Annotated in this window: 51 protein-coding genes and 1 tRNA gene; 31 read left to right on the top strand and 21 right to left on the bottom strand. The window is 65.4% G+C overall.

What is annotated here, in order from left to right; all coding sequences use genetic code 11:
- The first annotated feature begins 652 nt into the window (after window positions 1-652).
- From N0B15_RS16595 to N0B15_RS16615, 5 genes are all read left to right on the top strand, one after another.
- On the top strand, window positions 653-1,273 hold the full coding sequence (locus N0B15_RS16595) for a hypothetical protein (protein WP_425494247.1): 621 nt from the start codon (window positions 653-655) through the stop codon (window positions 1,271-1,273).
- 72 nt (window positions 1,274-1,345) lie between these two features.
- Window positions 1,346-1,822, top strand: coding sequence for a MaoC family dehydratase (locus N0B15_RS16600; RefSeq protein WP_263020829.1), 477 nt, complete (start codon window positions 1,346-1,348; stop codon window positions 1,820-1,822).
- Complete coding sequence (locus N0B15_RS16605) at window positions 1,819-2,415, top strand: PH domain-containing protein (RefSeq protein ID WP_263020830.1); 597 nt, start codon at window positions 1,819-1,821, stop codon at window positions 2,413-2,415. The genes N0B15_RS16600 and N0B15_RS16605 overlap by 4 nt, the downstream gene beginning before the upstream one ends.
- Entirely contained in the window at window positions 2,408-3,019 is a 612-nt protein-coding gene (locus N0B15_RS16610; protein ID WP_263020831.1) for a PH domain-containing protein, read from the top strand. The genes N0B15_RS16605 and N0B15_RS16610 overlap by 8 nt, the downstream gene beginning before the upstream one ends.
- 83 nt (window positions 3,020-3,102) lie before the next feature.
- The gene (locus N0B15_RS16615) at window positions 3,103-3,717 is read left to right on the top strand and encodes a GNAT family N-acetyltransferase (protein WP_425494250.1); all 615 of its coding nucleotides are present in this window, start codon (window positions 3,103-3,105) and stop codon (window positions 3,715-3,717) included.
- 23 nt (window positions 3,718-3,740) lie between these two features.
- Here N0B15_RS16615 and N0B15_RS16620 read toward each other — a convergent pair whose 3' ends face one another.
- The 3 genes from N0B15_RS16620 to N0B15_RS16630 all read right to left on the bottom strand — a co-directional run bounded on the left by N0B15_RS16620 (window position 3,741) and on the right by N0B15_RS16630 (window position 6,606).
- Window positions 3,741-4,214: a cupin domain-containing protein gene (locus N0B15_RS16620; protein ID WP_263020833.1), complete on the bottom strand. Its 474-nt coding sequence runs from the start codon at window positions 4,212-4,214 to the stop codon at window positions 3,741-3,743.
- Window positions 4,215-4,266: 52 nt separating this feature from the next.
- Window positions 4,267-4,620 carry a DUF5658 family protein gene (locus tag N0B15_RS16625; protein WP_263020834.1) on the bottom strand — a complete coding sequence of 118 codons (354 nt, stop codon included), beginning with the start codon at window positions 4,618-4,620 and terminating at the stop codon, window positions 4,267-4,269.
- A 192-nt stretch (window positions 4,621-4,812) separates the two neighbouring features.
- Window positions 4,813-6,606: an acyl-CoA carboxylase subunit beta gene (locus tag N0B15_RS16630; RefSeq protein WP_263020835.1), complete on the bottom strand. Its 1,794-nt coding sequence runs from the start codon at window positions 6,604-6,606 to the stop codon at window positions 4,813-4,815.
- Between the two features lie 738 nt (window positions 6,607-7,344).
- Between N0B15_RS16630 and N0B15_RS16635 the strand changes: the two genes are divergently transcribed.
- Entirely contained in the window at window positions 7,345-8,517 is a 1,173-nt protein-coding gene (locus N0B15_RS16635) for a hypothetical protein (RefSeq protein WP_263020836.1), read from the top strand.
- A gap of 5 nt (window positions 8,518-8,522) precedes the next feature.
- On the top strand, window positions 8,523-8,903 hold the full coding sequence (locus tag N0B15_RS16640) for a DUF8119 family protein (protein WP_263020837.1): 381 nt from the start codon (window positions 8,523-8,525) through the stop codon (window positions 8,901-8,903).
- Here N0B15_RS16640 and N0B15_RS16645 read toward each other — a convergent pair.
- From N0B15_RS16645 to N0B15_RS16655, 3 genes are all read right to left on the bottom strand, one after another.
- Window positions 8,890-9,780 carry a class 1 fructose-bisphosphatase gene (locus N0B15_RS16645; RefSeq protein WP_263020838.1) on the bottom strand — a complete coding sequence of 297 codons (891 nt, stop codon included), beginning with the start codon at window positions 9,778-9,780 and terminating at the stop codon, window positions 8,890-8,892. The genes N0B15_RS16640 and N0B15_RS16645 overlap by 14 nt on opposite strands.
- A complete protein-coding gene (locus tag N0B15_RS16650) occupies window positions 9,777-10,610 on the bottom strand; it encodes a class I fructose-bisphosphate aldolase (RefSeq protein ID WP_263020839.1) in 834 nt (277 codons plus the stop codon). The genes N0B15_RS16645 and N0B15_RS16650 overlap by 4 nt, the downstream gene beginning before the upstream one ends.
- A gap of 162 nt (window positions 10,611-10,772) precedes the next feature.
- Window positions 10,773-11,330, bottom strand: coding sequence for a DUF7409 domain-containing protein (locus tag N0B15_RS16655; RefSeq protein WP_425494248.1), 558 nt, complete (start codon window positions 11,328-11,330; stop codon window positions 10,773-10,775).
- A 242-nt stretch (window positions 11,331-11,572) separates the two neighbouring features.
- Here N0B15_RS16655 and N0B15_RS16660 point away from each other — a divergent pair, with 242 nt between their 5' ends.
- The 9 genes from N0B15_RS16660 (at window position 11,573) to N0B15_RS16700 (ending at window position 19,376) form a co-directional block, all read left to right on the top strand.
- Window positions 11,573-12,439, top strand: a complete 867-nt coding sequence (locus tag N0B15_RS16660; RefSeq protein ID WP_263020841.1) for a 3-hydroxyacyl-CoA dehydrogenase family protein — start codon at window positions 11,573-11,575, stop codon at window positions 12,437-12,439.
- Between the two features lie 74 nt (window positions 12,440-12,513).
- Complete coding sequence (locus N0B15_RS16665; protein WP_263020842.1) at window positions 12,514-13,401, top strand: 1,4-dihydroxy-2-naphthoyl-CoA synthase; 888 nt, start codon at window positions 12,514-12,516, stop codon at window positions 13,399-13,401.
- A gap of 210 nt (window positions 13,402-13,611) precedes the next feature.
- Window positions 13,612-13,959, top strand: a complete 348-nt coding sequence (locus N0B15_RS16670; RefSeq protein WP_263020843.1) for a TrmB family transcriptional regulator — start codon at window positions 13,612-13,614, stop codon at window positions 13,957-13,959.
- Window positions 13,956-14,309: a type II toxin-antitoxin system PemK/MazF family toxin gene (locus N0B15_RS16675; protein WP_263020844.1), complete on the top strand. Its 354-nt coding sequence runs from the start codon at window positions 13,956-13,958 to the stop codon at window positions 14,307-14,309. Before N0B15_RS16670 ends, N0B15_RS16675 begins: the two co-directional genes overlap by 4 nt.
- A 56-nt stretch (window positions 14,310-14,365) precedes the next feature.
- Window positions 14,366-15,304, top strand: a complete 939-nt coding sequence (locus tag N0B15_RS16680; RefSeq protein WP_263020845.1) for a 1,4-dihydroxy-2-naphthoate polyprenyltransferase — start codon at window positions 14,366-14,368, stop codon at window positions 15,302-15,304.
- Complete coding sequence (locus N0B15_RS16685) at window positions 15,304-16,416, top strand: mandelate racemase/muconate lactonizing enzyme family protein (RefSeq protein WP_425494249.1); 1,113 nt, start codon at window positions 15,304-15,306, stop codon at window positions 16,414-16,416. Before N0B15_RS16680 ends, N0B15_RS16685 begins: the two co-directional genes overlap by 1 nt.
- A complete protein-coding gene (locus tag N0B15_RS16690) occupies window positions 16,413-17,999 on the top strand; it encodes a class I adenylate-forming enzyme family protein (RefSeq protein ID WP_263020846.1) in 1,587 nt (528 codons plus the stop codon). The genes N0B15_RS16685 and N0B15_RS16690 overlap by 4 nt, the downstream gene beginning before the upstream one ends.
- Window positions 18,000-18,126: 127 nt before the next feature.
- The gene (locus N0B15_RS16695) at window positions 18,127-18,885 is read left to right on the top strand and encodes an NRDE family protein (RefSeq protein ID WP_263020847.1); all 759 of its coding nucleotides are present in this window, start codon (window positions 18,127-18,129) and stop codon (window positions 18,883-18,885) included.
- Window positions 18,886-19,025: 140 nt separating this feature from the next.
- Entirely contained in the window at window positions 19,026-19,376 is a 351-nt protein-coding gene (locus N0B15_RS16700) for a helix-turn-helix transcriptional regulator (protein ID WP_263020848.1), read from the top strand.
- Window positions 19,377-19,425: 49 nt separating this feature from the next.
- On the opposite strand, the gene N0B15_RS16705 is transcribed toward N0B15_RS16700, so the two are convergent.
- The 3 genes from N0B15_RS16705 to gatC all read right to left on the bottom strand — a co-directional run bounded on the left by N0B15_RS16705 (window position 19,426) and on the right by gatC (window position 21,489).
- Window positions 19,426-19,833 carry a DUF8048 family protein gene (locus tag N0B15_RS16705; protein WP_263020849.1) on the bottom strand — a complete coding sequence of 136 codons (408 nt, stop codon included), beginning with the start codon at window positions 19,831-19,833 and terminating at the stop codon, window positions 19,426-19,428.
- A gap of 101 nt (window positions 19,834-19,934) precedes the next feature.
- Window positions 19,935-21,203: an Asp-tRNA(Asn)/Glu-tRNA(Gln) amidotransferase subunit GatA gene (gene gatA, locus N0B15_RS16710; RefSeq protein WP_263020850.1), complete on the bottom strand. Its 1,269-nt coding sequence runs from the start codon at window positions 21,201-21,203 to the stop codon at window positions 19,935-19,937.
- 1 nt (window position 21,204) lies between these two features.
- On the bottom strand, window positions 21,205-21,489 hold the full coding sequence (gene gatC, locus N0B15_RS16715) for an Asp-tRNA(Asn)/Glu-tRNA(Gln) amidotransferase subunit GatC (protein ID WP_263020851.1): 285 nt from the start codon (window positions 21,487-21,489) through the stop codon (window positions 21,205-21,207).
- 300 nt (window positions 21,490-21,789) lie between these two features.
- On the opposite strand from gatC, the gene N0B15_RS16720 reads away from it, so the two are divergent.
- The 13 genes from N0B15_RS16720 (at window position 21,790) to N0B15_RS16780 (ending at window position 44,449) form a co-directional block, all read left to right on the top strand.
- Window positions 21,790-23,418, top strand: coding sequence for a glycoside hydrolase family 5 protein (locus N0B15_RS16720; RefSeq protein ID WP_263020852.1), 1,629 nt, complete (start codon window positions 21,790-21,792; stop codon window positions 23,416-23,418).
- 286 nt (window positions 23,419-23,704) lie between these two features.
- Complete coding sequence (locus N0B15_RS16725) at window positions 23,705-26,143, top strand: fibronectin type III domain-containing protein (protein ID WP_263020853.1); 2,439 nt, start codon at window positions 23,705-23,707, stop codon at window positions 26,141-26,143.
- A gap of 135 nt (window positions 26,144-26,278) precedes the next feature.
- Window positions 26,279-29,176, top strand: coding sequence for a cellulase family glycosylhydrolase (locus N0B15_RS16730; protein ID WP_263020854.1), 2,898 nt, complete (start codon window positions 26,279-26,281; stop codon window positions 29,174-29,176).
- A 279-nt stretch (window positions 29,177-29,455) separates the two neighbouring features.
- Window positions 29,456-30,478: a fibronectin type III domain-containing protein gene (locus N0B15_RS16735; RefSeq protein ID WP_263020855.1), complete on the top strand. Its 1,023-nt coding sequence runs from the start codon at window positions 29,456-29,458 to the stop codon at window positions 30,476-30,478.
- Window positions 30,479-30,705: 227 nt separating this feature from the next.
- A complete protein-coding gene (locus N0B15_RS16740; protein ID WP_263020856.1) occupies window positions 30,706-32,325 on the top strand; it encodes a glycoside hydrolase family 5 protein in 1,620 nt (539 codons plus the stop codon).
- 126 nt (window positions 32,326-32,451) lie between these two features.
- A complete protein-coding gene (locus tag N0B15_RS16745; RefSeq protein WP_263020857.1) occupies window positions 32,452-35,037 on the top strand; it encodes a cellulase family glycosylhydrolase in 2,586 nt (861 codons plus the stop codon).
- A 267-nt stretch (window positions 35,038-35,304) separates the two neighbouring features.
- Window positions 35,305-37,089 carry an endo-1,4-beta-xylanase gene (locus tag N0B15_RS16750; protein WP_263020858.1) on the top strand — a complete coding sequence of 595 codons (1,785 nt, stop codon included), beginning with the start codon at window positions 35,305-35,307 and terminating at the stop codon, window positions 37,087-37,089.
- A gap of 467 nt (window positions 37,090-37,556) precedes the next feature.
- Window positions 37,557-39,038, top strand: a complete 1,482-nt coding sequence (locus N0B15_RS16755; RefSeq protein ID WP_263020859.1) for a glycoside hydrolase family 5 protein — start codon at window positions 37,557-37,559, stop codon at window positions 39,036-39,038.
- A gap of 144 nt (window positions 39,039-39,182) precedes the next feature.
- Complete coding sequence (locus N0B15_RS16760; protein WP_263020860.1) at window positions 39,183-41,624, top strand: cellulase family glycosylhydrolase; 2,442 nt, start codon at window positions 39,183-39,185, stop codon at window positions 41,622-41,624.
- 139 nt (window positions 41,625-41,763) lie between these two features.
- Window positions 41,764-42,705, top strand: coding sequence for a TIGR03560 family F420-dependent LLM class oxidoreductase (locus tag N0B15_RS16765; protein ID WP_263020861.1), 942 nt, complete (start codon window positions 41,764-41,766; stop codon window positions 42,703-42,705).
- A 74-nt stretch (window positions 42,706-42,779) separates the two neighbouring features.
- A complete protein-coding gene (locus N0B15_RS16770) occupies window positions 42,780-43,562 on the top strand; it encodes a 2-oxo acid dehydrogenase subunit E2 (protein WP_263020862.1) in 783 nt (260 codons plus the stop codon).
- Window positions 43,563-43,612: 50 nt separating this feature from the next.
- Complete coding sequence (locus N0B15_RS16775) at window positions 43,613-44,167, top strand: class I SAM-dependent methyltransferase (RefSeq protein ID WP_263020863.1); 555 nt, start codon at window positions 43,613-43,615, stop codon at window positions 44,165-44,167.
- Window positions 44,168-44,296: 129 nt separating this feature from the next.
- On the top strand, window positions 44,297-44,449 hold the full coding sequence (locus N0B15_RS16780; RefSeq protein ID WP_263020864.1) for a hypothetical protein: 153 nt from the start codon (window positions 44,297-44,299) through the stop codon (window positions 44,447-44,449).
- A gap of 311 nt (window positions 44,450-44,760) precedes the next feature.
- On the opposite strand, the gene N0B15_RS16785 is transcribed toward N0B15_RS16780, so the two are convergent.
- The 4 genes from N0B15_RS16785 to N0B15_RS16800 all read right to left on the bottom strand — a co-directional run bounded on the left by N0B15_RS16785 (window position 44,761) and on the right by N0B15_RS16800 (window position 47,287).
- Complete coding sequence (locus tag N0B15_RS16785) at window positions 44,761-45,339, bottom strand: hypothetical protein (protein WP_263020865.1); 579 nt, start codon at window positions 45,337-45,339, stop codon at window positions 44,761-44,763.
- Window positions 45,332-46,009 carry a hypothetical protein gene (locus N0B15_RS16790; RefSeq protein ID WP_263020866.1) on the bottom strand — a complete coding sequence of 226 codons (678 nt, stop codon included), beginning with the start codon at window positions 46,007-46,009 and terminating at the stop codon, window positions 45,332-45,334. Before N0B15_RS16790 ends, N0B15_RS16785 begins: the two co-directional genes overlap by 8 nt.
- Window positions 46,010-46,157: 148 nt before the next feature.
- Window positions 46,158-46,332, bottom strand: a tRNA-Trp gene (locus N0B15_RS16795).
- Between the two features lie 79 nt (window positions 46,333-46,411).
- Entirely contained in the window at window positions 46,412-47,287 is an 876-nt protein-coding gene (locus N0B15_RS16800) for a DUF5794 domain-containing protein (RefSeq protein WP_263020867.1), read from the bottom strand.
- Between the two features lie 478 nt (window positions 47,288-47,765).
- On the opposite strand from N0B15_RS16800, the gene guaB reads away from it, so the two are divergent.
- Together guaB and N0B15_RS16810 are read left to right on the top strand one after the other, a co-directional pair.
- Window positions 47,766-49,265 carry an IMP dehydrogenase gene (gene guaB / locus N0B15_RS16805; protein ID WP_263020868.1) on the top strand — a complete coding sequence of 500 codons (1,500 nt, stop codon included), beginning with the start codon at window positions 47,766-47,768 and terminating at the stop codon, window positions 49,263-49,265.
- Window positions 49,266-49,334: 69 nt separating this feature from the next.
- Window positions 49,335-49,733 carry a hypothetical protein gene (locus N0B15_RS16810; RefSeq protein ID WP_263020869.1) on the top strand — a complete coding sequence of 133 codons (399 nt, stop codon included), beginning with the start codon at window positions 49,335-49,337 and terminating at the stop codon, window positions 49,731-49,733.
- An 18-nt stretch (window positions 49,734-49,751) separates the two neighbouring features.
- Here the strand turns inward: N0B15_RS16810 and N0B15_RS16815 are convergent, their stop codons facing one another.
- The 8 genes from N0B15_RS16815 to N0B15_RS16850 form a co-directional block, all read right to left on the bottom strand.
- The gene (locus tag N0B15_RS16815) at window positions 49,752-51,488 is read right to left on the bottom strand and encodes a YcaO-like family protein (protein WP_263020870.1); all 1,737 of its coding nucleotides are present in this window, start codon (window positions 51,486-51,488) and stop codon (window positions 49,752-49,754) included.
- Between the two features lie 75 nt (window positions 51,489-51,563).
- A complete protein-coding gene (locus tag N0B15_RS16820) occupies window positions 51,564-52,007 on the bottom strand; it encodes an RNA-binding protein (RefSeq protein ID WP_263020871.1) in 444 nt (147 codons plus the stop codon).
- A 56-nt stretch (window positions 52,008-52,063) separates the two neighbouring features.
- A complete protein-coding gene (locus tag N0B15_RS16825) occupies window positions 52,064-52,282 on the bottom strand; it encodes a DUF1918 domain-containing protein (RefSeq protein ID WP_263020872.1) in 219 nt (72 codons plus the stop codon).
- A gap of 87 nt (window positions 52,283-52,369) precedes the next feature.
- Window positions 52,370-53,047, bottom strand: a complete 678-nt coding sequence (locus N0B15_RS16830) for a type 1 glutamine amidotransferase domain-containing protein (protein ID WP_263020873.1) — start codon at window positions 53,045-53,047, stop codon at window positions 52,370-52,372.
- A 223-nt stretch (window positions 53,048-53,270) separates the two neighbouring features.
- Window positions 53,271-54,278, bottom strand: a complete 1,008-nt coding sequence (locus tag N0B15_RS16835; protein WP_263020874.1) for a DHH family phosphoesterase — start codon at window positions 54,276-54,278, stop codon at window positions 53,271-53,273.
- Between the two features lie 81 nt (window positions 54,279-54,359).
- Entirely contained in the window at window positions 54,360-55,358 is a 999-nt protein-coding gene (locus N0B15_RS16840) for an ornithine cyclodeaminase family protein (RefSeq protein WP_263020875.1), read from the bottom strand.
- A gap of 45 nt (window positions 55,359-55,403) precedes the next feature.
- Window positions 55,404-55,649 carry a DUF8015 family protein gene (locus N0B15_RS16845; RefSeq protein WP_263020876.1) on the bottom strand — a complete coding sequence of 82 codons (246 nt, stop codon included), beginning with the start codon at window positions 55,647-55,649 and terminating at the stop codon, window positions 55,404-55,406.
- A gap of 325 nt (window positions 55,650-55,974) precedes the next feature.
- Window positions 55,975-56,400 carry a DUF3054 domain-containing protein gene (locus N0B15_RS16850; RefSeq protein WP_263020877.1) on the bottom strand — a complete coding sequence of 142 codons (426 nt, stop codon included), beginning with the start codon at window positions 56,398-56,400 and terminating at the stop codon, window positions 55,975-55,977.
- Between the last annotated feature and the right edge of the window lie 428 nt (window positions 56,401-56,828).

Consider the following 56,828-nt stretch of genomic DNA (forward strand, 5'->3'; position numbering starts at 1 on the left):
TATAGCGAAGAACCGACTGGTTTGCTGGAACAGCAGTCATCTCAGCATGATTGCGGTCAGACTCGACGCAATTTCGGCGTGATCGCCATCTCAGCCAGCCACTAAACTAGAACGGATGGTGGTACAGCACAGAGTTTTCATTGAATCCGATCGTGAAGTGCCGGTTGTTCCAATCGTTGGTGATGGAATATCCTCGACGGTTAGAAGATGGTTTGAATCCGAGAGTGTTTCCGTCGAAGCGGAGTTCTGCTCCGTCTTCCGTGGTGTCTACGTGGATCGATTCAGCGATGGTATTTTCGATGTTGAAAGTATTCACGAGACATTGCTGCTCGCATGTGAATTGTTTCTGCTTAGTTATAAAAGTACCTTCAGGTAGACGTTGATAAGTTACTACCGGTCGTCTTGCGGGTTGTACGGTGTCCCGTACTCTCCCACGAGAACATCCTCTCTCCACTCCCGGAACCGCCAGTAAGCGACGTTCAACGCGATCACCACCACAGGCGTACCTGCAGCAATAATTGTTCAAATCTCCCTCCCTCGAGCACACCCATCGGTTCCTGCCCATGCAAGCACCACTGGCTTGTGTTCGGCAGTGGTGATTTTTGGTGCTATGTGCGCGAACTTCACAGACGACGACGTGGGCAAGACAGTCGTGAACGCGACAGGGGACGAGATTGGGATCGTTTCGGCGGTCGAACACGGGACGGCGCACGTCGAACCCGACCCGGGGATGACGGACACGATCAAAGCCAAACTCGGGTGGGGCGGCCCAGACGAGGAGGCCTACCCGCTTCAGGAGCACGCCGTCGACCACGTGACCGACGACCACGTCCACCTGAAGGCGGACCTCGAGAGCAGCGCCGAGGGTGGGACGACGACTGCTGGCGACAGTCGCACCACGGGCGACACAGACAGGGGCACAGAGATGGGTGACGACACCGGGATGGGCGGTCGCGATATGGGTGACGACAGCGGGATACTCGAGGACGACGACACTGGGATGGGATCGGAGGGCCACGGCCGGCTCGAGGAGGACGACCGGGGGACACACGAGGGCCAGGGCCGGATGGGTGACGACGACAGTGGACTCATCGACGACGATGACGACGACCTGATCGGTGACGATGACGACGACCTGATCGGTGACGATGACGACGGACGCATCCTGGGCGACGATGACGACGACGACCTGATCGGTGACGACGATGATGACGAGGGACTTCTGAGTGACGACGACGATGACGACGACCTGATCGGCGACGACCGTACCTGAACGCCGTCGGCCGTCTTCACCCGGGTCGCGTTCCCGATTCGTTTTTTATTCTTGGCGTGAGTGAACGTAGTCATGGCCGGTCTCTACTACGAGGAGTTCGCCGTCGGTGAGACACTCGAGCATCCGCGTCGGCGGACGATCACCGAGAGCGACAACCAGCGCTTCTGTGATCTGACGATGAACGCCCAGCCGATCCACTTAGACGAGCCGTTCGCCGCCGAAAGCGAGTTCGGCGCTCGAGTGGTCAACGGCCTCTACACGATGTCGCTCGCCGTGGGGCTCTCGATTCCCGAGACGACCGATGGAACGATCGTCGCGAACCTCGGCTACGACGGCGTCGAACACCCGACGCCGGTGTTTCACGGTGATACGATTCGCGCGACCTCGACCGTGACGGAAAAACGCGAGACGAGCGACGGCGAACGTGGCGTCGTCACGATCCACCAGGAGGTGTTCAACCAAGACGACGAGCTGGTGTGTGCGTTCGATCGGACGGTCCTCTCGAGGAAGCGATCGCGCGAGGGCGGCGACACGGGTGGGAGTCGATGAGCGACGCACCCGGCGGCGACACCGCGTCAGAAGACCTCGAGTGGCTCTCGCTCGAGGGCGGTGAGTCGGTCCTCTGGTCCGGCGGGCCGGACCGGCGGACACTGATTCCCACGCTCGTCATCAGCATCCCGCTGGCGATCATCTTGATCGGGTTCGTCATCATGCTCGGAGAGTACCTCCGGGTGACGAACACCCACTACGTGGTCACCGACCGGGCGCTCTACCGCAAGAGCGGCATCCTCTCGCGGGACGTCAAACGCGTCGAATTCGAGAAGGTCCAGAACATCTCCTACAGCCAGAGCGCCTTCGGCGCGCACTTCGGCTACGGTACCGTCGAGATTTCGACGGCGGGCAGCGCGGGCGTCGAACTCGAGTTCGCGTCGGTGCCGGAGCCACGGGCCGTCCACCAGTTGATCAGCGACCGCACCGCCCGCGGCCGCGACGACGAGGGTGGCGACACCGACGACGTCCTCGAAGAGATTCTCCTCGAGTTGCGCGCGATTCGCGATTCCGTCGAGAGCGAGACCGGCACGCGGCCGTCGGGTGGCGACCGCTCGAGCGACCCCACACACCACCTGCGCAGCGATGAGTGACGCGGAGCCTGCTGGGCGGACCGATGGTGGTGGCCGGAGCGACGACAGCGAGGAGGGGCCACCGGTGTGGCTCCCGCTCGCGACGGGCGAGTCGGTTCGCTGGATCGGCGGCCCGAGGATCCAGACGGCCTACCCGTGGCTCGCTCTCGGCGTCGTCGGTGTGCTGGCGGGTGTGCTCGCGCTCGTCGTCGACGGGATACCGATTCTCGCGTCGCTGGTGGCGCTACTCGCCGTCCCGACCGCCGTCTGGGGCTGGCTCGCCGTCGACCGCGTCGCCTTCGTCGTGACGACCGACGCCCTCTACGTCCGCTCCGGCGTCGTCGGGGTGCGCGTCAGGGCGCTCGCACTCGAGCGGGTCCAGAACACCGCGACCCGCCAGCACGCCCTCGCGAGGGCGCTCGGCTACGGCACGATCACCGTCGAGACGGCGGGCGGCGACGAGCCACTCCGCTTCTGGAACGTCGAGCACCCGGGCGAGGTCCGGGCGCTGGTCGACGACCGGGTTTCGCGCGCACAGGGTGAGGCGGTTCCGGGGTCACACGCCCAGTGGGAGGCGGTACTCGAGGACGTGCGTGGCTGGCGGCGTGCGCTCGAGAGGGAGTGACTACACACTCCACGATTGCGAACGTATCACACACCACAGTCAGACCTTTTCACTCCCGGTCCGTCGAGGCTCGTATGCGCGAGCTGTTTCCGCGAGTAATCGAGACCGAGCGCTTGCGCCTCGAGTCGCTCGAGCGCTCGACGGTCGACGTGCTGGACCTCTACGAGATCTGTTCGTCGGACCCCGACATCGACGACGTTACCCGGTTCGTCGAGTGGGAGCCACACCGCCATCCGCGAGAGACGCTCGAGTTCGTCGACGAGATGGTCACCGCGCGCGAGCGAGGCGAGGTCGGGACGTACGTGATTCGGCCGCGCGAAGGCGAAGACGGCGCGGGCGACCTCGCGGGGATGGCTGGCTTCGAGGTCGACTGGGAACGGCAGACGATGACCCTCGGCTGCTGGCTTCGCTCGCGCTTCTGGGGTCGCGGCTACTCGGGCGAGCGCGCCAGGGCGTGTATGAGGCTGGCGTTCGACCGGCTCGACCTCGAGTTGGTGGCCGCGCTCGTGGGCGTCGAGAACGAGGCGTCGATCAGCGCCATCGAGGGGTACACCGGCGCACACGGCGGTGGGCGAGACGGACGGTTACGGAACTGGATCAGACTCGCGGACGGTCCGGTCGACTGCTATCGCTACAGCGTCTCGAGCGCCGAGTGGGAGACCAGTGAGCCGGCGCTCGAGGTTCGCTTCGAGGACTGAGTTGTGTGGGAGAGGTGGGCTACTCACTCCTCGTCCCAGTAGGACGTTCGCCCGTCGATCCGGTAGAATCCGTGGAGGTCTCGGTCGCCGCGCCCGCCCGGCGCTGCGCCGACGAAGACGCCGAACGTCTCGGTGTCGGGGTAGACGGTGACGTCGGGGTCGATCATCGTCGAATGCAGCAGATATCGCAGCGGGACCTCGCCGTCGTTGACGACCTGGTGTGCGCCCGCCTCGCCTGCGGGGATGCTCACGAAGTCGCCGGTCTCGAGCGGGAGGTCACCGTCGGCTGTTCGCAGGTACCCCTCCCCGGCGAGGACGAAGAGTGCCTCTTCGTTCGCCGTGTGGTAGTGATACGGCCAGGAGCGCTTCCCCGGCGGGACTTCGTAGAGACTACTCCCGATCGCACGGCCGTCTTCGGCCAGGCGCTTTCGGCGGAACTCGACGTCGCCGCGCTGAGTCTCCTCCCACTCGAGGTCGTCTGCGTTCGTCGTGTCCATTTGCTGGCATTGGTCGCTGACAGAAAAAAGACGCCGCTTCGGCGTGATCTGTTCACAGCGCCAGCGAGATCATGTAGAGGTTGATGAAGACGGCGGCGAGCCAGGGCAGGGCGAGTCCTGCGGGAACGATGGGGGTGTACTCTTCGGGTAGCAGCGAGCGACAGACGAGCGCGACACCGACCGCACCGGCCTTCAAGACGAGCATGCCAGCCAGGCCGTAGCCTTCGATCGCTCCGCGAGCGATCGGATTTGCCTCCGCGAGACCGATGTGGAGACCCACGAACGTCGTCACCACGTCGCCGACGAGCGAGAGCGCCACCAGCACCCAGAGCGCGCGCTCGAGCTCGCCGACCTCCAGGTCGAACCGGTGTCGGAGACCGAACTCCTGTACGCTATCGGAACTCATAGGGCGCTCTCTCGGAGTCGAACCGAGCGGACGGGGTGTCCACCACGCGAGCGTCGAGCGCGAGTTCCAGCGACGTGGCTATTGTTATGCCACTCGTGAGCCGGACCCCACTGGTGTAGGAACTGCCTACAGCGGACGAGAGCGGAGTAAGGAATCGATTACTGCCGGGGAACCCGGAAATCGGCCGCGGACTCAGAGCACGGTGCCGTGTTTCTTCCGCGGGAGGTCTTTCTCCACGTCGGCGTAGAAGGAAAAGCGCGCGGCGAGTTCCTCGCGGAGACGACTCGGCGCGATCAGTTCGTCGATGACGACCTCGCTCGCCATCCGGTGGATGTCGATGTCCGCGCGGTACTCTTCGCGCAACTCCTCGGCGACGCGGGCGCGCTCGTCCTCGTCGTCGATCTCGGCGAGTTTGCGGGCGTAGACGGCGTTGATCGCTGCCTCGGGACCCATGATACCGATCTCGCCCGAGGGAAGGCCGAGGACGCTCTCGGGGTCGTAGGCGGGACCGCCCATCGCGTAGATGCCCGCGCCGTAGGCCTTGCGCACGACGACGGTCTGCGTCGGCACCGTCGCACTCGAGGTCGCGTAGATCAGCTTCTTGCCCTTCTCCAAGATGCCGTCTCTCTCGACCTGCGAGCCAGCCATGAACCCCGGCGTATCACAGCAGTAGAGGAGTGGCACGTTGAACGCATCGGCGGTCCAGACGAACTCCGCGGCCTTCTCGGCGGCGTCGGGGAAGATCGCGCCCGCGCGGTGTGCTGGCTGGTTCGCCACGACGGCGACCGGCCGCCCGTCGATGCGCGCGAACGCGGTGACGATTTCGGCGCCGTACTCCGGGCGCAACTCGAGCAGCGACCCCTCGTCGACGAGGCGCTCGAGGAGGTCGTGGACGTCGTAGGGTTCGTTCGGGCGGTCGGGAATCACGGCGTCGATGCCGTCGGGTGAGGCGGCGGGTGGGCGGGACTCGCCCATCGGCGGGCGCTCGTCGGCGTTGTCTGGGAGGAAGGTGACGAGGCGGGCGACGAGGTCGCGGGCGTGGTCTTCGTCGCGGGCGACGAGGTCTGCAGAGCCGGATTCGCGGGCGTGGACGGCCGCACCGCCGAGTTCTTGCATGTCGATGCGCTCGCCGGTGACCATCTCGACCATCCGCGGGGAGGCGATGGCCATCGCGGCGGTCCCCTCGACCATGATCGTGAAGTCGGCGAAGACGGGCGTGTAGGCCGCGCCTGCGATACAGGGACCGTAGAGGACGCAGATCTGTGGGACGCGCCCGGAGAGCATCGAGTGGTTGTAGTAGTACTTGCCGATGCCTTCCCGGTTGGCGAAGAAGCCGGTCTGTTCGTCGATCCGGCCGCCGGAGGAGTCCATCAGGTAGAGGACCGGCTTGGCGCTCTTCAGCGCCCGCTGCTGGAGTCTGAGGAACTTCTCGACGCCGCGTTCGGCCATCGACCCGGCCTTGACGGTGAAGTCGTTGGCCATCACGTGCACGTCTCTGCCCTCGAAGGTCGCCGCCCCGGTCACCATGCCGTCGGCGGGGAGGCGATCACCCTCGTCCGCTCCCTCGGACGCCGCCCCGTCGGGGTGCCAGGCGTCGAAGTTCGCGAACGTCCCGTCTTCGAAGTGGATGCCGTCGCCGTCGGCGCTCTCCGCACCGAACCAGAGCGCGAGGCGGTCCCTGACGAATAACTTTCCCGCAGCCTCCTGGCGCTCGCGGTACTCCTCGGGCCCGCCGCGGCGAATGTCCGCGATCTCTTCGCGCAGGGTTCGCTCGCGGGCCGTCGGGCCGCGGTCGTCGTCCTGGGGCGGTCCTCTCGAGTGCGACTCACCCCCATCTGCGTCACGCGGGCCGCCTTCACGCGTGGCTGTGGGTTCGTCCGCAGGGCCGACGAACACCGAAACCGGCCGCTCGAGGTGTTCTGCGAGGGCGGTGGCGATGGCGGCGGCCTCCTCTTCGGTCGCGTCGGCGGCGATCCTGACGTCCATAGTGGGTGTGTGATGGGGCGCGGGGTGACCTCCTCCCTGGCGTAAACGCCGGGGCTTCCCACAAGCGAAGGCTTGCAGAGTTGGGAGAGTTATGGTTTACCACCCGACGGGGTGCTGGCCGGGCCACACGGCCGTTACTCCTATCCTGCAACGGATTCGGAGTTATCTGGCTTGTTTTCCGTCGGTATCCTCGCCTATCATGCGGGGGATACCCGCGAGAGTCGGGTCGGAACTCCGATATTGTCGATTGTCTCAGCACAGGCGCGGACGTGCCGCGTCGGTCAGCACCCAATACAGCCACCGAACACGTAAATCATTCGTACGGCGATTCACGCCCCTCGTAAACGACGGGATTCTCTCGCCTAAAGAAGATAGCCGTTTTCCGCGGTCGCGTCGCTCTCGAGTGAGTACTGTGGTGTGTCGTATCGTCGAAAGCGCGGTGGAAGACTGCCGCCAGCCACCGCGAAAGCAGGTTGAGGAGGGTCCACAGAGACGCGGGGACGTCGCGTGGGAGTGAGTCGTGCCTCCGTGGTCACCAGCACGGAGACAACTGAACCTGTGTACCCGGTGGTGAGAAGCGTCCGGGTTAACTCGGCCACGTCTTAAGTACTCGAGCGCTCGAGTGCTGTTCGCCGACCCAACGGTCGAGTAAGGGCGGCTAGTGTGGCCGACGGGGTCGCTGTACGTGAAGATTAGCTAACGTGGTGTCGCGCGTACGTACGGGTCTCTACTGGCACCATGGGAAGCGAACGTGAGCGTCTCGTCCATCGGTTGGCCACCCTTCGCGAGCGACTCGCAGGCGGGATGGATCGTCGCGACTTCCTCCGGACGGTCGCGGCGTCGGGCTACGGGTTCGGCATGGCGCACCTCCTCGGCGTCGAGGACTTTCTGGGGGTCGACGACGGCGAGGTTCCGGTCGTCACCGCACTCGTCCGAACCGACCCGGACGATCCGTGGTCGCTCACCGAACGGACGACGGCGGTGCCGGCCGACTGGTACGCACGTGTCTCGCGGGCGTTCGCCCTCCACGAACGCCTCGCTCGCGTCGGCGTCACGGGCTATCTGGCCAGTGCCGTGACGCCCGGGTCCTACGACCGCGCAACCGCGACCATCTCCGTCGAGGTGTCGGCCGAGGACCTCGATCAGGTACACGCCACACTCAGACGGCTGTTCGGCGACTTCTCCTTCGACGTCGCGGCGATCGAAGACGACATCGAGGAACTCGACGACGGGCGCGGCGGCTACGACCCTCGCTTCGCCAGGAACGTCGCCGACGGGCGCGTTCCCGGCGGCGTCCAGTGTGAGACCGAGACCGGCTTCGCGACGCTCGCACCGGCGCTCTATCAGCCCACGGAGCAGCGAGCGTACTTCGCGACGGCCGAACACGCCTACGGCGGCGCGGTCTCGAGTTCCTCGTCGCTCGCGCTCTCGCTCGAGCACGCGCGGCCGCTCGAACTCGGCACCGTCCGTCACGCCCACCGCGTCGCGGACGTCGTCGCCGTCGAACCGGCCGGGGTAGTCGAACCGGCCAGCGAGATTCAGGACGCAACCCCCTCGAGAGTGGTCGGACAGTTCACCCGGTTCGGTCTCGCGGACCTGGCCGCCCGCGGCGTCCCGCTCGAGAAGATGGGGTCACAGACCGGCCACTCGACGGGGCAGATCAGCGGCATCGATGCTGTCACGTGTTTCACCGACCGGTTCTGCCGGCGCGGCCAGCTACGGTGGGGGGACGAACGCGACCTGACAGACGGTGACAGCGGCTCCGTCGCCTACTGTCCGGACCCGGAAGCGCCCGACGAGGGGCTGTTGGTCGCGGGATTCAACAACGCCCGAACCTGGTGGCCCGGCCAGAACTTCGTCTGGGGAATTGCGGCGTATCACCTCACGAACGAGTACGGCTATCACTTCTGACTCGAATGGGACCACCGAACCACGAACGTCGACGGTACGGCCGACACGACTCGAGCGGGGGCGAGGAGTACGGCGACAGCACGGAGGTGGTGACGGCGGCCGAGGCTGCAGGCGACGGCCCGGCCGACCGAGGTCGTGAGTCCGACAGCCGACGGCCCGAGTCCGATAGCCGCCGGGGCGAACCGGCCGAGAGGGGGGCGAGCCGGCTCCGACGCACCGGGCGGTTCGTCCGACGAGTCGCCACCGACCTGGTCGCGGTCGGGCTGTGGGTCGCCGTCCTCACCTGGCTCTTCCTCGCGAGGACGTGGCCGCGAGCGCTGTTCTACGTGCTCTTGCTCGTCGGCATTCTCGTCTACGTCCGGTGGACGGCGTCTAGGCGAGCGTAGACTCGACCTCGTCGATCAACTCGTCGGTGCCGACGTAGACCGGCGTCCGCTGGTGGAGTTCGGTTGGCTCGACTGCGAGCAACGAGCGCTCGCCGTCGGTACTCGCGCCGCCTGCACGTTCGATCACGTAGCCGATCGGATTCGCCTCGAACTGGACGCGGAGCTTTCCTTCGGGTCTCGAGCGCAGGCCGGGGTAGGCGAACAGGCCGCCGTAGGTGAGAACCTGGTTGACGTCGGCGACCATCGCGCCGCCGTAGCGGCGCTTGAGCCGGGATTCGACGTCACGGACGACGGCGCGAACGTCCGCAGGCCAGTCGGGGACGCGCCCGCCGACGCCGTAGACGGTCGGCTCTGCGGGGAGACGGACGTCTTCGCGGAGCAGTCGCGCCCCACCGTCGACGAGTTCGTACTCGGAGACGCCCGACTCGGTGGCGAGCACCATCGTCGTCACGGGTCCGTAACAGACGTAGGCGGCGGCGACCAGGTCGCGCCCTCGAGCGGGCAGCGGGGCGTCGTAGACGCCGACGACCGTTCCGACGGGATTGTTCGAAGCGAGGTTCGACGAGCCGTCGAGCGGGTCGACGGCGACCGAGAGACCGCGCGCGTCCGAACCGCCGCCACAGGAGACGACGTCGCCGCGTTCTTCGCTGGCGTACTCGCCGACGCCGTCGATCGCCGTCAGCCGCCTCTCGAGGAGGTCGTCGGCCCAGACGTCGGCCTCGAGCTGGTGCTCGCCACTCGGGTTCTCCTCGTCGGCGCGGCCACGCCGACCGACGAGTCCTGAGCGGATCGTGACGGCACTCGCACAGACCGCCTCGACGATCGCATCCAGCGGGTGCTCGAGACCGCCGTCGAACGCTCGCATCGCTCCGCTCATCCCTCGACCGGGGCGTCGGGACGGTCGTCAGCGGCCGTACTCGCCGTCTCGAGTGCGGTCGCCGCGGGCTGTTCGTCGTAGATGACCGACTCGAGGGCGTCGAGGATGTGCCCCGGGTCGTCGCGCTGCCAGACGTTTCGGCCGACGGCGAGCCCGCAACAGCCTGCACGGGTCGCCGATTCGACCGTCGAGAGGAACGCCTCGTCGCCCTGTTTCGAGCCGCCGCTCATGACGACCTTCATGTCGCCTGCGGCCCGGCAGGCGTGGGCCATCGCCTCGGGAGAGCCGGGATATTTCACCTTCGCGATGTCCGCGCCGAGTTCGAGGGCGATGCGGGTGGCGTAGGCGATCGTTCCCGGCTTGGTGTCGTTCTTGAGTCCCTGCCCGCGCGGGTAGGACCACAGGACGACGGGAATGTCGTACTCGCGGGCTCGCTCCTGGACCTCGCGGAACTCCTCGAACATCTCGACTTCGTGGTTCGACCCGCTGTAGATCGTGAAGCCGACGGCGTCGGCACCGAGTTCGACGGCGTAGTCGACCGAGCAGTTGACCGGACTGTCGGGTTCGCCCATCCAGAGGTTCGAGGTGCCGTTGAGTTTGACGAGTAAGTTGACCTCGTCTTCGTAACTCGGGTAGTAGCCCTCGGCGATCCCCTTCTGGACGGCCATCGCGGTGACGGCGTCGTGCGTCGCCGTCTCGAAGACGGTCGCCGGGTCGAGACGCTCCGGGACCGACTCGAAGTCGACCGGACCGTGTTCTAAGCCGTGGTCCATGGCGAGAATCACTGCCTTGCCGTCGCGGACGATCGGGGAGTCGTCGATTGGAAGCATCCGGTCGACCCTCCAACAGCGGGCTACTTATTTGTGCCGTTCCTACCAGATGAACAATACTTCCTCGAGTAGTAAATCCCTCGATCTGGTGGGCACAACAGTCCGTTTCTCTCGTGTGACTGGATTCTGAAACCGAGTACGTATTATATTTTAGAGCGCTCGTCAGTCGCCCACGAGTTCTCTCGCGTTGTGCCGCCAGGTCCGCACGTGGAGGACGTTCAACTCGAGGACGGCGGCGACCTCTCCGGCGTGGACCGTCGCGAGTCGCTCGGCGGAGTTGATGCCCGCCTCGCGGAGGCGTTCGGCGTTCTCGGGGCTGACGCCCGTCACGGCCGTCAGCGGCGTCGGCCGGGGCCAGGGCCGTTCGACAGTCTCCTCGCGTTCGGTCTCGGTCGCACGCGTACGGGCGCTCTCGAACGCCTGCCAGTCCTCGTCGGCGCTGGCGGCGACCCACGCGCGTTCGGCCTCGCCCAACCCCCGGACCTCGCTCGAGCGCCGGTCTAAGTCGCCGTCGGTCTCGAACGACCACGGGAGCGAGAACCGACGGCGGAGCGCGTCCGCAACCGCGTCGTCGACACCGGCGTCGAGCAACATCCGGTAGGAGGTGCGTTTGGCGGCGACGGCCGTCGGATCGACGCACGCCTCCTCGAGCGCCTCGCGTTCGCGCTCGTCGATCCTGGCACCCGACCCTGTTTCTTCGACGACATCTTCCTTGCTCACACCACTCACCGAGTTAGTTGTACCTCTAACTCCGCCGTCTTGAACGTTCCCCCTCGAGAGACTGTCGGTGACGACGGCTACCCGCTCGCGTCCGACCCGAGTCGCCCCTCGAGAGAACCGACGACGAGGGTGCTTGCGCGTCCGCCCACCTCGCCAGCGTGGGCCGGTTGACCGACGGGGTGTCAGACCACCACATACAGCACGGCCCTACACTTACCACGACTCCTGACGAACCCCTGGCTATGAGCACACTCCGTACCGGCGCGGACGTGACGCGCGTCGGCGTCGTCGGCGCGGGCACCATGGGCGCGGGCATCGCACAGGTCGCCGCCACGGCCGGCTTCGAGGTAACCGTCCACGACGTCGAGGAGGCGTTCCTCGAGCGCGGCTTCGAGACGATCGACGACAGCCTCGAGCGATTGGCCGCACGCGACCGACTCGAGGTGACCCCCGACGAGGTCCGGGACCGACTCGAGGGGACGACCGACCTCGCGGACCTGGCCGACTGCGACCTGGTGGTCGAGGCGGTGGTCGAGGACCTCTCGGTCAAACGCGAGGTGTTCGAGCGCCTCGACGGACTCGTCGGCGCGGACGTCCTCCTCGGGACGAACACGAGCACGCTCTCGATCACCTCGATTGCGGCGGCGACGGAGACGCCCGAACGCGTCGTCGGTGTCCACTTCATGAACCCCGTCCCGCTCATGGAGGGCGTCGAACTCGTCGTCGGCGAACACACGAGCGAGGCGGCGGTGCGCGGGGCCGACGCGTTCGCGGAGGCGCTCGGCAAGACGACCTGGGAGAGCGACGACAAGCCGGGCTTCGTCACGAACCGCATCCTCATGCCCTGGCTCAACGAGGGCATCCGCGCCTACGACGAGGGCGTGGCGAGTCGCGAGGACATCGACCGCGGGATGGAACTCGGGACCAACGTCCCGATGGGACCGCTCAGGCTGGCCGATCACATCGGTCTCGACGTCTGTCTCCACGCCTCGGAGACGCTGGCGCGTGAACTCGGCGACCGCTACACCCCCGCCTACTTGCTCCGGCGGAAAGTCGAGGCGGGCGACCTCGGCGTCAAGAGCGGCGCGGGCTTCTACGAGTACGACTGAGCGGACTCGAGCGACACCAACGGGACCACTCCGTCACGGGAACCTATTTGACGCCGACACACCGACCTCGAGACATGGTCTCTGAGCTGTTCGACGAGACGCGCTGGGAACCGGTCGACGGTTTCGACGCCGAAGACGTCACCTACCACCGGGCGGTCGACTCCGGCACCGTCCGCATCGCCTTCGACCGCCCCGCCGTCCGCAACGCCTTCCGGCCCCGGACGGTCGACGAACTGTACGACGCGCTCGCCCACGCCAAGCGCCAGACCGACGTCGGCTGTGTGCTCCTGACGGGCAACGGCCCATCACCCAAAGACGGCGGCTGGGCGTTCTGCTCCGGCGGCGATCAGACGATCCGCGGCGACGACGGCTACGAGTACGACGGCGACGAGGCGAACGCCTCGGAGGCGGGCCGCCTCCACATTCTCGAGGTCCAGCGCCTCATCCGTCACATTCCGAAGGTCGTCGTCTGCGTCGTCCCCGGCTGGGCCGTCGGCGGCGGCCACTCGCTGCACGTCGTCTGTGACCTCACCCTCGCGAGCGAAGCGCACGCGAAATTCCTCCAGACCGACCCCGACGTCGCGAGCTACGACGCGGGCTTCGGCTCGGCCTACCTCGCCCGCCAGATCGGCCAGAAGAAGGCTCGAGAGGTGTTCTTCCTCGGGAAGACCTACAGCGCGAAGGACGCCGCCGAGATGGGGATGGTCAACGAAGTCGTCCCGCACGAGGAGTTAGAGGAGACGGCCCTCGAGTGGGGCGAGCGGATCAACTCGAAGAGTCCGACGGCGATGCGGATGCTGAAGTACGGCTTCAACATGGCCGACGACGGCTTCGTCGGCCAGCAGGTGTTCGCGGGCGAGGCGACCCGTCTGGGCTACATGACCGACGAGGCCAGAGAGGGCAGAGACGCCTTCGTCGAGAAGCGCGACCCGGACTTCTCCGAGTACCCCTGGCACTACTGACGCGACGAGCGGGGGACACGTCGGGCGAGCCATAGCCCGCGGCGTATCGAGGACACGGAGGGTGCGTCGTACGTGCAGACACTGTATGCTACCTCACACATTTCGTACACCATAGACCATACGTTGCATACATCATACACTGTGCATTACGTACACCATACACCGTACAATTATACCGCGTGAGGTGGTATCTCCAGCGAGGTGACCAGGATGCCGATCAGTATCGACTCGTTCGACGAATACGACGCACCGGAACAGAGCGGAACGAACGCCGAGAAGATCGTTCGGTTTCTCGCCGAAAACCAAGACAAAGCGTTCAAGGCGACCGAAATCGCCGCCGCAACTGGCGTCAACGAGAACTCGGTACCGCCGGTTCTCACCCGGCTTCGGTCGCGCAATCTCGTCCGACACAAAGAGCCATACTGGGCGATCGGCGATCCAGCGCACGTTCGAGAGGCGTTCGCTCTGCAGTCGACGACGGCGGTTCTCGACGAGCGTCTCGGAGACGAAGACCGTGCGCAGTGGCTCGAGGCAGGGGCGGAGAGCACGGACCAGTGACGGAGCCAGTCCCACTGTTCGACGAACTCGAGCGGGGCCACGTCGTGCTGGCGTCGGACCCGTTCAAGGCTGCTGACGAGGCGACGCGGCCGTGGCTCGTCGTCAACAACGAGCACCATCCATTCGACGGCGAACAGTACATCGTGATGGGGCTGACGACGCAGACGTGGTACGAACACCGCATCCCACTCGAGGAGGACGATTATTGCCACCGTCGAGCCCCGAGAACGAGTTCGATCGTCCCGCACGCACTCGCCTCACTTCACCCCGACTTCGTCACCGACTACGTCTGTCGCATTCGAACCGAACCGATCGATGCGGCCGTCGAGGTACTCCTCGACTACCTGTGAGTCGGCCACGCCCGAGATGCCAACGTTAACACTCTCTCGAGTGGGACACTCGAGCAATGAGTACCAGCACGGTCGAGGTCTCCCAGGCGAGGGCGTGGGTGATGGCCGCCCGTCCGCAGACGCTGCCCGCAGCGGCCGCGCCGGTCGTCGTCGGGACGGCGCTCGCGTTCTCCGAGGGGGTGTTCGCGCCGCTGCCAGCGCTGATGGCGTTCGTGGGAGCGGCGCTGATCCAGGTGGGGACGAACTTCGCGAACGACTACTACGACGCGAAGAAGGGCGCGGACACCGACGACCGCGAGGGATTCACCCGGGTCACCCAGGCGGGGATCATCGCGCCCGAGCGCGTCAAGCGCGCGACGGTGGTGACCTTTGGACTCGCCATCGTCTCGGGCACCTATCTCGTCTACGTCGGCGGGCTGCCCATCCTGGTGATCGGTCTGGTGAGCGTGCTGTGCGGGTGGGCTTACACCGGCGGACCCTACCCGCTGGGCTACCACGGTCTGGGTGATCTCTTCGTCTTCGTCTTCTTCGGCATCGTCGCCGTGATGGGCACCTTCTACGTCCAGGCGGCCGCACAGGTCGAGCCGCTCACGACGACGATTCCGCCGGGAACGGTCACCCCCGAGGCGTTCGTCGCGAGCCTCCCCATCGCCGCGCTGGCGACGGCTATCCTCGTCGTGAACAACGTCCGCGACCGCGAGACCGACGCCGAGACGGGCAAACGCACCCTCGCGGTGCGACTCGGCTACCGCGCGAGCAGGCTCGAGTTCCTGACCTTACTCACACTGGCCTACGCGGTGCCGCCCTGGTTCCTGCTGGTCTGGGACTTCTCCCCCACAGTTCTCCTCCCGCTGCTCACCCTGCCCTACGCGGCGCTCGTCGCGAAGACCGTCCTGACGCGGACCGACGGCGAGGCGCTCAACCCCGCGCTCGAGCAGACCGGAAAGCTGCTGGCGGCCTACGCGCTCGCCTTCGCGCTCGGGGTGGTGCTCTGATGGGCCGTGACCACGACTGTCACCCGGAACGCGAGGAGATGGACGCGCCGCTCGAGGTCGCCTATCGGCGCTTCTCGCTCCCGCTCCGCCAGCCACTCGAGACGGCCCACGGGACGATCGACTCGCGAGAGGGGTTTCTCGTCCGCATCACGGACGGGACGGCGGTCGGCTACGGCGAGGCGACGCCGCTTCCCGGCTGGACGGAGTCGCTCGAGGCGTGTGAACGCGCACTCGAGCGCGCGGAGCGAGCACTCGCCGACGTAGACGACGGGGCGACCCGCGAGGACGGCGTCCGCGCGCTGGTCGAGGCGGTCGACGAGACCTCGGCCGCCCGGTGTGGTCTCTCGCTCGCGATTCTCGACCTCGAGGCGGTTCGGTCCTCGTGGCCGCTGTACCAACAACTCGGCGCGGACGAACGCGTCGCACGGGTCCCCGCGAACGCGACCGTCGGGGATGGCTCGCCCGAAGAGACGGCTGCCGCGGCGACGGCCGCGGTCGGCCGTGGGTTCTCCGTCTGTAAGCTCAAAGCGGGCGTCCGCAGCGTCGAGGCGGACCTCGAGCGGGTCCGAGCGGTCCGAACCGCCGTCGGCCCGGACGTGGAGGTACGCGTCGACGCCAACGGCGCGTGGACGTACGAGGAGGCCGAACGCGCCGTCGAGGGATTCGCCGAGGCTGACGTCTCGGTCGTCGAACAGCCGCTTCCCGCGGAGGCGCTCGAGGGTCACGCCGAGTTGCGCGGGCGCGGCGTCGCCATCGCGCTCGACGAGGGGGTGCTCTCACACGGCATCGACGCGATCTGTAACGCCCAGTGTGCCGACGCCGTCGTCGTGAAGCCGATGGCACTCGGCGGGATCGACGTCGGTCTCGAACTCGCGATGTGGGCGCGCGAACTCGGTGTCGAACCGATCGTGACGACGACCATCGACGGCGTCGTCGCCCGGACGGGGACGGTCCACCTCGCGGCGGCGATTCCCGAGGTCACCGCCTGTGGCATCGCGACCGCCGACCTGCTGGCCTCGGACCTCGGCCGCGACCCCGTCCCGTTCGAACGCGGTGCGGCGGTCGTCCCCCAGACCAAAGGCAGCGGCGTCTCGGGAGTGTGGGAGGCGTGAGCGGGGGACCCGCCGGCTCGTTCGAGTGGCCGACGACGGATCTGCTCACCCACCGCGCGCAGACCACCCCCGAGCGGACGGCGCTCGTCGACGCCGACACCGGCGAGACGTGGACCTACCGCGACTTCGACGCCCTCGCGTGGCAACTCGCCGACGCGTTCGAGGCGACGCGGACGCGTCCCGCATCCGATCCAACCGGTGACGACACCCCGTCCCGCATCGCCGTGCTCCTCGAGACGCGCGTCGAGTACGCCGCCTCGCTCTTCGCCGGCGAGCGCTGTGGTCTCGAGACCGTCCTCCTCCACACCCGCGAGACGGCCGCCGAACTCCGGGCGAAACTCGAGCGGACGAGCCCCGAACTGCTCGTCTGCGGGACCGAGACGGAGGCGCTGGCGCTCGAGGTTGCGCCCTGTCCGATCCTCTCGCTCGACGCCCCGGTGAGCGACGAGGTCCACGGCCTGTCTTCTGTTGGCGGCGAAGACCGTCCGTCCGGCCGCCGTAACCCGCCCGAAGTCGACCTCGACCGATCGCATCTCGTCGTCTTCACCTCGGGGACCTCGAGCGAGCCGAAAGGGGTCCGACTCACGCCGCGGAACCTGCTCGCGAGCGCGAGCGCGTCGGCGCTCCGTCTGGGCGTGCTCCCCGGCGACCGGTGGCTCAGCCCCCTGCCGATGTACCACGTCGGTGGCCTCGCGCCGGTCGTCCGCTCGACGCTCTACGGGACGACGGCGGTGATCCAGCGCGAGTTCGACCCTGTGGAGACCGCGCGGGCGCTCGCCCGAACCGACTGCACCGGCGTCTCGCTCGTGCCGACGATGCTCGAGCGCCTGCTCGAGACCGGCTGGGAACCCGAACCCCCGCTCCGGTTCGTCCTCCTCGGTGGTGCGCCCGCCTCGGTGGACGTGCTCGAGCGCGCGCTCGAGGCGGGCGTCCCCGTCCACCCGACGTTCGGAATGACCGAGACGGCCTCGCAGGTAGCGACCGCAACGCCGGCGCAGGTGGCCGAGACGCCGGGCACGGTGGGCCAGCCACTCGTCTGTACGACCGTCTCGATCCTCGCCGAACGGAGGGATGGCTACGCACCCGTCGGCCCGGGTGAGCGCGGCGAACTCGTGGTGTCGGGACCGACGGTCACGCCGGGCTACCTCGACGACGAGGTGACCGACGCGGCGTTCAGCGAGTGGGGCTTTCACACCGGCGACGTCGGCTACCGCGACGAGCACGGACGCCTCTGGATGTGCGGGCGGCGAACCGACCGGATCGTCACCGGCGGCGAGAACGTCGACCCCGACGAGGTCGCGGCCGTACTCGAGTCTCACCCACAGGTTCGGTCGGCCGCCGTCGTCGGCCTCGCAGATCCGGAGTGGGGTGAGCGCGTCGGCGCGCTGCTCGTCACCGGTGCGAGCGAGGGGCCGTCGACCGGGCACGTTCTCGAGCACTGCCGTGAGCGCCTCGCGGGGTTCAAGTGTCCGAAGACGGTCGGGTTCGCCAGCGAGGTGCCGCGGACGCACTCGGGGACGGTCGACCGCGAGGCGGTTCGCACTCGGCTCGAGTCGGCGGGTGAACCCGTCGGCGACGAGTAACGACAGCGCGGTGACTTATAGGGTCGGTTGTACCGATGTACCGACCGATCGCAGGCGGTGGATCGCGGTCGAGGGCGCAATGGCGGACAACCGACCCTATATCCGTCCAGCGGGCGACTGTGCCGGTGTGTGCACGCTCGCTCTCGCCTGGCAGGTCTTCCCCGAGACACCGGTCGTCGTCGGTGCGAACCGCGACGAATCGCTCGAGCGCCCCTCCGAGCCACCGGCGGTGTACCGAACGTCCCCGCGCGTGATTGCCCCGAGCGACGCCCGCGCGGGCGGGACCTGGATCGGCGTGAACGAGTCTGGTCTCTTCGTCGGTATTACGAACTTCTGGACCGACGCGGACCTCGCCGGTGAGCGCTCGCGGGGGTTGCTCGTCGGGGACGCCCTCTCGAGTCGCTCCGCAGACGAGGCGCTCGAGACGGTCACGGCGACGACGAGCGCGTTCGAGTACGAGGGGTTCGTGCTCGTGCTCGCCGACGCGACGGACGCTTACGCGCTGGTCTGGGACGGCACGCTCGAGCGGACGGCGTTCGACCCGGGCGTACACGTGGTCGTCAACGTCGGCTTCGACGACCGGTTCTCGGTGCCGTCGGCTCGCGCGGAGGTGGCCCGGGCCCAGGCCGAGAACGCGAGGCGTGTGCGAAATGCACTCACCGGGGCGGCCGATACCGTCCGGGAGTCGGGCGGCGGGAGTGACGCGTGGCTCGAGCGGGCGGCGAGCGTCCTCGGCGATCACGACTACGGCGTCTGTGTCCACGGCGACGGCTTCGGGACGCGTTCGTCGTCGCTGCTCGCCGTCGGCACCGAGACGACGTACGCCTTCGCGGACGGGCCACCGTGTCGGACGCCGTACGAGTTCGTCGACGTCGGTCCGTTGTGACAGCCGTCGACAGTCGGTGGGGCGCGTGTCGACGCCCGTGGCCGGACGGCGAAAGGCACATTTATGCGCAACGCGGTACCATACGGACGTATGGACGCAGGTATGGCGCGAGCGCTGGGTACGGATCGATGGTGGTCGCCGTGAGTGTAGCCGAGGCCGAAGCGGGGCTCTCGGACGACGAGTACGCCGGACTCGAACTCGTCCGCGAGACGGGCGGTATCCACCAGAGCGACTTCTGGAAGGAACTCGACGTCTCCTCGAGGAAGGGGAGTCGTATCGTCGAGTCGCTCGTCGAGAAGAACCTGGTCGAGCGCGAAGAGACCGTCTACGACGGGCACAACACCTACCACATCACGCCGACCGCTCGCGACCTCGATTTCACGCTGTTGATGGCCGGTGACATGCTCTCGCCGTTCATCGGCGAAGAAGAAGTCGACCCGAACAGCGACGCCTTCTCGCAGTGGATCATGAACCTGGCGTACCAGGAGTAAGACGCGGGCGGGTTCGGGACGGTTTTACTGGCAGTACGTCTGTGAGGAGCTACGCGCTTCGGCGTTCGACGAGGACGAACGGATCGCGTTCGCGATTGTAGTACGGAACGTCGCCGTCGATGGCCTCGATGAGCCGTCGGTGGACCTCGCGGGCGGCCCGCCCCTCGTCCGGCTTCAGGTGGTGTAGTCCGCGCATGTCGTGCCAGAAGTCCCCATCGAGCCAGAGGAGCGTCTCGTCGTTCGACTGGTAGACGATCTCTCCCTGGTCTGTGAGTCCATCGAGGGCGAGCTGTCGACCCGACAGCTGTGCGCGGGCGAGGACGGCGACGAGCTGGCGTCTCGAGACGGGTGCGTGGAGGGCGACGTCGTCGATGGTCTCGCCGAAGTACTCCTCGACGAGGTCACACGCGCGCGTGAACTCGTCGAATTCGACCGTGTGGTTCTGTGCAATCTTCATTGGAATCGTACTCACTCTCCGGTGACAGTCTCCGATTACTCAGCGCTACGACTTCTCAATATATATAGTTGTGTGTAATTGACAGTCGCGGGGCCTGACGCTCAGAGCGCACTCGCCGTGCGAACAATCCGCCGTTCGCCGAACGCCGGACCGATGAACTGCACCCCGACCGGGAGTCCGTTCGTCTCGCCGGCGGGCACGGAGATGGCGGGGAGGTTCGCCAGATTGACCGGAACGGTGTTGGCGTCGGCGAGGTAGAGTTGTAACGGATCGTCGAGACTCTCGCCGAGTTCGAACGGCGGGACGGGCATCGTCGGCGAGGCGAGGACGTCCACCTCGTCGAACGCCTCGTCGAAGTCCCGGGTGACCCACGCACGGGCGTCCTGTGCCTTCTTGTAGTACTTGTCGTGGTAGCCAGCCGAGAGCGCGTAGGTGCCCAGGAGGATGCGGCGTTTGACCTCGTCGCCGAAGCCCTCCGCGCGGGTCCGGCCGAACGCGTCGTTCCAGTTGCCGCCCGCGTCGCTCGAGTGGCCGTAGCGGACGCCGTCGAAGCGTGCGAGGTTCGAGGAGGCTTCGGACATCGCGATCACGTAGTAGGCGGAGACGGCGTGGCCGACCGAGGGGAGGCAGACCTCGCGGGTAGTCGCGCCCGCGCTCTCGAGCGTCTCGACCGTCTCCTCGAAGGCGTCGATGACGCCCTGGTCGGCACCCTCTAGCAGTTCGGTGGGGATGCCGACCGAGAGACCGTCGACGTCGCCGTCGGCGGCGTCGGCGTAGGTTCCCTCGCCGTCGGGTGCCTCGCGCGTGGTCGCGTCGCGCTCGTCGGGACCGGCGATCACGTCGAGCAGCGCGGCGGCGTCCTCGACCGTCTGCGCGAACGGGCCGATCTGCTCGAGGCTGTTGCCGTAGGCGACGAGACCGTAGCGGGAGACGAGACCGTAGGTTGGCTTGATGCCGACGACGCCGCAGAAGGCGGCGGGACAGCGGATCGAGCCGCCGGTGTCGGAGCCGAGCGCGAGGTCGGCCTCGCCGGCGGCGACGGCGGCGGCGGAGCCACCCGAGGAGCCACCGGGGACGTGGCCGGGGGCGGCGGGGTTGTCCGTCGAACCGAAGTGGGAGGTCTCGGTCGTCGTCCCCATGCCGAACTCGTCCATGTTGGTCTTGCCGACGATGGTCGCACCGGCCGCCTTGAGGCGCTCGACGACCGTCGCGTCGTACGGTGGAACGTACTCGGCGAGCATCTTCGACCCGCAGGTCGTGCGGACGCCCGCCGTCGAGATGTTGTCCTTGACGGCGACCGTCCGACCCGAGAGTGGTCCCTCGTCGGTCCCCTCGAGTTCCGTCTCGGTGATGAAGGCGTTTACCGACATCTCAGGAGACGTTCGGGCCCTTGAAGAACCCGTCTTCGGTGTCGGCGGCGTTCTCGAGTGCGGCGTCGGTCTCGAGGCACTCGCGTGGTTCGTCGGGACGCATCACGTTCGTCAGGTCGGCGTCGTGGTCGACTTCCGGGACCTCGTCGAGTCGCTCGAAGTAGGTGAGGATGTCCTCGAACTGCTCGGCGAATCGGCCGACTTCGTCGTCTGCGAGGTCGACCCGGGCGAGTGATGCGACGTGGCGCACCTCCTCGGCGTCGACCGCTGTCGTCCGCTCAGTCATGCCCGAACGCACTCACTTGCCGGGAGTAAGGGTTTCGATGTGGGTGTGAGTCGTCTCGAGCGCCGGCGACCACTCGTGCTGGTGTGGCTGTCGGTTGAGACGTGATTTCAGTGAGTTCGAGACTCGCTCGAGTGTTCGCCAACCCACATATTGTTCGATACCTTTACGAAAAATTCATGTAGATGTTAAACTAAGCTAAGGTGTGTACAGGGTCATGATTTCTCCGGAGGAGTGTCGAACGAACTCGGCACACTCCGGGATGTACACGACTAGCACTCCCAGTGAGTGTTTCAACTAACCATGAGACAGAGGACGACATCCGAACGAGGAGCACAGTCTACGAGCGACCGGTTCGACGTCGGCGAGGCGTCCCGTCGTGACTTTTTGAAAGCCGCGGGTGTCGGGGCCGGTGCGTTGGCACTCGGCGTCTCGGCGAGCACCACCGCCGCGGCCGAACCCCAGATCTCGACGCCGTGGCTCCACGTCGACGGCAACCTCGTCAAAGACGAGGACGGGAACACGGTCAAACTGCGCGGGCTGAACATCGCCGACCCGAAGCGGATGAACACCGAGGCGGCGGCGATGGGCAAGACCGCAGAGCAGGCGGTCGACATGCTGACCGACCAGGACGAGGGCTGGTACCCGCGCGTGATCCGTATCCCCGTCCAGCCACAGGACATCGCCGAACTGATGCCCGGCCACATCGCCGGCCCATCCGATCCGATCGCCTTCACCGAGGCGGAACTGCTCGAGTACCTGGAGACGCACCTCGACCCAGTCATCGAGCAGTGTCGCCAGCGCGGCGTCTACGCCATCGTCGACTTCCACCGCCACTGGACCGGCGGCGACGGCTGGACTGGCGACTGGGACGACCCTCAGTACCAGGACGCCCTGTTCGAGGAGGTCGACATGTTCTGGGACATCGTCGCCCCCAGATACGCAGATCAGTCACACGTCCTCTACGAGGTCTACAACGAGCCAACGACGCCCGGAATCTGGGGTACGCCAGACGGCGGCGAACACGACAACTGGACGAACATCTGGCTCGAGTGGAAGGAGTTCTCCCAGCCGTGGGTCGACACCATCCGCGAGCACGCCGACAACATCGTGATCATCGGCTCGCCGAGCTGGACGCAGAGTCCGGAAGGTGCACTCGTCGAACCGTACGAGGGTGAAAACCTCGCCTACGCCTACCACATCTACCCCGGTCACACGGTGAGCGGAACCGACGACTGGGCCGGTCCTGGCCCGAACGGCGAGGGTGTCAACCACGTCTACGAGGAGTTCCCCCTGTTCGTCACCGAGTTCGGTTGGGACGACCTCAACGTGGTCGACCACGGCCACGATACCGCCCAGTACCTCGCGGGGACGACCTCCGAGTTCGGCGAACCGTTCATGGACTTCCTCGAGTCGAGCGACGCCATCAGCTGGACGGCGTGGTGTGCTCACCCGACGTGGCTCCCCGCGATGTTCTCCCGGCCGTTCCTCCCCGAGGACGCACCGGACGAACCCTACGACAACCCGTACGAAGACCCCATTCCGGAGTACTGTGAAGATCTCCCCTGTGAGTGGGACCTCCTCGGCGTCGACGACGGCGACTACGACGCCCACATGGGCGGCTACATCAAGGACGTCCTCGAGGAGTACAAAGACGACCTGATCCCCGGTGCGGAGACGCCTGGGAGCGGCAACGGTGACGACCCATCCGGTCTCGACGTCAACGGTGACGGCAACGACGCCCAGGACCTCACCGGTGACGGTCTCTACGAGGACATCACCGGCGACGGTAACCTCGGCTTCAACGACGTCGTGACGTTCTTCGAAGAGCACAACGGCGACGTCGTCCAGTCGAACGTCGAGTACTTCGACTTCTCGGGCAACGGCAGCGTCGGCTTCAACGACGTCGTCTCGCTGTTCGAGCGTCTGTAAGACGCTCGAGCTTACGAGACTCCCGTCTCGGAGTGTTCGAGATGCTCTAACGTCAGAACCGATCCTCACCACTTCTTTCGTTGGTCTCGTACCGGCCGGCAGACGGCGCTGTGAGACGCCGTCGACAGTCGGAAATCCATTCCTCGTCTCCAGTCGTCCGGCACGCATATTTGCGTCATTCTAGCAGTAATAATAATAGTGTACTAGTTCGAACTGAGTCCAGGGCCACGGTGTGATTCTCCCCCACCACTCGCTACCGCAACCCGGGGAGACGGCAAGAGTACCCATGACACAGGAATCCGATCCCACACGCACGAACCGACCGACACCGCTCTCGAGACGCCGGTTTCTCCAGACCAGTTTGCTCGCCGGGGCGGGGACGGTGCTCTCGAGCGGGGCGGCCGCGGCGTCGACGGACGCGGCCGAACTGTTCCACGCCGACTTCGAGTCGGTCGAGACGGGAGCCTACGAGCCGAGTCGCCTCGAGTGGGGCGGCAACGACCTCTCGGTCGTCTCCGAGGAGTTCCTCTCGGTCGAACGCGAGGAGTCGGGCAATCAGATTCTCGTCGGGCGGTTCCCCGAGGGTGTCGAGGGGGCAGGAAACGGTAACGGCGGCGGTGACTTCATCGTCGACCTGGGTGCGGCGTACGACGAACTCTACTGTGCCTACCGGATCAGGTTCGACGAGGGCTTCGAGTTCCACCAGCCGGGTGGGAAACTGCCCGGACTCGCCGGGACCGACGGCGAGAGCCGCTCGATCACCGGCGGTGACGTTCCCGACGGCGAGAACGGCTGGTCGGCGCGGATGATGTGGCGAGACCCGCCGAACCCAGACGACGGCGGCCTGGTGATGTTCTACACCTACCACCCCGACATGCCCGACGAGTACGGTGACAACCTCTACTGGGATCACGGCCCGTCGGGACAGGTCCACTTCCAGCCCGGCGAGTGGCACCTGATCGAACACCGCGTCGTGATGAACACCCCCGGTGAGAACGACGGGATACTCGAGGGCTGGTTCGACGGCGAGAAGGCCTACGAGAACCACGGGATGCGTTTCCGTGACACGGCCGACCTCGGCATCGACGACTTCTACTTCTCGCTGTTCTTCGGCGGTGGCCAGACCGACCACTGGGCGCACGACCGCGAGGAACAGATCGCCTTCGACGACGTGGTCGTCTCGAGCGAGCCGATCTGGCTCGACGACGACGAGCCACCCGCCGCCCCGGAGACGCTCGAGTCCGTCGACGTCGGCTCGACGAGTGTCGACCTCGCCTGGTCGGCCAGCGAGGACGCAGGCGGTTCCGGCCTGGCGGGTTACTGCCTCTACGCCAACGGCCGGCTTCGCGAGGAGGTGAGCGCGACCACCACGGAGGCGACCCTCGAGCGCCTCGTCGCGGGCACCGAACACGAACTCGCGGTCTCGGCGGTCGACCACGCGGGCAACGAGTCCGCGACGGCGACGGTCACCGTCGAGACCGAGCCGCTCGAGTCGACGACGCCGCCGTCGCGCCCGGCCGGACTCACGGTCACGGACCACCAGCTCGAGTGGCTCGACCTCGCGTGGGACCCCGCCGAGAGCGAGGTCGGCCTGGCTCACTACGAGGTGTCCGTCGACGGAACGCTCGAGCACCGACTCGAGCCGGAGACGACGGCAACGCGCGTGAGCGGACTCTCGCCCGATACGGCCTACGACCTCGCAGTGTCGGCGGTCGACCTCGCCGGAACCACCGGTGACCAGGCGACGCTCCGTACGGGGACGGCTCCCGTGCGTGCCGACGAGGACGCACTCGTCGTCCACCGCTTCGGTGCGGGTCGCTGGCCCGGTGAGAACGCCCTCGGCGAGTGGGCGGGCAGCGGGAACTTCCTGTCCGACGACGAACTCACCGACGCGCTCCGTCTCGAGTACGACGACAGCGGCTGGGTTCGCAGCTACGTCGACCGGGACGTCTCGGCGTACGACTACCTGACGCTCGTCGCTCGCGGCGACCGGGGTGGCGAGGAGAGTCACCTGGTGGTCGAACTCGACGGCGAGGGCGGGCGCCTCGTCGACCTCACCGACGACGCGGTGGGTACGACGCCGTCGGCGGTTCGAATCCCCCTCTCGAATCTGGGTGAGCCGTCGCTGGCCGACAACCTCTACATGAGCTTCACCGAGGGCGGGGCCGGTGCGCTCGAGTTCCTCGAGATCCGCTTCGAGACGGCGTTCGACCCCGCTGTTCCGGACGGGCCGAACCTGCCTGCGAATCTGGCCGTGACGGAGACGACGACCGAGTCGGTGACGCTCGCGTGGGACGAACCCGCGGGGTCGTTCTCACACTACGCCGTCTACGTCGACGGCCGCTATCGCACCTGGAGCGAGGACGAGCCGACGGCGACGGTCGACGGACTCGAGGCGGACACCGAGTACGAGTTCGCGGTGCGGACCATCGGGGCGAACGACGAAGAGTCCAGCCCCGCGACGCTCACGGTGCGGACCGAGTCGGACGAGGAGGACGCACTCGAGATTCACGCCGACGGCGTCACGTACACGCCGGCTGACCTGACCGGAGACGGCCTGTACGAGGACGTGACGGGCGACGGAACCCTCGGCTTCAACGACGTGGTGGTCTTCTTCGACAACCTCGACGACCCCGTGATCGTCGACAACCCGGCCAGATTCGACTTCAGCGGAACCGGCGATGTTGGCTTCGCCGACGTGATCGCGCTCTTCGAACTCGTCTAGGCACTCCCGTTTTTCGCCGTCCAATCCCTATATTTTCTCACCGACAGAAAAATTTAATTAACACTGGTGACGACTTCTATCGGACACGCCTACATGGGTGTGCAGGGTCAGACGAGCGGTCACACGAGAGTTACTATGAGAGACGATACGACACGACACGGACGGACGGAACAGCAAACGGACACGGGAGCGACCCGGCGTGACTTCCTGAAAGCGGCGAGTGCAGGTGCCGTGGCGACCGGTCTCGGTCTCGGGGCCGGTGCCGTCGGCACGGCGAGTGCCTCGAGCGGGATCAACACGCCGTGGCTCCACGTCGAGGGGAACACGGTGAAAGACCCCCTCGGGAACGAGGTCATCCTCCGCGGGGTGAACGTCCCGGACCCCAAACGGCTCAACGTCACCGCGCCAGCGCGTGGGAAGAACGCGGAGCAACTGATCGACATGGCGACGAGCGCCGACGATGGCTGGTACTCGCGGGTCGTCAGACTCCCGGTCCACCCCGGTGACATCGCCGAGTTACCGCCGGTGCCCGAAGCCGATGTCGACGTACACGTACCGCCGACGTTCACGCGAGAAGAACTCGAGACCTACATCGAAGACCACCTCGACCCGGCGGTCGAGCAGTGCTGGGACCGGGGCGTCTACTGTATCATCGACTACCACCGCCACTGGGGCGAGGGTGAACTCGAGTGGAACTACGGACCGCTCGACGAGGAGGTGCGGATGTTCTGGGACGTCGTCGCCAGCCACTACGACGACCACCCGCACGTCATCTTCGAGGTGTACAACGAACCGACGCTGCCCGGGATGTACGGCGAGTGGGGAACGGCAGACCTCGAGAACACCTGGCGCGAGTGGAAGGATACGGCCCAGCCCTGGGTCGACCAGATCCGCGAACACGCCCCCGACAACCTGATCATCATCGGTTCGCCGGGGTGGAGTTCCTCGCCGGAGGGGGCGATGATCGAGGAGTTCGACGGCGAGAACCTGATGTACGCCTACCACATCTACTCGGGTCACGGCCTGCGGAGTGAGGAGGACTTCGACGGCCGTGAGGAGGCCGAGGCGACGAACGGTGTCTGGGAACACGTTCCGGTGTTCTGTACCGAGTTCGGCTGGGAGACCCTGCGCCAGGGTGAAGCACCCGGGAGTGCGATCGAGTGGCTCGACGGCCAGACCGACGACTTCGGTGAGGCCATCTACAACTGGATGGACAACCGGCCGATCCACTGGACGGTGTGGTGTTTCGACATCACATGGCTCCCCTCGATGTTCGAGCGCGGATTCACCGACGAGGACCCGGTCGACGCGATGGGCGACCCCTACAGCGCGGAAGGCGTCCCCGAGGACTGCCCGGACCTCCCGTGTGAGTGGGACCTCTTGGGCGAGGACGTCGGCGCCTACGACGACTACATGGGCGCGTTCATGAAGGAGTGGCTCTACGACCGGCGCAACGACGACCTCCCGCAGGTCGACTACGACCCCTACCCGCCGGAAGTCCCCGAGGACCTGACCGTGATCGACGCCGACGAGCGGAGCGTCGACATCTCCTGGAGTCCGGTCGACTCACCCGGTGACTCGCCGTTCTCCCACTACAACGTCTACGTCGACGGCGAGAAACACACCGAGGTCACCGACACCGAGGTCACCGTCGACGACTTGCTCTCGGACACGACCTTCGAGATCGGCGTCTCCGGCGAGGACGGCACCGGCAACGTCTCCGAACCGGCGACGATCGAAGCGACGACCGAACCCATCGACGACGACACGCCACCGACGATTCCCGGCGGTCTCACCCTCGAGTCGCGAACCTACCACTCGCTGACCATCGAGTGGGAGGAGTCCGCGGCGAACGGCCCGGCGGACGTCTTCGAGTACGTCGTCTACGTCGACGGCGCAGAACACGAGCGCGTCCCCGACGGGACGACCACGACGACGCTCGAGGACCTCGATCCGTCGGCGCAGTACGAGGTCGCCGTCACGGCGTTCGACCGGGCGAGCAACGAGTCCGATCCGAACGCCATCGTCCTCGAGACGCGCTCGAACCGCGCGACCGAGAACGACCTGCTGATCAACGACTACGGTTCGGACTCGCCGTGGCCGAGTAGCAACATGCTCGACGAGTGGGTCGGCGGCGACTACGAGGGCGTCTCCGACGGAGTGCTCCGCCTCGAGTACGACGACATCTGGTGGTACGCGACGGGCGTCAACCGCGACATCACCGACCACGCCGAGTTGCGGCTGCTCGTCCGCGGTGACGAGGGCGGCGAAGAACGCGAGATCGACATCCGGTTCGCCGACCTCGACCAGTCGCTCGCGAGCCTCTCCGAGGATACGATCGGCACCGAGTTCGACGTCTTCATCATCGATCTCGAGGCCGCGGACGCCGATCTCACAGACCCCGGTCAGATCCAGTTCCAGACGGATATCGGAACCAGTGGTGCGATCGAGATCGACGAGATCTGGCTGGCTGCCGAGGACGACCCGGCAGACGGCATCGTCGACGAGGACCCAGACGTGGGCGCGGACGTCTCGCCACCGCACGCATTCACGGTCGAGTCGACCACGGAGTCGTCGGTGACCGTCTCGTGGGGTGTCGACGTGCCGGACGATGCCGACATCTACGTCGACTACTACAACGTCTACCTCGGCGGGAGTCACTACGCCGAAGTCGACGAGGGTGAGATCACGATCGACGGTCTCGACGCGGGAACGACCTACACCATCGGCGTCTCCGCTGTCGATCAGGACGGCAACACGACGACGGTGAGTACGATCCAGGCGACGACCGACGGCGGCGAGGAACCGGCGGGTCTCGACGTCACCGGTGACGGCAACGCGGCGCAGGACCTCACTGGCGACGGACTCTACGAGGACATCACTGGCGACGGGAACTTCGGGTTCAACGATGTCGTGACGTTCTTCGAAGAACACGACGGCGACGTCGTCCAGAACAACGTCGAGTACTTCGACTTCAGCGACAGCGGCAGTGTCGGGTTCAACGACGTGGTTGCGTTGTTCGAGCGGCTGTAAGCCGCTCGGGCGTACGAGACGCCCGTCCCGTAGTGTTCGAACGGCTGTAAGCCGTTCGTGCGAGCAACGCTTCGATTTGCGTTGTTCGAGCGTCTGTGAGACGGGTGAGCCAGCACGATTCTGACTTGCGTTGCTCGAGACCCTTGGCAACGATCAGTACTCGAGTGGAACAGAGGAAAAAAGTTAATTACTCTCGACGGCAGTGTGTAATCGAACACCTTCGATCGTGTACCCGGCGGTCTGATCTGGGGACAGAGCGGTCGGGGAGGACACACAGTCATGAGAGAGACGGACACACCTTCGAACGGAGACGAACAGCCTTCGACGCAGCCAGTCGTCGCTAGCCGACGCGACGTGTTGAGAACCGCAGCGACCAGTGCGCTCGTCGCCTCCCTCGGCGTCGCTGGCGTCACCACAGCCAGCGCCGTCGAAGACGGTGACGACGCCGACGATGCGGGTATCGTCGACTACGACCTGGGAACGTCGCGCTACGCCGTCGGCGACCCGGAGGGTCTCCCGGAGATCCTCTTCGGGGACGACCTCGAGATTCGCGGAACGATCTGGCTCCCCACGACGAACTGTCACACGGTAGAGCTCGTCGACCTCGAGTACGACACGGAACGCAGCCACCTGACGATGACCGTCGCCGACGGTCTCGAAGACCACGTCGACGACGAGAGCGACTGTTCAGACACGCAGGTACCGATCCGCTACACCCTCACCGTCGACTTCGAAGACGGGCTACCAGAGACCGTCACCGCCATCGAAGACGACGCCGAGACGACCCGTCAGCTGACGGTCGCGAGCGACGGGAGCGCCCTCCCGCCCGCGCCGAGTTCACTCGAGGCGGTCTCGGTGACCGACTCCGCGGCCGAACTCGAGTGGGACGGCGACGCTGACGCGTACGCGGTGTACGTCGACGGCGACCTCGCCACGGAGGTCGACGAGACGGCGGCGACGGTCGACGGTCTCGAGTCGGACGCGACCTACGAGGTGGCCGTGACGGCAGTCGACGGCGACGGCGTCGAGTCGATGCCCGCGACGACCACCGTCACGACCGAGGAGGGCGAGGGGGCGTTCGAGCTAGACGTCAACGGTGACGGCAACCCGGCGCAGGACCTCACCGGAGACGGTCTCTACGAGGACATCACTGGCGACGGGAATCTCGGGTTCAACGACGTGGTGACGTTCTTCGAAGAGCACAACGGCGATACGATCCAGAACAACGTCGAGTACTTCGACTTCAGCGGCAACGGCGGCGTCGGCTTCAACGACGTCGTCGCCCTCTTCGAACGGCTGTAAGGCGTTCGACCTCGCTGGGATCCGCTCAGAGGTGTTCGAACGGCTGTAAACGCTTCGTACCGTATTTTCCGTCGCCGCACGGACCTGAGCAGTGCTTCGCCGGTCTCGATTCGATGGGCGGGTTTAATTTTATACTGGGTAGGAAGATTTAATCTCGTAGGTCCCCACTCGGTGAACGAAACCGAGCGCGCCCCGGCGGCCGATGGGGCCAGATCGAGTACACGACGATGACAGAGAGAGATACCTTTCACGAGACGGACGTGCCGAACGGCGGCGACGGGTACCGACCGACGCGCCGAACCGTGCTGAAAGCAGTCGGGACGGGGGCACTCGCGACCGGACTGGCCGCTGGCGCTAGCTCGAGTGTGAGCGCCCAGGGGAGCGGTCCCGGACAGGACATTTCGACGCCGAAGCTCTCGGTCGACGGCAACAAACTCGTCGACCCGGAGGGGAACGTCGTCAAACTGCGCGGTCTCAACATCGCCGACCCGCGCCGGATCGACGCGACTGCCCCCTCGAGAGGGAAGAACGCGGTCCAGACCATCGACTACCTCACTGACCAGGACGAGGGCTGGTACCCGCGCGTGATCCGTATTCCAACCCAGCCGGGGGACATCGGCGGCCTGCCGCCGGTCCCCGTCGCCGACTGGCAGTATCCCGAGCCGCCGTCGTTCGACGAGGACGACCTGGTCGCTTACTGTGAGAACCACCTCGATCCGGTCGTCGAGCGCTGTGCCGAGCGGAACGTCTACGCCATCATCGATTACCACCGCCACTGGGGCGGCGGGGCGCTCCAGTGGAACGATCCCGTCCTCGACGAGGAGGTGCGCATGTACTGGGACTACGTGGCCGAACGCTACGCCGACGAGGACCACGTCATCTTCGAGGTGTACAACGAGCCGACGTCGCCACAGCTGGCCGGTCAACTGGTCGACGCCGACGGAAACATCCACGAGGACTGGCTCGAGTGGCTCGAGGTGGCCCAGCCGTGGGTCGACATCATCCGCGAGTACTCCGACAACGTCATCCTCATCGGCTCGCACAACTACAGCCAGCGACCCGAGGCGGCGGTGCTAGCGCCCTTCGAGGGTGAGAACCTCGCCTACACCTACCACATCTACCCGCAACACCAGATCAGCCAGCACCAGGGTTGGGACGAGTACGACACAGCCCTCGAGAGCGTCGTCACGCCCGACGGGACGCCGGTCTACGAGGAACACCCGCTGTTCGTCACCGAGTTCGGCTGGGAGGACGGGAACCTCGACACCTTCTACCTCCTCCAGGGGACACGTGAGGAGTTCGGCGATCCGTTCCTCGAGTTCTTAGAATCGAGCGACGCGATTAGCTGGACGGCGTGGTGTGCCGATCCGATCTGGCGACCCGTGATGTTCACGCGTGGCTACCTCGACGAGGACCCGTTCGATCCGATCGACGAGGACGCCATCGGCGACCCCTACAGCGAACCGGTCGAAGAGCACTGTCCCGACCTGCCGTGTGACTGGGAACTCCTGTCCGCAGACCACGGCGAGTTCATGGGCGAGGTCATTCGCGCCCACCTCGAGGAGTACAAAGACCACGGGATTCCGTTGGCCGAGGGAGGTCCGGAGCCGGGCAACGGTGGCGAAGAACTCGACGTGACGGGCGACGGCAACCCGGCGCAGGACCTGACGGGTGACGGGCTCTACGAGGACGTGACGGGTGACGGGAACCTCGGGTTCAACGACGTCGTCACGTTCTTCGAAGAACACGACGGCGACGTCGTCCAGAACAACGTCGAGTACTTCGATTTCTCGGGCAGCGGCAGCGTCGGCTTCAACGACGTGGTCGCCCTCTTCGAACGGCTGTAGGGCGTCCGAACCCCCAGGGACCGTCCCCACCGATACGTTTATTTCTAAACCATCGAAGCAATTTTATAGTCTGTGGGGGATGATAACACAACCTGCAGAGACGGGTGTGCTCTGTGGGTGTATTCCATGAGACGACATCGACCGACGACCTCGAGTGACGAATCGAGCGCCCTCCTCGGTGGGACGAGACGCGACTTCCTGAAGGCGACCGCGGGTGCAGGTGCGGTGCTCGCCGGGTTGGGTGTCGGTGCGAGCGGGACGGCATCGGCGGGCATCCCGACGCCGCGGCTCCACGTCGACGGCAACCTCGTGAAAGACCCCGACGGGAACACGGTGGTGCTCCGCGGGCTCAACATGGCCGACCCGAAGCGGCTGAACGTCACTGCGCCAGCGCGCGGGAAGAACGCCGAACAGGTCGTCGACTTCCTCACCGACGAGAGCCAGGGCTGGTACCCGCGGATCATCCGCGTTCCCGCCCAGCCGACGGACATCGGCGAGCACGAACCCGGCCACTCCGGCGGCCCGCCGGAGCCGGTGGCGTTCACCGAAGCCGAACTCCTCGAGTACTTAGAGACCCACTACGACCCGGTCGTCGAACAACTGCGCCAGCGCGGCGTCTACATGATCGTCGACTTCCACCGCCACTGGGAGGGACTCGAGTGGGACACGCCAGCGCTGTCTGACGAAGTCGAGCTGTTCTGGGACGTCGTCGCCGAGCGATACGCCGATCGGGATCACGTCCTCTTCGAGGTGTACAACGAGCCGACCGAGCCGGGAATGTGGGGCGACCCGACCGAGATGGAGGGTGTCGCAGAGACCTGGCGCGAGTGGAAGGAGACGGCCCAGCCGTGGGTCGATACGATTCGCGAGCACGCGGACAACATCGTCCTCATCGGCTCGCCGAGCTGGACCCAGAGTCCCGAGGGCGTCTACATCGAACCGTTCGACGGCGAGAACCTCGCCTATACCTACCACATCTACGCGGGCCACCCCGTCAGCGGGGACCAGGCGTGGGCCGAGGCGGCGGGCAACGGCGAGGGAACCGACGGTATCTACGAGGAGGTTCCCCTCTTCGTCACCGAGTTCGGCTGGGAGACCAACAACGTCAGCCACCAGGTGCTCCAGGGCCAGACGAGCGACTTCGCCGATCCCTTCTTCGAGTGGCTCGAGTCGAGCGACGGCATCCACTGGACGGCGTGGTGCGCAGATCCCGTCTGGCGGCCGGTCATGTTCAGCAGGCCGTTCATCGGCGAGGACCCGGCGAACCCCGAGGACGTCGACTCTATCGGACACGTCTACGAGGATCCGATTCCGGAACACTGTCCGAACCTCCCGTGTGAGTGGGAACTGCTCGGCGGCGAGCACTACGCGGGCGAGTACGTCAAAGCGTTCCTCGAGGAGTACAAAGACGAGGACCTCCCCGGGGCGGCCTACGACACCGTTGCCCCGCCCTCGCCGCCGGGACTCGAGGTCACCTCGGCGTCGTTCACCGAACTCGACCTCGCGTGGGAGGCTGTGGACGACTCGGGTGAGGCCGGAATGTCTCACTACAACGTCTACGTCGACGGCGACCACCACGCGTCGGTGTACGACGGAACGGAGACGACGCTCACCGGACTGACCGCGGAGACCGACTACGAAATCGCGGTCACCGCCCAGGACCGGGCGGGCAACGAGTCCGGCGAGTCGACGGTTTCGGCGAGTACGGAGTCGTTCGAGGACGATACGCCACCGACGCCGCCGTCGAGTCTCGAGGTGCTCGAGGTCTCCCAGTCGAGTGTCACCCTCGAGTGGGACGCGGCCGAACCGGGCGGTGACGCCTGGCTGACCGGTTACCGGATCGCTGTCGACGGCGCGTTCGACCACGAGGTCGGCGAGGAGACGACGGAGACGACGGTCGTCGGCTTGCAGTTCGAGACGAGCTACGAGTTCGCCGTGACCGCAGTCGACGCGGCGGGCAACGAGTCGGAGTCGGTCACCGTCTCGGCGACGCCGACCTCACACCCCGACCAGGAGCCGTTCAACGGCCCGCACACGATTCCGGGCCGCGTCGACGCCGTCGACTTCGACCAGGGTGGTGAGGGCATCGCCTTCGAGACGGAGGGGGGCGGCGGGAGCGGCTACCGCGACGACCAGGCGGGGATGGAACAGACCCCCGGCGGGGGCTACCACCTCGCGTTCATCGAGTCGGGCGACTGGTGGGAGTACACCGTCGAGGTCGAAGGTCCCGGCACCTACGAGGTGAGCGTCGGCGTCGCGAGTGCCGACGGCTTCGACGGCGGGGCGCTCGACGTCTACGTCAACGACCAGGTCGTCGACAGCATCGTCTTCGATTCGACCGGCGGCTGGCACGAGTTCGAGGCGGTCGAGGGCGGCGAGGTCGACCTCGAGGCGGGGCTCAACATCGTCCGTATCCAGACGACGGCCGACGAGTTCAACTTCCAGTGGTTCGAGTTCGACGGCGAGCCCGGAGAGATCGACGAGCCAGTCGACCTCGACGTGAGCGGCGACGGCAACCCGGCCCAGGACCTGACCGGTGATGGTCTCTACGAGGACATCACTGGCAACGGCCAGCTCGGCTTCAACGACGTCGTGACGTTCTTCGAAGAGCACAACGGCGACGTCGTCCAGAACAACGTCGACTACTTCGACTTCAGCGGCAGTGGGAGCGTCGGCTTCAACGACGTCGTCGAACTCTTCGAGATGCTGTAGGTCCGGCCCGGAAACCGCGTTTTCCCCTCCTGTGTGCGCGTCGACGACCCTCCCGTCACCGCCGATCCTGCCGGCGCGTCGTACGACCGCCACCGACTGCCGTATGCCACCTTCAACATTATATTACCCGCTCGAGAATATTAGATCAAGACAATAAAACCTTAAGTTTGTCCGGTGTTTACTCGAGGTAGTCACGAGGCGGGACAGGTACGGCTGTGGGCGTGGGTCCGCGGCCGATGGCTGACAGCACAACTCACTACGAAACCTATGACAACCAACGATCGAACGGAAACGGGCGACAGCGGCGAGCAAACGACGGTTCATCCTCCGCGCCACCGCGGACCGTCCCGCTCACCCACCGACGAGAGCACCGCAGACTCGAGCGACGGACTGCTCGGGTCGATCGAGCGACGCGATTACCTCCGTGCGATGGGTGCGGCGGGACTGCTCGGCGCACTCGGTGCCGGAAGCGCGCCAGCAGCCAGCGCCTACTACTCACCGCGAGGCGAGTGGGAGGCCGACGCCGACGCGCGCATTCAGGAACACCGCACGAGCGACGTCGACATCGTCGTCGAAGACGGCAACGGCAACGCCGTCTCGGGTGCCGACGTCTCTATCGAGATGCAGGAGCACGATTACGGCTTCGGGACGGCCGTCGCCGCCGAACTCGTCACTCGCGGGACGATCTGGGGCGAACAGCAACACTCCGAGTCCGACGCCGAGCAGTATCGTGAGTACATCCCGGAACTGTTCAACAAGGTCGTCTTCGAGAACCTCCACAAGTGGGGTATCTACGAGGACAACCAGGAGATTGCAGACGAGACGGTCGAGTGGATGCGCGACCGCGACCTCGAGATTCGCGGCCACGTCTGTCTCTGGGGCAACGTCGACGCGTGGGCGATTCCGCCGGACGTCGTCGAGGCGATGGGTGTCGACTGGCAGAACGGTCACGAGGACTTCACCGCGCCGGACCACGACCCCGACTACGTCGTCGACCGCTCGATGGAGCACATCGAGACGATCATCGAACACTACGGCAACGACATCGCCGAGTGGGAGGTCGTCAACGAAGTGATCCACGAGACCGAGATGATCGAGGCTGTCGACGGCCACGGTGTCGACCCCGTCGAGGCACCGATCCTCGCCGACTGGTACCTGAAGGCCCAGGAAGTCGCAGACCAGTACGACATTCCGATCGCCGTCAACGACTACAACACGCTCGTCGGTCCGTACCAGAACACCCGCGACGACTACAACCGACAGATCGAGTTCCTCCTCGACAACGGTGTCGACTTAGACGGCATCGGCTTCCAGTGTCACTTCGGTGACTTCGAGCGTATCACCTCCGCTGAGATCATGGATGCGCTCGACGACTACTCCCAACACGGCGTCCGTCTCCGTGCGACGGAGTTCGACACCTTCCAGGGCGACTGGACGCGCGAGGAGCAGGCAGACTACCTCTACGAGTTCATGAAGACGTTCTTCAGCCACCCCAACACGGACGACTTCCTCATCTGGGGCTTCTGGGACGGCGAGCACTGGGGGCCGGATGCGGGCGGCAACGCCGACGCGCCGCTGTTCGAGGAAGACTGGACGCCCAAACCAGCCTACGACGTCTGGATGGACCTGGTCTTCGACGAGTGGTGGACCGACGAGTCCGGCACCACCGACACCAGCGGCACGTTCTCCACCACGGCGTTCCTCGGCGAGCACGAGGTCACCGTCTCCGCCGGCGGCGAGACGACCACCGAAACCGTCTACATCGACGACTCGAGTTCGACGACCATCACCATCAACACCGACGGTGAAGGACCCGGACCGGACCCCGACGGACTCGACGTCAACGGCAACGGCATGGACGCCCAGGACCTCACCGGTGACGGTCTCTACGAGGACATCACCGGCGACGGGAACCTCGGGTTCAACGACGTCGTGACGTTCTTCGAAGAACACAACGGCGACGTCGTCCAGTCGAACGTCGAGTACTTCGACTTCTCCGGCAGCGGAAGCGTCGGCTTCAACGACGTCGTCTCGCTGTTCGAACGGCTGTAGGCCGTTCGAGCTCGCTGAGCTTCGCTCAGGGGGTGTTCGAGATGCTCTAACGCTCGAGTCGACTGTCCGCCATCCGAGTCGACGCACCATCGACTCACCGTGCCTTTTCGGTTTTCGCCCTCCACCGTCGAGCGCCGTCCTCACTCTGTGGAGGTCTACGGTGGCCGTGTACACACCATCGCAACCCGCTCGAGCGAGCAGACGGACGAGCAGTCACACGCACGACGCGCGGCCCGCGATAGTTACGACGAACGAATCGACGCCGACCACTCGAGTGCCATACATGTCTCCAGCGTCGACGGGTCCATTCCATTGTGGCTGGTGTTGCTCCCAGAAGCACTGGTATAGCCGCCACTGTAGCCAAACGATTCTGTCACCACGCCTATAGTGACACAGTAAGTTTTCAATAGTTTATATCCTATAGAGATAAAAATTTAACACAGACGAATTTGAATATACTGCCGCCTATGGCACAGGATGGCACTTCGCTGGCAGCAGACGATGCTGGCGATGACCGACACGACACGACGCGACGAACGTTTATGAAAGCAGCGGGGGCCGGCGTAGGGGCCCTCGCCCTCGGCGGGTTCTCCGGATCGGCGACGGCATCGGTCGGTAACCCGACGCCCCGACTCAGCACCGACGGCAAGTGGATCGTCAACCCCGACGGCGAGCGGGTCAAACTCCGTGGCTTCTCGACGGCGAGCCTCGATTTCACCGAGATTGGCCACTCAGAGGGGTGGATCCCCTACTCCGTCGAGGAGGTTCTGGAGCGAGCGACAGACGGCGAGAAGTGGCACCCCAACACGGTTCGCATCCCGATCACCGAAGACCCGGTCCACGACCACGGGATGGACTACGTCGTCGAGGACCTCCTGCGGCCGGCGATCGACTACCTCGCCGACCGCGGCGTCTACGCGATGATCGACTTCCACCTCATCCGTCCCTACGTCGAGGCTCGAGCCAACGCCGAAGGGATGACCGAAGACGGCTGGGCCGACGACGACTACAGCCACGGCTTCAACCCTGACGTCGAGACCGACGACCTCCTCGTCGAGTTCTGGGACGCGGTCGCCCCGGAGTTCGCCGACGACGAACACGTCATCTACGAACTGTACAACGAACCGACGCTCCCGGTCGCCTGGTCGACCTACGGCGACTACGGACCGGAGGTCACGAGTCGCGAAGACTCCTGGCTGCTCTGGCGTGACGTCGCCCAGCCCTGGGTCGACCTGATCCGCGAGCACGCCCCCGAGACGCCGATCATCATCGGCTCCCCCCACTGGACCTCCGAGACGCAGTTCGCCCCGGAGTACCCATTCGAGGGCGAGAACCTCATCTACGCCAGTCACATCTATCCGGACAACGGCTACCCCGGGGAGTTCGACGAGGAGTACGGCGCACCCGCAGAAGAGGTGCCCGTCGTCTGTACGGAGTTCGGCTGGGACCCCGACGAGGAGTTCCGCGAGACCGTCGAGTTCGGCACCACGAGTGAGTGGGGTTCGCCCTTCATCGAGTGGCTCGAGTCCTACGACAACATGGGCTGGCAGGCCTGGTGTTTCGACTGGGCGTGGCAACCGACGTTCTTCGACGAAACCAGCGATGGCTGGGAGCTGAAAGACGGCGAAGAACAGATGGGCTGGTACATCCGGGACGTACTCGAGGACACTAAAGACGACATGATCGTCGGTGAGAGTGATGGAGACGATGACGATGACGCCCCATCCAATCTCGACGTCACCGGCGACGGCAACCCTGCCCAGGACCTCTCGGGTGACGGTCTCTACGAGGACATCACCGGTGACGGTAACCTCGGCTTCAACGATGTCGTCGAGTTCTTCGAGAACCACGACGGTGACGTCGTCCAGAACAACGTCGAGTACTTCGACTTCTCCGGCAGCGGCAGCGTCGGTTTCAACGACGTCGTCGCCCTCTTCGAGATGCTCTAGTCACCACTCAGTCGTCTGCGTCTACGCCGTTCGAACCACTGGCGCGCTCGACCACCGGGCTCGAGTGCCCAATGGCTATCACCTCACCGATATTTGATGAACGAACGATACAGTTATTCTATTCCTACACAGTTACGATTAAAAATGGACGTGAACAACACGCAACAGCGATCGGATGGATCGACACGACGAACGTTCCTGAAGGCGGCCGGGACCGGTCTCGGTGGTCTCGCCATCGGCGGTCTCTCGAGCAGCGCCGGGGCGGTCGGGATTCCGACACCCAGACTCCACACGGAGGGGAAGTGGATCGTCGACCCCGACGGCAACCCGGTTACGCTCCGCGGATTCGCGACCGCGGGGCTGGGATACATGTCCTACGACTGGTATCCACGGACCGTCGAGGAGGTGCTCAACCACGCCGTCGACGGCGAGACGTGGCACCCGAACATGATCCGTCTGCCCTGCGGTCTCGGCGGCATCCGGGACTACGGCGGCATCGAACCCTTCGTCGAGGAGGTGCTCAGACCGGCGGTCGACCTGCTCTACGCACGTGGCGTCTACGCGATGATCGACTTCCACCTCATCATGCCGTACACGCAGGAGGCGATCGACGACTACAACGAGGAGACCGACGAGGACGACCAGTACGACCCCATCGACGAGGTGATGGAGTGGTTCTGGGACGTCGTCGCCCCGGAGTTCGCCGACGACGAACACGTCCTCTACGAACTGTTCAACGAACCGACCTACCCGTACATCTGGGACGAGTACGGCCAGGAGGTCGACCGCGAGGAGTCCTGGCTGCTCTGGCGCGACGTCGCCCAGCCGTGGGTCGACCTCGTACGCGAACACGCCCCCGAGACGCCCATCGTCATCGGCTCTCCCGGCTGGACCTCCGAGACACAGTGGGCACCCGAGTACCCCTTCGAGGGTGAGAACCTCGTCTACGCCAGCCACATCTACCCCGCCAACGGCGACCCCGACGAGTTCGACGAGGAGTACGGCGCACCCGCCGAGGAGGTGCCCGTCATCTGCACCGAGTTCGGCTGGGACCCCGACAGCTGGGACGTCGACGAGGGGTCGACCACCGAGTGGGGCGCGCCCTTCCGCGAGTGGATGGACTCCTACGAGAACATGGGCTGGCAGGCCTGGTGTTTCGACGACACCTGGGCACCCACCTTCTTCGACTCACCCGACGAGGGCGTCGGCGTCCCCTGGGAACTCAAAGACGACGAGGAGCAGATGGGCTGGTTCATCCGCGAGTGGCTCGCAGAGACCAGAGACGACGGGCTTCCGGCCGACCAGCTCGGCGACGACGTGCCGCCGGAGCCACCGAGCGACCTCACCGTCACGCGGGCCGCCGAAATCGCCGCCGACCTCGAGTGGGAGCCTGCCACCGACCCCGGAGACGCGGGCGTCGTCCTCTACAACGTCTTCCTCGACGGCGAGTTCTCCCACGATGTCGTCGCCGCGAGCGGAACCGAGACGACCATCGACGGTCTCGAGCCTGGCCGAAGCTACGAGGTGACGGTGACGGCGGTCGACCGCGTCGGCAACGAATCCGACGAGGCGGCCGTGACGGTCGACACCATTCCCTACGGGACGGGCCAGACACCGTTCGACGGCCCGAACGAGGTCCCCGGACGCATCCAGGCCGAGGACTTCGACGAGGGCGGTCCCGGTACCGCCTACTCCGTCACCGCCGACTCACCCGCCGACACCGACTACCGCGAGACGACCGTCCCGCTCGAGGAGAACGGCACCTCCGGCTACAACATCGGCTTCCTCGACACCGGCGAGTGGTGGGAGTACACCGTCGACGTCGAGACCAGTGGTACCTACGACATCTCGGTCAACGTCGCCTCCGAGAACCCCGAAGGTGGGGCGCTCCGGGTCGAACTCGACCGCGAGGAAGTCGCGAGCACCACCGTCTGGCACACCGGCGGCTGGGCCGACTGGACCGAGGTCCGCGTCGGTGCCGCCGACATCCCGGCGGGACGCCACATCGTCCGCGTCTCCGTCGAGGCCGACGGGTGGAACTTCGACTGGCTCGAGTTCGACCTGGACGAAGCCCACGACGACTTCCCCGACGAACCCGACGCTCCCTCGAACCTCACCTCGCCAGCCCAGACCGAGACGAGCGTCGACCTCGCGTGGGACGCCGTCGAGGACGCAGACACCTACGCCGTCTACGTCGACGGCTCGCTCGACCACGAGGTCGACGGCCTGCGGACGAGTACGACCGTCGAGGGCCTCTCGGCAGGAACGGCCTACGTCGCCGGCGTCTCCGCGATCGGGACCGACGGCGCGGCGTCCCCACTCGAGACGATCAGCGTCTCGACCGAGGGCGGGGAGGACTCCGTCGACCTCGACGTCACCGGCGACGGCAACCCCGCCGGGGACCTGACGGGTGACGGACTCTACGAGGACGTGACGGGTGACGGCCAGCTGGGCTTCAACGACGTCGTCACGTTCTTCGAAGAACACGACGGCGACGTCGTCCAGTCGAACGTCGAGTACTTCGACTTCTCGGGCAGCGGCAGCGTCGGCTTCAACGACGTCGTCGCCCTCTTCGAGCGCCTGTAGACGCTCGAGCACGCGCGGTCGCTTCGCTACTCTCGAGTGGCCGTCCGAGAAACCGGCCCGCTCGGCTCCGTTTCGCAGAACGGGCCGAAGGGGTTGCTCCGTTCTCAACACTATTGTGTGGTGAGGGTGAACGAACCGCATGGAGTTCGGCTACCACCACAGTTCCTTCGCCGTCCACGACGACCGCTCGCCCGCCGAAGCCATGCTCGAGCGCGCCCAGCGACTCGAGAACGACGGCTTCGAGTGGTTCTCCCTGATGGACCACCTCTGGCAACTCCCGTTTCACGGCCACAAGGACGAGCCGTTCATCGAGTGCTACAGCGGTCTCTCGGCCGTCGCCGCCGTCACCGACCGGCTGACGCTCAGCGCGCTCGTCACCTGCGTCCACTACCGCAACCCGGGCTACCTCGCCAAAGTCGTCAGCTCACTCGACGCCATCTCCGGCGGCCGGGCCGTCCTCGGCATCGGCGCTGGCTGGTACGAAGCCGAGTACGACGCCCTCGGTCTCGAGTTCCCGCCCGCCGACGAGCGCATCCGCCAGACGCGCGACGCGATTCGTCTCTGTCAGCGTGCCTGGGAAGACGACTCTCCGGTCGACTACGACGGCGAGTACTACGCGCTCGAGGGTCTCTACCTCGACCCGAAACCCGACGAGATTCCGGTGTTGGTCGGCGGTGGCGGCGAACAGCTGACCCTCCGGCTCACCGCCGAGTACGCCGACTGGTGGAACGTCCCCGGCACGGCCCCCGCCGAGTACGAACACAAACTCGAGGTGCTGGCAGACCACTGCGAGCGCGTCGGGCGTGACTACGACGAGATCGAGAAGACCGTCACGATCCCGACGCTCTTGCGCGAGGACACCGACGGCGCCCACGCAGCCTACGAGGACCTCCTCGCCGAGACCGACCGGGAACCGACATCGAGAGACGAGTTCCGCGGTCTCGTCGGCACCCCCGAGGAGGCCGCCGAAGGAATCGAGACCTACCGCGAGTTGGGCGTCGACCGCTTCGAGATCGGCGTCCCGAAGAACGACCCGGAGACCATCGACCGCTTCGTCGACGACGTGATGTCCCAGTTCTGAGCGCTCGAGTGACGGCTGCGGCAACCACTCGAGCGCAGGCAAAGGTGTATGTCCCTGGTCGGTATACGACGCTCGTGCGCGACCGAGGAGTGACCGTTCGTTCTCGCCCGCTCCGCCACCGGGGGACCGTCGATTACATGCGCGTCGCTCGAGACCGGAGCAACGTCCACGGTCTCGTCGAGTTCGACGTCACCGACGCCAGGAACCGCATCCGAGAGCGAACGGCGGAAACGGGCGAACAGCTCTCGTTCACCGCGTTTCTCGTCCACTGTCTGGGGCAGGCCCTCGATGAGCACCCGGAGATCCAGTCCTACCGCGACTGGTGGGGTCGGATCGTCCGCTTCGAGGACGTCGACGTGATGGTCATCGTCGAACTCCCGATCGACGGCGGGCATCTCGGCGTCCCGCACGTCATCAGGGCGGTGAACCGGCGGCCGCTGGAGTCGGTTCACGACGAGATTCGTGCGGTCCAGTCTGACTCCGGTGAGCACCGCCAGTCCACGGCGGCGACGCTCGGACTCCGACTTCCAGGTCCCATCCGGCGACAGTTCTGGCGGCTGCCAACCCTGTCCCCACGCCGCTGGAAACGGGTCGCCGGGACCGTCGCCGTGACCGCCGTCGGCATGTTCGGCACGGGCGGTGGCTGGGCGATTAGCCCGACGAACTACGCCCTCCAGCTCACGGTGGGTGGGATCGAACGCAAGCCGGGCCTCGTCGACGGCGAAATCGTCCCTCGAGAGTACCTCTCTCTCACGGTGACGGCCGACCACGACGTCGTCGACGGCGCACCGATCGCCCGGTTCGTCACCCGGCTGAAGGAACTCGTCGAGACCGCCCACGGACTCGACCACCCGTAGTGCGCTCGAGCGACGGTCCCACTCATGTGTGACCGCCGCGAAGTACCGCCATGGGCTTTCACACCTTTCCGATCGAGCGCGCCGACGCACTCGAAGACCCCTCGCGCTACCGCTTCTGTTCGCGCGAGGAACTGCTCGAGTTGCTCGCCGTCGACACAGACGCCACCGTCGCCGACCTGGGTTCCGGGACCGGCTTCTACTCGCGGGAGATCGCCCCGTTCGTCGCCACGCTGTACGCCATCGACCTCCAGGCGGCGATGCACGCACGCCACCGCGCGGCCGGTCTCGCCCAAAACGTCGTCCCCCTCACGGCCGCCGTCGACTCGCTCCCCTTCGACGACGGCGCGCTCGACGCGGCCGTTTCGACGATGACCCACCACGAGTACGCCGACGAGGCGACGCTGGCGGAACTCGCCCGCGTGATCCGCCCCGGCGGCCCGCTCGTCACCGTCGACTGGTCGGCGACCGGCACCGGCGAGGACGGCCCGCCGCTCGAGGAACGGTTCACTCCCGACGAGGTCGTGGGCCACCTCGAGACCGCTGGCTTCACCCTCGAGCGCGTCCACGACCGCCCGGAGACGCTCGCGGTCGTCGCCCGTCGGTGACGGACGGCTTCGGGTTGGTGCCCGCTCGGGGGTTCGTATGGTCGGGAGTTGATGAGTCTCGCTCGAGGGAGACACCAGTTCGCCGCCAGAATAGTTTATGGACGCCGCCGGAGCATAACCATTGGAAATATGGTGAACAGAGACGAGATGGTGATGGCTGGCTGTGAACGCTGCGGAACGGTCCACGCGGGGCAACTGGTGATCGACGGCGGGCTAAAACTGATCGGGCGCAACGGCTGTGTCTGCGGGAGTACGGAGTTCGTCGTCGTCGAGGATGGGTAGAATAGAAAATATAACACTAATTTCTATAATAAAGGGGATTTAATTTGGAGCGTAAATCGTATCGGAGGAATTCCCAAGTCCACCAAGCACCAATCAATAATATAGCTGAGAAAAAAAGACTCCCGCTGATAATGATGGCGATTGAATAGGCGATTGAGACTAAATTAACGTCGGCTGCGAGTGCCAAAGGAGCTGCCATAAGTAGAGTGGCGTTTATTAATGGCCCCAATATTGATATGGCGTTCTGCTTGAACAGTTTCACGACACTTTGATTGGTCTCCTCAATGTCTATCAGGAGCTTTATAGACCAATCAAGAAAGATTTTTATTGTCGATATCATACCACAGTTTCAAAAATATTGCAGAGGTAGATAATAAAAGTATCCCTATTGGGATCATCATTAGTTCAGGGATTGTGCCAGTGAAAGAGAGAGATATTAATGAAAGTAGGAGGCTGAGTGCTGCTAGCCCCGACCAAAATGAGAATTTACGGAAGGTTTGAATATCTGCTGAGCTATATTCGTGGCCCATTTCACTATCAACACCTGTACCTTCGAGAACAGGCTCTATAGTCCTTCTGCTGGTATACTCTTCCTGAGAATCGAGATGGAGATCTTTACACAGATCAGAAGCGTCAGGACCCGCATACATTATATATGGCTGAGATTCCCCACCGCTTTGCTTATGTTGTTCGTGTTTCCCACGATCATGGACTTCTCCAACATCTTCAACATAAGATAGGGGACTGCGCTCATCGTTTAAAATTCGCTCCACTTCAGACATTTTTCTATTTTCTTCCTTCAACCGTTCATATTCCATTTCGTCAATTACAACAGTTCTATTATTAGCTTTCGGTGAACTGCCATCCCTATTTGGCTCTTGGTCAATCATGATTTTCACCCACCAATTCATCAAAATCAACACCATCTATATTCACGCCGACCGTTTCAGATATTTCCTCTAAGTGTTTTTGAATGTGTGCTATCTCAAACAATATACTATCTTTATCGTGGTCTGTCAATTCCCATTTCGAAGGGGTTTTAGAAAGCGAATTGTCAAGATCGTGTGTTATTGATGCTAACATTCCAAGAATCTTTGCCACATCATCTTTAGATTTGAGGACTAAGGTATCTCCAGAGTAGATGGAAAGTTCAATATATGGATGACCATCGGAAGATATGTGTGAGATCTCTGCATCGGTTATAGTAAGCGGATTGTATTTACCTAAATATTTTTCTTGGTAGATCGCTCGTAGTTCTAGTTCAAGTTGCGAATAATCATCACCTATCGATTTAAGTCGATTTACTGTTTCCTCGTCAAACTCGTCCTCAACATCTTCGAAGAAACTATCAAGGTCTAGCACCGAGAAATATACGGCGGCCATTGAGTCTTTTGCCCTCGAATTTTCCGAGTACTCTCGTAGTAATTTTTTCGTCTTTTCTCCATCAAAACGATATTCAAGTGCCCTATCTAATAGGGTTCGAACATCATCTTCGTAATTAAGTAACGAGTTGACCCAAATAGGCAGATTGGAAGGCGCTGAATTTGTCTCGTCGCTCATGGTGACTCATATTCATGAGTTCTATATATTAAATATTCTTGTGTGGGTTTTGGTTGGGCCCAGAATGGTGTCCACGGTTGACCTCAGTTTATTGAACCCACTCTTCGTCCGATTTCTGCCGCTCGCGGAGTTGCTCGCGCCAGAAGAATGGGGTCAGAGGGATTTGAACCCCCGATCGACTGATATCTCCGGTACGCCTCGGAACTCCAGAGGGTCATCATACGGACACTGATCAGGTGTCCGATCAGTATATCAGTCTGGAGTGTCGTCCCGGGCGCGTTGCCTCTGGAGTCAGTCGCCATGCCTGGCTTGGCCATGACCCCTCGAGCATCTCTTGGCGCATACTACCTAAAGTGGTTTCGATTCGGGCCGGTCGATGCGCCGCCGGTGGGCGGTCTCGAGTCAGAGCCAGGGGGCGCGACTCGAGCTATCCGTCGTGTCGTCGCTCGGGTAGGGTTCGTCGATCACGCCGCCGTCGGCGGCCTCGCTCGAGGCGGCGGCCCCGTCGCCCTCGTCGGTGTCGCCGACGCGCGCGGAGACGCGCTCGCGGAGGTCGTCGCCGGGGTCGAAGGCGAACAGGGCTGCGACGGCGAGGACGGCGAGCGGGGCGTTGCCGAAGGGCTGGCCGAGGATGGCCAGCGGCAGGAGGCCGAGGGCGACGGCGCTGCCGAAGCGGAAGCGGTCGATGTCCATGTACTCGCGGAGGTAGGGCCCGAGGAGGGCGACCGTCAGCGCGAAGCCGACGCCGATGACGGCGGCGGCGGTCGCGTTGGCGACGAGGCCGGGGTCGTCGAGGACGGCGAGCTGTGCCCCGGCGGGGTCGATGCTCGCGACGAGACCCAGCGCGATGATGACGCCCGAACTCGGGAGGTAGTCGCCGATGGTCGCGCTCGCGGTCTTGGCGGCGATGGCGAGGATCACCAGCGCGGCGAAGCGCTCGAAGACCACGATGTTGAGGACGCTCCCGATGGCGGGGGCGAGCGCGGCCTGAATCGCGGCGAGGGCGATCAGGGGCAGGCCGACCAGGAGGACGATGCGCGCCTGCTCGAGCGGTGCGCCGTCCATGTCGGCGAGGATGACGGCGACGGTGGCGCTGCCGCCGAAGATCAGGAGACCGACCTGGATGGCACCGAGGGTGGTGTCGAGTGCGCCCGCGAGGATCAGGGCGGCGAAGATGCCGTCGATCAGGGGCAGGCCCATCACGAGTGCGAGCAGGCGGGTGTCACCACCGACGAGGCGCTCGAGTTTGAGCGCGACGGGGTGTTGTGACGTGCTCATCGACAGGCGTGATGGCCGTGACCCAGGGCCAGCGGGTGGGAGTGATGTGGGCGGTGGGACGGCTGGCGTTGCTGCCAGTCTGCGGACCACTGCTGGCCAAACGCTGTGGAGAACGGACGGGCCGGTGTAAACGCGCCGACGAGGTCGCTGGTCGTCTGGCACGGTCGGGCGTCGTCGGTCGTTCTCACAGCGTTCACAATCATGAATAACTATTCAGGACCAGTATCGATAAAGGTTGTGTGAGAAACGGCCACAGCGTGCACGCATCGGTACCCGAACCGCTGAATTTTCCCACCGATGTCCATCGATGCACAGATCGGGTACCTGTCTACCCGATACTGACACGCCCGCTGGACCCACCGTCTGCGCGGCCGGGCCGAACCAGTGTCACTCGAGGCGAGACACTGTCGCTCGCCAGCGCGTCACACGTGGCGGCCTGTCTCGCAACGTTTTTCCCCGGGGATTTCCCACATGTTACATGGCGAACGACGTTCCTGAGCACGGGCCGTATTCTGCGAAGCTACAGGTGCCGGAGGCGCTGACGTTCGACGACGTCTTGCTCCGGCCGAAAGAGAGCCGCGTCGAACCCGACGAGGCCGACCTCACCTCGAGAGTCTCGACGTCGGTCGAGGTGTCCGTCCCGATTCTCTCGGCGGCGATGGACACCGTCACCGAGAGCGGGATGGCGATCGCGATGGCGCGCCACGGCGGGATGGGTGTGATTCACCGGAACATGAACGTCGACCGGATGGTCGAGGAGATCGACCAGGTCAAACGCGCCGACGAACTCATTATTCCGCTCGAGTCGGTCGTCACTGCGGATCCCGAGATGACCGTCCGCGAGGTCGACGAATTGATGGCGCGCCGGGGTGTCGGCGGTGCGCCCGTCGTCAACACGAACGGCGAGGTCCTGGGGATCATCTCGAGTACGGACATCCGCCCGCACCTCGAGGTCGGCGAGAACGACGCCGTGACGGCGGCGATGACCGACGAGGTCATCACGGCGCCGAAGGACGTCGACGCGCGCGAGGCGTTCGACCTGATGTACGAGCACAAGATCGAGCGCGTGCCGGTCGTCGACGACGAGAACCTGCTGGTTGGGCTGGTGACCATGCAGGGGATTCTCCAGCGTCGCGAGTACAAGGAGGCCGCACGTGACGAAGCGGGTCGCCTGCGCTGTGGTGTCGCCGTCGGGCCGTTCGAGACCGACCGCGCAATCGCCGCCGACGAGGCCGGTGCGGACGTGCTCTTTATCGACTGTGCGCACGCGCACAACCTGAACGTGATCGACGGTGCGCGCGAGATCAAAGCGGCCGTCGAGGCGGACGTAGTGGTCGGCAACGTCGGGACGCGCGAGGCGGCGGCGGACCTCGTCGAGTTCGCCGACGGCATCAAAGTCGGTATCGGGCCGGGATCGATCTGTACGACCCGCGTTGTCTCCGGTGCGGGCATGCCCCAGATCACGGCGGTCTCACAGGTCGCAGACGTAGCGGCCGAACACGACGTGCCCGTCATCGCCGACGGCGGCATCCGCTACTCGGGTGATGCGATCAAAGCCATCGCCGCCGGGGCGGACGCGATCATGCTCGGGTCGTACTTCGCGGGCACGGACGAGGCCCCTGGTCGGGTCATTACGATGAACGGCAAGCGCTACAAGCAGTACCGCGGCATGGGCAGCGTCGGCGCGATGAAGTCGGGCGACAGCGGGCGCTACCTCAAAGAAGACCCCGAGGACGACGAGGAGTACGTCCCCGAGGGCGTCGAGGCCGCCACGCCCTACAAGGGGACACTGAAATCCGAACTCCACCAGCTGGCCGGCGGGATGCAGTCCGGCATGGGCTACGTCGGAGCGCCGACGATCCCCGAGTTCAAAGACCGCGCCGAGTTCGTCCGCATCTCGAGTGCCGGCCAGACGGAGGGGCACGCACACGACGTGGTCATCACCGACGAAGCGCCGAACTACTCGCCGCAGAACTGAGCGGACGGCTGGCCGCACGTCCGACTGGAAAGGACAACAGCTACGGTCGGCGGGTCCTACCCGTCGAGTGTGAACCGCCGTACGCTGCTTCGAACCGCCGGAGCCACGGTCCCGGTAGCCTGTCTCGCGGGCTGTCTCTCGAATCTCAGTTTTACGACGCCGGTCGAGGTCCAGGTCAGAAACCGGATCGACGAGAGTCGGAACGTACGAATTACCGCCATCGACGGCGAGGACGGCCGCGGTACGTACGAACAGTCGGTCGCCGTCACTCCCGGTGAGACTGCTGGATTAGAGCGCCTCTCGAACACCGACCAGCACGTCAGAATCGAGGTACTCAGCCCAGACGGCGAGGAGGTCGACATCGAGACGCTCACCGTCGGCGAACGCTCGCGCGCGGTCACCGTCTCGATTACCGACGAGGGTGTCTCCGTCGACCACAACGAGCGCGACCCACCGGCCGACGACTAACTCCTCTCCCGAGCGCTTCTACGGGTACGGGTGATACGGTCCCTCGAGTCGCGGCTCGAAGCCGAGGTCCGCCGGGACGGTGTTGGCTCGCTCACCGAAGAACGCCGTTCCAGTGAACAGCGGCTGGGCTTCGGGGACGACGACGCGCACCGCTTCGAAGCCGAGTGCCTCGACGTCGCGGGTCGTCAGCCGCGCTGCGTACGGCGTCAGACCGGCGTCGGTCGCCCGCGAGACGAGCGACTCGAGTCGTTCGAGACCGGTCGGGACGGGGTCGGGACCGACGGCGGCGGCGTCGACGTCGCCGTCGACGGCGATGAACGACCTGGCCGCGTCGGGGAAGGAGGCGTACTCGCCGATTTCGCCCGAGGCGTCCGCGGCGTCCTCCGGGCCGAGTGCCCGCAGCTCCATCCAGTTCTGGAGCGCCTCGCAGAGCGCTGCCCGGGCGGCCCCGACGGCGTCGAGTGAGGCCGCAGACCCCATCGCGAACTGTGGCCAGCCGCCTTCACGGTGGACGGCGACCGAGACGACCGGTACGTCTACGTCCTGGGTGACGAGCAGCGGCGTCACGGTCAGCCCCTCGCCGCGGGCGCGCCGGGCGAGGCGTTCGAACACGTCGTCGTCGACGCCCAGCGCCAGCGGTTCGAACGTCGAGTACCACGAGAGCATCGTCGCGTCGCGCTCGATGACCTCGCTGAGACCGGAGACGAGCGCGTCGACCGTCGAAGAGCCGAGACCGAGACCGGTGGTGATCGACGGGAGCAGTTGCTCACCTGGCGGGGGGAACTGGACGGCCGCCGCCGGCAGGTGGGCCTCGTCGCCGGTCTCGAGGTTCTCACCGAGTACCCAGCGGTGTTCTTCCTCCGGGTCGAACGCCGGGGCGTCTCCGGGTCTGACCAGCTCGTCCGGTGAGAGCGCAGCCTCGAGTTCGTCGAACGGCGCGCGGACGAAGTCCGACGGGCGGTAGGTCGCCCCGCAGTAGCGCTCGAGCGTCTCGCCGACGGCTTTCATCATCGCGGCGTTCCAGTCCTCGTCGACACCGGCGGCCTGTGGCGGCGTTCGGGCGTCGCTGAACCCGCTCGTGTCGGCCGCGCTCGCGAGGTAGTACGGCGCGGGGAACGACTCGGCTTCGCCGAGCGTCGAGACGATACCGACGCGCTCGTCGATGACCGTGTCTGCGCTCGCGACAGCCGCCTCGAGGTCCACCGAGTCGTCGTCACGGCCGAGCGCCCGGTCTCTCGAGTCGGGTTCACAGTCACAGTTGGGCACGGGGAGGAAGCGCCGGCGTGCGTAGACGCGTGAGTCGCCGAGTTCGACGACGTGACCGAACAGGCGGTCTTCGCCTGCGAACGTCCGGGCGCACTCGTAGCCGGCGACCGCTCCGGCGAACCGGGCGGTACTCCGAGAGCCGGTCGCTCGTTCGGCGCGTTCTCCGTCAGAGAGGTTCGACTCGACGCGCATCCGGAGACAGTGGAAACAGCCCGTCGACGCCGAGAAGCCGCTCACGGCGGCGTCTACGTCGGTCAACGGGTGGCCGCCCATGCCGCCGATTTCGACGGCGATCCAGGGGGTGTTTCCCGCGAGTGCGGCCTCGTTCGCGTCGGCGAACGTCGACGCGCCGGCGACGTCTGCGACGACGGCGAACCGTGCGGTTTCGACGTCCGCCGGCTCGGCGTCGACGGTTTCGATGTCGACGTCTGCGAGGGCGGTGGCGACGGTCTCTGCGATGGGGTCGTCACCCACGATGTGTACGTCCATACCGAAGCCCTGGGAGGCCGGTACCAAAAACGAACCGTTCGAGTGGTTAGTACAACGCCGTCGGCTGGCGAGCCATTACGCTGGCGGCTCGTCGTCGAGTTCTTCGAGGACCTCGCGGGCGTTCTCGACGGCGATGTGTTTCTTCGCGGGGTAGGCCTCGACTTTCGCGCGGAAGGTGATGCCCTCACCGAGGGCGACGTCGCCGGAGAAGGCCGCCTGCTTGTCCAGACGCAAGAACAGTTCCGTGTTCTCGGTGACGCGCTCGTCGAGTTCGGCGAGCAACCGGCCGAACGACTCGAGGTCGGCGAGACGGGCGAGGACGTGGCGGACGTCGTCGGCGTTCTCGACGCGCGCAGAGAGGATGAGGATGCGGTCGCCGTAGTGGCCTTCGCTCTCGAGGCGTTCGATCTCGAACTCCTCGGGGAGGAAGGTTCTGAGTGCGTCCTCGACGCGCTTTTCGTCTTCGGTTGCGTAACAGAACGCCCGAAGGTCGACGTAGTGGAGTGGAATCTGTCCCATGGTCGGTGGTGAGTCGGCGCCGCCGGCCGTCACGGCGGGCCGGGTCGCCTGTGCGGTTACTCGTCGTCGTCGCCGGCGTCGGCTTCGTCTGCGCTCTCGTCGGTCTCTTCGAGTGCGTCCTCCGGCACGCCGCTCTCCTGGCCGTCCTCGAAGCTGATCGTGTAGGTGACGTCGCCGAACATCGACTCCATCGTCTGGGTGACGGTGCCGGTCTCGCCGTCGAACTCGCTGTGCTTGTCGTGTAAGACGACGCGGTCGTCCTCTTCGAAGCTCATACGCTCAGTTCCCCGGGCGAAGGTAAAAAGGGACTGATTCCCCGACACCGCGGCGGTGGTCGGTCCCCGCCGTCGGCGTCTGCGTGTTCAGCCGTCGAGTTCCTCGAGTAAGACCGCCGCGGCCCGCTGTGAGGACGCTGGACCGCGGGCGGTGATCAGGTTGCCGTCGACGGTGACGCTGGTATCCGACTCGAGTTCGGCGTCCCAGGTGCCGCCGGCGGCGACGACCTCGTCTTCGACCCAGTAGGGGAGCTTCCGCCCGTTCGGGAGGCGGTCGTGGTCGTCGACGATGTCCGTCTCCCAGGCGTTCGGAAAGCCGGTGACCTCGCGGCCGTCGACGAGGAACTCCCCGTCAGACCCTCGGGTGAACGCGAGTAAGCCGACGGCGTGACAGACGACGAGTGCGACTCCCTCCCCTTCGACGGTCGCTGCGAGCAGCGCTCGCGCGTGGCCGTCCTGGTTGACGTCCCACTCGGTGCCGTGGCCCCCCGGGAAGACGACGGCGTCGTACTCGTCGGCGCTCGCTTCCGCGAGCGGAATCGGATTCTCGAGTCGCTCGTCGGTGGCGTGGACCTCCTCGACGTGGGCGGCGGTCTCCTCGCCGACCTGCTCGGGATCGATCGAGAGGTCGTCGACGACCGGTTTCGATCCGGTCGGCGTGGCGACCGTGATCTCGACACCCGCCTCGGTGAGCGCCTCGAGTGGCGCAATGCATTCTTCTCCCCAGTACCCCTCCTCACTTACGACGAACAGTGCTGTCGTCACGGATTTTCGTACACTTCACTAGGATAAAAATCCTCGCCGATGGCCAGCGCGAATGGTAGCAACCGCTATCGTAGCCACTGCAAGTCAGTGCACACCTGATCGCCAGACGGGTCGGCGATCAGTGTGTAAATCGTTGCAGTTGTTACTATAGGCCGGTGACCGGTCGCTGCTGGCTGCAGGTCACCCGCTCGAGACCGACTGAGATTCGCGTGGGCCGCTCCGATCACACCTCGCCGTCACCGTCTAAGTTGAGTGCCTCGAAGAACCGGCGGGAGATTCGACGCGAGACGAACGAGAGGAGTGCGTCGTCGTCGTCCGCCTCGTCGCCGAAGAGTCCGAGGTCGATCTGCCCGCCGGCCATGTCGTGGTGGCCGCCGGTCGCTCCGAGCCCTCCGAACGCACCCTCGAGCGTTTCGCCGATGTGTACGCGCGGATCGATCGATCGGCCGCTGATACGGATCGAGTCGGAGACGAGACCGAAGACGAGGACCGTGTCGACGCCCTCTAAGTTCAGGAGGTAGTCGGCTGCCTGTGGCAGGGCGTCGGTCTCCGGCGTGATCCCGACGTTCGCGACGAGCGAGGAACCGCGTCGTTCGCGCGAGGTGATCGCCCGGCCGATCGCGTCGATCGTCGCCGGAGAGAACGCAGAGCCGTACAGTTGGTCGAGTACCTCGAGATCAGCCTCTGGGTAGACCGCGAGCGCGGCTTCGTACTCCCTGGCCGTCGGCTCTCTGATGTAGTCGAGACGCTCCCTGTGGAGGGCGAACAGGAGCGCAGAGGCCAGCCGTTCCGTGATCGCCACGTCGAGTTTGAGGAGGTACTCGACGAAGATCGTCGCCGTCGCGCCGTACTCGACGCGAACGTCCACGAACGGTGCGCCGAGCGGGTCACCGGGGTGGTGGTCGACGACGATGGTTGGGTCGACGGCGTCGCTCACGGTGTTCGCCCCGTAGCGTGAGTGGTCGACGAACGCGCTCGCCTCGTACCCAGCGACGTCGACGTCCTCGAACGCCTCGACGTCGATCTCGAGGAGGTTGACGAACGCGCGGTTTTGCTGGTGTGAGATCTCACCGCCGTAGACGATCACGACGTCTTCGACGCCGTGTGCGCTCGCGATCTCCGCCAGCGCGAGGGCGCTCGCGAGACAGTCTGGATCCGGGTTGTCGTGACAGACGATCGCGAGCGAGACCGTCTCCTCGAGCACCGCCGCGAGTTCCGCCGCGCGGGACATACGGACTAGTAGGCGACAGAACGGCTTAGACCCCCTGTCGGCGTTCGGTTCGTGAGACGAACGCTCGATACAGGAAGCTGCTCACCGCCCGGTCAGCGCCTCGCTGGCGGGTGCGAACGGGAGCGTCGTCCCGAGACCCGCCTCGAGTGCCTTCTCGTAGAGCATCGACGCGGCGGCGACCGTCTCGATACCGGTCCCACCGCTGTCGAAGACGGTGAGTTCCTCGGCGCTCGTCCGGCCGGGTGTCGCCCCCGCGACCACCTCGCCGAGTTCCGCGTGTACGTGGTCTTCGGTCACCGCGCCCGCCTCGAGCGCTGCCAGAAACGACCCTGCGTCCCGTGTCACGCGCTCGCGCAGGTCGGGGACGTACGTCGCCCGTTCGATCGTTTCGACGTCGAGTTCGCGTTTCTTCGGGTGGTATCGGCCCATCGCCGTCACGTGCGTGCCGGGTGCGAGATCGTCGCTCGAGACGACCGGCGAGTCGGCCGTCGTCGCCGTGATGACGACGTCGGCGCCGTCGACGGCGTCGGCGCTCGAGGAGACCGCCTGCACGGTCCCCTCGAGTCGGTCGGCGAACTCCTCGGCGAACGCCTCGCGGTGCTCGCGCGTGGGTGAGAAGACTCGGACCGCTTCGAACTCGCGGACGGTCGCGCTCGCACGAAGCTGGCCGCGGGCCTGTGGCCCGGTGCCGATGACGGCGACGGTGGCCGCGTCACGGCGGGCGAGTGCGTCGACGGCGACGGCACCGGCGCCTCCGGTTTTGAACGGGTTCATACTCGCACCGTCGATGATCGCGAGCGGCTCGCCCGTCTCGGCGTCGAACAGCGGGGTGACGAACCAGGCGTCGCCCGCACCGAAGCCGGCCGCGTAGGTGTAGCCACCCATCGCGCCGGTCTCGGGGAGCAAGGCGGCGTAACTGGTGAGCATGCCGCCGGGATCAGATCGGGTGAACGTCTGGCGTGGCCGTGCCGGCGCTCCCGTGCCACGTTCGCGGTAGGCTTCCCGGACCGCGTCGACGTACTCGTCGGGCGTGGCCAGTGCTGTCACGTCCGCGCTACTGAGAAACAGGACGTCGGTCATCGTCTGCCCGAACGGCTGGGTGGGTAAAAAGGTCCTCGAGAGTCGTTACTCTGCGTTGATCGGGGGCCGCTGACCCTGCCGCGGGCGCTTGCGCGACGGCTGGTTGGGCGACTCCTCGACGGCGTCCGTCGGTGCGTTGACGAACATCGCGTGGCCGATGAGACCGATCGCGACGGCTGCACCGATCGGTACGGCGGTCGTCAGCGAGACACCGACGACGGTCAGTGCGGCGGTGATGCCGAGCAGTGCGACCGGGATAAGCCCGAGAACAACGTCGTAATATCCAGCCATAATCTACTACATAGTATGGGGAATAGGTATATAAGCATTTCCCATAATTTGCTGATAGCGAACTCGTCTGCAACGTAGTGCTTTGAGAACAGATTCCTATAACTTATGAATTAGTTATTCTCCGGAACCTGACGCTAATCTCACGCTCCACAGCTGAAACGAAGTCCATCTCCCGCCCGTATCGAATCCGCCGGTGATAGCAACCGATAGACGGCGGCGACCTGTACTGTCCGGTACCCGGTCTCTCGCGAGCAAACCCACACGTCGTAGATACGCCTCTTTGTTCGAGACGGCCGCTGCGGTACTCCCTCCTCTGACTGACAGGTCAATTGGCAGGGGCGAACGCGGCGTACCCAACGCGCCAGGTCAGCAGACAGACCAGTCCCAGCCCACCGATCACGAGCGGAAACGGCCAGGCCATTCCGCCCTCGAAGAAGGGCGACCCACGGAGGAGCAACGCCACGTTCGCCGCTGCGAGCCAGGCGACGGCTACGACACGGGCAGCCTCGAGCGGCTCTGAGAGGACCCGCTCGGCGTACGCGCCAGCGAGTACCGCGAGGGGAACCCACGCGAGGAGAAACGGGGCGATTCCCTCGAACGTCGACAGCGGGGCTGTGAGCGGGTCCGTCCCGTGAGAGACCATTCCGCCCGCGACGAGCGCCGACAGCAGGGCACCGTCGACGAGTGCGACCACGAGTGTTCGCCGGTCGGCCGTCGGCCGCCACGCGAGCGTCGGTGGGGTCGTGTCCATACGCTCGAGTCGGGCCGCGTCCGCTATGGCCGTCACGGTTTCGGCCGGGACCGAGCCGTTTCAGCAATCTCGAGGCACCTCGCGCGCAAGAAAGAACCGCGGCGGGCGGCCGCCGCGGGCCGTCCAACGGACAGAGCGTCGCGTGCGAGGTACCCTGCCTCGCACGAACGACCCTCGCGGGAGACCTTCTTTGTTATGGGATGAGCAGGCGCAAAACCTCGCGCTTTAGCGCGGGGATACGCGACGTCACTGGATGACGCCACCCACCGATGACTGCACGGCTGGGTATTCCACGCCAACCACTACCTTTAATATGAAAGGTTCCATAAGTTCTTATGAACACAGTACAATGCTGGAGACAACCCGCACCTATCGAGCGAAAATCGGCAACCACTCCCAAGTGAGTGACGACCTCGATGACTGCGGGC

This window comes from Natronobiforma cellulositropha (assembly GCF_025629245.1).
Lineage (GTDB): Archaea > Halobacteriota > Halobacteria > Halobacteriales > Natrialbaceae > Natronobiforma > Natronobiforma cellulositropha.

Bases quoted from the DNA above. Each gene is read 5' to 3' on its own strand.
- N0B15_RS16600 (WP_263020829.1), top strand. From the start codon at position 1,346: ATGGCCGGTCTCTACTACGAGGAGTTCGCCGTCGGTGAGACACTCGAG.
- N0B15_RS16605 (WP_263020830.1), top strand. From the start codon at position 1,819: ATGAGCGACGCACCCGGCGGCGACACCGCGTCAGAAGACCTCGAGTGG.
- N0B15_RS16610 (WP_263020831.1), top strand. From the start codon at position 2,408: ATGAGTGACGCGGAGCCTGCTGGGCGGACCGATGGTGGTGGCCGGAGC.
- N0B15_RS16620 (WP_263020833.1), bottom strand. From the start codon at position 4,214: ATGGACACGACGAACGCAGACGACCTCGAGTGGGAGGAGACTCAGCGC.
- N0B15_RS16625 (WP_263020834.1), bottom strand. From the start codon at position 4,620: ATGAGTTCCGATAGCGTACAGGAGTTCGGTCTCCGACACCGGTTCGAC.
- N0B15_RS16630 (WP_263020835.1), bottom strand. From the start codon at position 6,606: ATGGACGTCAGGATCGCCGCCGACGCGACCGAAGAGGAGGCCGCCGCC.
- N0B15_RS16635 (WP_263020836.1), top strand. From the start codon at position 7,345: ATGGGAAGCGAACGTGAGCGTCTCGTCCATCGGTTGGCCACCCTTCGC.
- N0B15_RS16640 (WP_263020837.1), top strand. From the start codon at position 8,523: ATGGGACCACCGAACCACGAACGTCGACGGTACGGCCGACACGACTCG.
- N0B15_RS16645 (WP_263020838.1), bottom strand. From the start codon at position 9,780: ATGAGCGGAGCGATGCGAGCGTTCGACGGCGGTCTCGAGCACCCGCTG.
- N0B15_RS16650 (WP_263020839.1), bottom strand. From the start codon at position 10,610: ATGCTTCCAATCGACGACTCCCCGATCGTCCGCGACGGCAAGGCAGTG.
- N0B15_RS16660 (WP_263020841.1), top strand. From the start codon at position 11,573: ATGAGCACACTCCGTACCGGCGCGGACGTGACGCGCGTCGGCGTCGTC.
- N0B15_RS16665 (WP_263020842.1), top strand. From the start codon at position 12,514: ATGGTCTCTGAGCTGTTCGACGAGACGCGCTGGGAACCGGTCGACGGT.
- N0B15_RS16670 (WP_263020843.1), top strand. From the start codon at position 13,612: ATGCCGATCAGTATCGACTCGTTCGACGAATACGACGCACCGGAACAG.
- N0B15_RS16680 (WP_263020845.1), top strand. From the start codon at position 14,366: ATGAGTACCAGCACGGTCGAGGTCTCCCAGGCGAGGGCGTGGGTGATG.
- N0B15_RS16685 (WP_425494249.1), top strand. From the start codon at position 15,304: ATGGGCCGTGACCACGACTGTCACCCGGAACGCGAGGAGATGGACGCG.
- N0B15_RS16705 (WP_263020849.1), bottom strand. From the start codon at position 19,833: ATGAAGATTGCACAGAACCACACGGTCGAATTCGACGAGTTCACGCGC.
- gatA (WP_263020850.1), bottom strand. From the start codon at position 21,203: ATGTCGGTAAACGCCTTCATCACCGAGACGGAACTCGAGGGGACCGAC.
- gatC (WP_263020851.1), bottom strand. From the start codon at position 21,489: ATGACTGAGCGGACGACAGCGGTCGACGCCGAGGAGGTGCGCCACGTC.
- N0B15_RS16720 (WP_263020852.1), top strand. From the start codon at position 21,790: ATGAGACAGAGGACGACATCCGAACGAGGAGCACAGTCTACGAGCGAC.
- N0B15_RS16725 (WP_263020853.1), top strand. From the start codon at position 23,705: ATGACACAGGAATCCGATCCCACACGCACGAACCGACCGACACCGCTC.
- N0B15_RS16730 (WP_263020854.1), top strand. From the start codon at position 26,279: ATGAGAGACGATACGACACGACACGGACGGACGGAACAGCAAACGGAC.
- N0B15_RS16735 (WP_263020855.1), top strand. From the start codon at position 29,456: ATGAGAGAGACGGACACACCTTCGAACGGAGACGAACAGCCTTCGACG.
- N0B15_RS16740 (WP_263020856.1), top strand. From the start codon at position 30,706: ATGACAGAGAGAGATACCTTTCACGAGACGGACGTGCCGAACGGCGGC.
- N0B15_RS16745 (WP_263020857.1), top strand. From the start codon at position 32,452: ATGAGACGACATCGACCGACGACCTCGAGTGACGAATCGAGCGCCCTC.
- N0B15_RS16750 (WP_263020858.1), top strand. From the start codon at position 35,305: ATGACAACCAACGATCGAACGGAAACGGGCGACAGCGGCGAGCAAACG.
- N0B15_RS16755 (WP_263020859.1), top strand. From the start codon at position 37,557: ATGGCACAGGATGGCACTTCGCTGGCAGCAGACGATGCTGGCGATGAC.
- N0B15_RS16760 (WP_263020860.1), top strand. From the start codon at position 39,183: ATGGACGTGAACAACACGCAACAGCGATCGGATGGATCGACACGACGA.
- N0B15_RS16765 (WP_263020861.1), top strand. From the start codon at position 41,764: ATGGAGTTCGGCTACCACCACAGTTCCTTCGCCGTCCACGACGACCGC.
- N0B15_RS16775 (WP_263020863.1), top strand. From the start codon at position 43,613: ATGGGCTTTCACACCTTTCCGATCGAGCGCGCCGACGCACTCGAAGAC.
- N0B15_RS16780 (WP_263020864.1), top strand. From the start codon at position 44,297: ATGGTGAACAGAGACGAGATGGTGATGGCTGGCTGTGAACGCTGCGGA.
- N0B15_RS16785 (WP_263020865.1), bottom strand. From the start codon at position 45,339: ATGATTGACCAAGAGCCAAATAGGGATGGCAGTTCACCGAAAGCTAAT.
- N0B15_RS16790 (WP_263020866.1), bottom strand. From the start codon at position 46,009: ATGAGCGACGAGACAAATTCAGCGCCTTCCAATCTGCCTATTTGGGTC.
- N0B15_RS16800 (WP_263020867.1), bottom strand. From the start codon at position 47,287: ATGAGCACGTCACAACACCCCGTCGCGCTCAAACTCGAGCGCCTCGTC.
- guaB (WP_263020868.1), top strand. From the start codon at position 47,766: ATGGCGAACGACGTTCCTGAGCACGGGCCGTATTCTGCGAAGCTACAG.
- N0B15_RS16815 (WP_263020870.1), bottom strand. From the start codon at position 51,488: ATGGACGTACACATCGTGGGTGACGACCCCATCGCAGAGACCGTCGCC.
- N0B15_RS16820 (WP_263020871.1), bottom strand. From the start codon at position 52,007: ATGGGACAGATTCCACTCCACTACGTCGACCTTCGGGCGTTCTGTTAC.
- N0B15_RS16825 (WP_263020872.1), bottom strand. From the start codon at position 52,282: ATGAGCTTCGAAGAGGACGACCGCGTCGTCTTACACGACAAGCACAGC.
- N0B15_RS16835 (WP_263020874.1), bottom strand. From the start codon at position 54,278: ATGTCCCGCGCGGCGGAACTCGCGGCGGTGCTCGAGGAGACGGTCTCG.
- N0B15_RS16840 (WP_263020875.1), bottom strand. From the start codon at position 55,358: ATGACCGACGTCCTGTTTCTCAGTAGCGCGGACGTGACAGCACTGGCC.
- N0B15_RS16845 (WP_263020876.1), bottom strand. From the start codon at position 55,649: ATGGCTGGATATTACGACGTTGTTCTCGGGCTTATCCCGGTCGCACTG.
- N0B15_RS16850 (WP_263020877.1), bottom strand. From the start codon at position 56,400: ATGGACACGACCCCACCGACGCTCGCGTGGCGGCCGACGGCCGACCGG.